Annotated in this window: 44 protein-coding genes and 1 tRNA gene (1 of these 45 running past the window's edge); 8 read left to right on the forward strand and 37 right to left on the reverse strand. The window is 73.7% G+C overall.

Features of this window, described 5'->3' with window-relative positions; translation table 11 throughout:
- A protein-coding gene (locus VM324_16530; GenBank protein HVM00898.1) for a transglycosylase domain-containing protein crosses the window boundary here: on the forward strand, window positions 1-1,546 show its 3' portion. It extends 374 nt beyond the left edge of the window; only the last 1,546 of its 1,920 coding nucleotides appear in the window; the start codon falls outside the window, past its left edge; the stop codon is at window positions 1,544-1,546.
- Window positions 1,547-1,602: 56 nt separating this feature from the next.
- On the opposite strand, the gene VM324_16535 is transcribed toward VM324_16530, so the two are convergent.
- The 5 genes from VM324_16535 to VM324_16555 all read right to left on the reverse strand — a co-directional run bounded on the left by VM324_16535 (window position 1,603) and on the right by VM324_16555 (window position 7,453).
- Window positions 1,603-1,974: a hypothetical protein gene (locus VM324_16535; protein ID HVM00899.1), complete on the reverse strand. Its 372-nt coding sequence runs from the start codon at window positions 1,972-1,974 to the stop codon at window positions 1,603-1,605.
- Between the two features lie 204 nt (window positions 1,975-2,178).
- On the reverse strand, window positions 2,179-3,927 hold the full coding sequence (locus tag VM324_16540) for a PAS domain S-box protein (GenBank protein ID HVM00900.1): 1,749 nt from the start codon (window positions 3,925-3,927) through the stop codon (window positions 2,179-2,181).
- A 504-nt stretch (window positions 3,928-4,431) separates the two neighbouring features.
- The gene (locus VM324_16545; protein HVM00901.1) at window positions 4,432-5,286 is read right to left on the reverse strand and encodes a hypothetical protein; all 855 of its coding nucleotides are present in this window, start codon (window positions 5,284-5,286) and stop codon (window positions 4,432-4,434) included.
- Between the two features lie 876 nt (window positions 5,287-6,162).
- Window positions 6,163-6,717 (reverse strand): ATP-binding cassette domain-containing protein, encoded by a 555-nt coding sequence (locus VM324_16550; GenBank protein ID HVM00902.1) that lies wholly within the window; start codon window positions 6,715-6,717, stop codon window positions 6,163-6,165.
- 370 nt (window positions 6,718-7,087) lie between these two features.
- Window positions 7,088-7,453, reverse strand: a complete 366-nt coding sequence (locus VM324_16555; protein HVM00903.1) for a hypothetical protein — start codon at window positions 7,451-7,453, stop codon at window positions 7,088-7,090.
- A gap of 379 nt (window positions 7,454-7,832) precedes the next feature.
- Between VM324_16555 and VM324_16560 the strand changes: the two genes are divergently transcribed.
- Together VM324_16560 and VM324_16565 are read left to right on the forward strand one after the other, a co-directional pair.
- Complete coding sequence (locus VM324_16560) at window positions 7,833-8,255, forward strand: hypothetical protein (GenBank protein ID HVM00904.1); 423 nt, start codon at window positions 7,833-7,835, stop codon at window positions 8,253-8,255.
- A gap of 144 nt (window positions 8,256-8,399) precedes the next feature.
- On the forward strand, window positions 8,400-11,375 hold the full coding sequence (locus VM324_16565; GenBank protein HVM00905.1) for an AAA family ATPase: 2,976 nt from the start codon (window positions 8,400-8,402) through the stop codon (window positions 11,373-11,375).
- A gap of 576 nt (window positions 11,376-11,951) precedes the next feature.
- On the opposite strand, the gene VM324_16570 is transcribed toward VM324_16565, so the two are convergent.
- The 10 genes from VM324_16570 to VM324_16615 all read right to left on the reverse strand — a co-directional run bounded on the left by VM324_16570 (window position 11,952) and on the right by VM324_16615 (window position 21,010).
- Window positions 11,952-12,326: a permease prefix domain 1-containing protein gene (locus tag VM324_16570; GenBank protein ID HVM00906.1), complete on the reverse strand. Its 375-nt coding sequence runs from the start codon at window positions 12,324-12,326 to the stop codon at window positions 11,952-11,954.
- Complete coding sequence (locus VM324_16575) at window positions 12,323-12,985, reverse strand: SRPBCC family protein (GenBank protein HVM00907.1); 663 nt, start codon at window positions 12,983-12,985, stop codon at window positions 12,323-12,325. The genes VM324_16570 and VM324_16575 overlap by 4 nt, the downstream gene beginning before the upstream one ends.
- Before the next feature lie 112 nt (window positions 12,986-13,097).
- Entirely contained in the window at window positions 13,098-13,757 is a 660-nt protein-coding gene (aat, locus tag VM324_16580; GenBank protein ID HVM00908.1) for a leucyl/phenylalanyl-tRNA--protein transferase, read from the reverse strand.
- Window positions 13,754-14,614, reverse strand: a complete 861-nt coding sequence (locus tag VM324_16585) for a patatin-like phospholipase family protein (GenBank protein HVM00909.1) — start codon at window positions 14,612-14,614, stop codon at window positions 13,754-13,756. The genes aat and VM324_16585 overlap by 4 nt, the downstream gene beginning before the upstream one ends.
- 39 nt (window positions 14,615-14,653) lie before the next feature.
- The gene (fabI, locus tag VM324_16590) at window positions 14,654-15,439 is read right to left on the reverse strand and encodes an enoyl-ACP reductase FabI (GenBank protein HVM00910.1); all 786 of its coding nucleotides are present in this window, start codon (window positions 15,437-15,439) and stop codon (window positions 14,654-14,656) included.
- A complete protein-coding gene (locus VM324_16595; protein HVM00911.1) occupies window positions 15,439-16,896 on the reverse strand; it encodes an acyl-CoA carboxylase subunit beta in 1,458 nt (485 codons plus the stop codon). The genes fabI and VM324_16595 overlap by 1 nt, the downstream gene beginning before the upstream one ends.
- 50 nt (window positions 16,897-16,946) lie before the next feature.
- Window positions 16,947-18,185 (reverse strand): beta-ketoacyl-ACP synthase II, encoded by a 1,239-nt coding sequence (fabF, locus tag VM324_16600; GenBank protein ID HVM00912.1) that lies wholly within the window; start codon window positions 18,183-18,185, stop codon window positions 16,947-16,949.
- Entirely contained in the window at window positions 18,182-18,421 is a 240-nt protein-coding gene (locus VM324_16605; GenBank protein HVM00913.1) for an acyl carrier protein, read from the reverse strand. Before VM324_16605 ends, fabF begins: the two co-directional genes overlap by 4 nt.
- Window positions 18,422-18,455: 34 nt before the next feature.
- Window positions 18,456-19,445 (reverse strand): beta-ketoacyl-ACP synthase III, encoded by a 990-nt coding sequence (locus VM324_16610; GenBank protein ID HVM00914.1) that lies wholly within the window; start codon window positions 19,443-19,445, stop codon window positions 18,456-18,458.
- A gap of 293 nt (window positions 19,446-19,738) precedes the next feature.
- Window positions 19,739-21,010: an ABC transporter substrate-binding protein gene (locus tag VM324_16615; protein ID HVM00915.1), complete on the reverse strand. Its 1,272-nt coding sequence runs from the start codon at window positions 21,008-21,010 to the stop codon at window positions 19,739-19,741.
- Window positions 21,011-21,254: 244 nt separating this feature from the next.
- Between VM324_16615 and VM324_16620 the strand changes: the two genes are divergently transcribed.
- Entirely contained in the window at window positions 21,255-21,506 is a 252-nt protein-coding gene (locus VM324_16620) for a hypothetical protein (protein HVM00916.1), read from the forward strand.
- The gene (locus VM324_16625) at window positions 21,503-21,829 is read left to right on the forward strand and encodes a hypothetical protein (GenBank protein ID HVM00917.1); all 327 of its coding nucleotides are present in this window, start codon (window positions 21,503-21,505) and stop codon (window positions 21,827-21,829) included. Before VM324_16620 ends, VM324_16625 begins: the two co-directional genes overlap by 4 nt.
- A 50-nt stretch (window positions 21,830-21,879) precedes the next feature.
- Here VM324_16625 and VM324_16630 read toward each other — a convergent pair whose 3' ends face one another.
- The 10 genes from VM324_16630 to VM324_16675 all read right to left on the reverse strand — a co-directional run bounded on the left by VM324_16630 (window position 21,880) and on the right by VM324_16675 (window position 30,687).
- On the reverse strand, window positions 21,880-22,674 hold the full coding sequence (locus tag VM324_16630) for an inositol monophosphatase family protein (GenBank protein HVM00918.1): 795 nt from the start codon (window positions 22,672-22,674) through the stop codon (window positions 21,880-21,882).
- Window positions 22,675-22,683: 9 nt separating this feature from the next.
- Window positions 22,684-23,157: a hypothetical protein gene (locus VM324_16635; protein ID HVM00919.1), complete on the reverse strand. Its 474-nt coding sequence runs from the start codon at window positions 23,155-23,157 to the stop codon at window positions 22,684-22,686.
- A gap of 139 nt (window positions 23,158-23,296) precedes the next feature.
- Window positions 23,297-23,369 (reverse strand) — tRNA-Glu (locus VM324_16640).
- 11 nt (window positions 23,370-23,380) lie between these two features.
- The gene (gene lnt, locus VM324_16645; protein ID HVM00920.1) at window positions 23,381-24,931 is read right to left on the reverse strand and encodes an apolipoprotein N-acyltransferase; all 1,551 of its coding nucleotides are present in this window, start codon (window positions 24,929-24,931) and stop codon (window positions 23,381-23,383) included.
- Between the two features lie 17 nt (window positions 24,932-24,948).
- Window positions 24,949-25,413, reverse strand: coding sequence for a DUF4193 family protein (locus tag VM324_16650; protein HVM00921.1), 465 nt, complete (start codon window positions 25,411-25,413; stop codon window positions 24,949-24,951).
- A 519-nt stretch (window positions 25,414-25,932) separates the two neighbouring features.
- Window positions 25,933-27,471 (reverse strand): amidohydrolase family protein, encoded by a 1,539-nt coding sequence (locus VM324_16655; protein ID HVM00922.1) that lies wholly within the window; start codon window positions 27,469-27,471, stop codon window positions 25,933-25,935.
- Window positions 27,468-28,088 carry a ribonuclease H gene (locus tag VM324_16660; protein ID HVM00923.1) on the reverse strand — a complete coding sequence of 207 codons (621 nt, stop codon included), beginning with the start codon at window positions 28,086-28,088 and terminating at the stop codon, window positions 27,468-27,470. The genes VM324_16655 and VM324_16660 overlap by 4 nt, the downstream gene beginning before the upstream one ends.
- 11 nt (window positions 28,089-28,099) lie before the next feature.
- Window positions 28,100-28,417 carry a hypothetical protein gene (locus tag VM324_16665; protein ID HVM00924.1) on the reverse strand — a complete coding sequence of 106 codons (318 nt, stop codon included), beginning with the start codon at window positions 28,415-28,417 and terminating at the stop codon, window positions 28,100-28,102.
- Complete coding sequence (locus VM324_16670; GenBank protein ID HVM00925.1) at window positions 28,398-29,561, reverse strand: acyl-CoA dehydrogenase family protein; 1,164 nt, start codon at window positions 29,559-29,561, stop codon at window positions 28,398-28,400. Before VM324_16670 ends, VM324_16665 begins: the two co-directional genes overlap by 20 nt.
- Window positions 29,562-29,589: 28 nt before the next feature.
- Complete coding sequence (locus VM324_16675) at window positions 29,590-30,687, reverse strand: Xaa-Pro peptidase family protein (GenBank protein HVM00926.1); 1,098 nt, start codon at window positions 30,685-30,687, stop codon at window positions 29,590-29,592.
- A 1,978-nt stretch (window positions 30,688-32,665) separates the two neighbouring features.
- Here VM324_16675 and VM324_16680 point away from each other — a divergent pair.
- Window positions 32,666-34,357: a glycerol-3-phosphate dehydrogenase/oxidase gene (locus VM324_16680; protein ID HVM00927.1), complete on the forward strand. Its 1,692-nt coding sequence runs from the start codon at window positions 32,666-32,668 to the stop codon at window positions 34,355-34,357.
- Between the two features lie 15 nt (window positions 34,358-34,372).
- On the opposite strand, the gene VM324_16685 is transcribed toward VM324_16680, so the two are convergent.
- From VM324_16685 to VM324_16695, 3 genes are all read right to left on the reverse strand, one after another.
- Window positions 34,373-35,326, reverse strand: a complete 954-nt coding sequence (locus VM324_16685) for a diacylglycerol kinase family protein (GenBank protein HVM00928.1) — start codon at window positions 35,324-35,326, stop codon at window positions 34,373-34,375.
- A 61-nt stretch (window positions 35,327-35,387) separates the two neighbouring features.
- Window positions 35,388-36,449, reverse strand: a complete 1,062-nt coding sequence (locus VM324_16690) for a (Fe-S)-binding protein (GenBank protein ID HVM00929.1) — start codon at window positions 36,447-36,449, stop codon at window positions 35,388-35,390.
- The gene (locus VM324_16695) at window positions 36,446-37,930 is read right to left on the reverse strand and encodes an FAD-binding oxidoreductase (GenBank protein HVM00930.1); all 1,485 of its coding nucleotides are present in this window, start codon (window positions 37,928-37,930) and stop codon (window positions 36,446-36,448) included. Before VM324_16695 ends, VM324_16690 begins: the two co-directional genes overlap by 4 nt.
- A gap of 73 nt (window positions 37,931-38,003) precedes the next feature.
- On the opposite strand from VM324_16695, the gene VM324_16700 reads away from it, so the two are divergent.
- Window positions 38,004-39,176 (forward strand): hypothetical protein, encoded by a 1,173-nt coding sequence (locus VM324_16700; protein HVM00931.1) that lies wholly within the window; start codon window positions 38,004-38,006, stop codon window positions 39,174-39,176.
- A 46-nt stretch (window positions 39,177-39,222) separates the two neighbouring features.
- Here the strand turns inward: VM324_16700 and VM324_16705 are convergent, their stop codons facing one another.
- From VM324_16705 to VM324_16745, 9 genes are all read right to left on the reverse strand, one after another.
- Entirely contained in the window at window positions 39,223-41,958 is a 2,736-nt protein-coding gene (locus VM324_16705) for a DEAD/DEAH box helicase (protein ID HVM00932.1), read from the reverse strand.
- Entirely contained in the window at window positions 41,955-42,782 is an 828-nt protein-coding gene (tatC, locus tag VM324_16710; GenBank protein HVM00933.1) for a twin-arginine translocase subunit TatC, read from the reverse strand. Before tatC ends, VM324_16705 begins: the two co-directional genes overlap by 4 nt.
- Before the next feature lie 10 nt (window positions 42,783-42,792).
- Window positions 42,793-43,014 carry a twin-arginine translocase TatA/TatE family subunit gene (locus VM324_16715; GenBank protein HVM00934.1) on the reverse strand — a complete coding sequence of 74 codons (222 nt, stop codon included), beginning with the start codon at window positions 43,012-43,014 and terminating at the stop codon, window positions 42,793-42,795.
- A 44-nt stretch (window positions 43,015-43,058) separates the two neighbouring features.
- Window positions 43,059-43,316 carry a hypothetical protein gene (locus VM324_16720; protein HVM00935.1) on the reverse strand — a complete coding sequence of 86 codons (258 nt, stop codon included), beginning with the start codon at window positions 43,314-43,316 and terminating at the stop codon, window positions 43,059-43,061.
- Window positions 43,317-43,383: 67 nt separating this feature from the next.
- On the reverse strand, window positions 43,384-43,701 hold the full coding sequence (locus VM324_16725; protein ID HVM00936.1) for a hypothetical protein: 318 nt from the start codon (window positions 43,699-43,701) through the stop codon (window positions 43,384-43,386).
- 74 nt (window positions 43,702-43,775) lie between these two features.
- The gene (locus VM324_16730) at window positions 43,776-44,774 is read right to left on the reverse strand and encodes a WYL domain-containing protein (GenBank protein ID HVM00937.1); all 999 of its coding nucleotides are present in this window, start codon (window positions 44,772-44,774) and stop codon (window positions 43,776-43,778) included.
- Window positions 44,771-45,715, reverse strand: a complete 945-nt coding sequence (locus VM324_16735; GenBank protein HVM00938.1) for a WYL domain-containing protein — start codon at window positions 45,713-45,715, stop codon at window positions 44,771-44,773. The genes VM324_16730 and VM324_16735 overlap by 4 nt, the downstream gene beginning before the upstream one ends.
- Before the next feature lie 67 nt (window positions 45,716-45,782).
- Window positions 45,783-46,751 carry a hypothetical protein gene (locus VM324_16740; GenBank protein ID HVM00939.1) on the reverse strand — a complete coding sequence of 323 codons (969 nt, stop codon included), beginning with the start codon at window positions 46,749-46,751 and terminating at the stop codon, window positions 45,783-45,785.
- A complete protein-coding gene (locus VM324_16745; GenBank protein ID HVM00940.1) occupies window positions 46,748-47,608 on the reverse strand; it encodes a hypothetical protein in 861 nt (286 codons plus the stop codon). The genes VM324_16740 and VM324_16745 overlap by 4 nt, the downstream gene beginning before the upstream one ends.
- Window positions 47,609-47,667: 59 nt before the next feature.
- On the opposite strand from VM324_16745, the gene VM324_16750 reads away from it, so the two are divergent.
- Window positions 47,668-50,109, forward strand: a 2,442-nt coding sequence (locus tag VM324_16750) for a transglycosylase domain-containing protein (GenBank protein HVM00941.1), incomplete at its 3' end; no start/stop codon positions are given.

Genomic DNA, 50,109 nt, shown 5'->3' on the forward strand with positions numbered 1-50,109 from the left:
GGGCTACGACGTCCGCGCCATCGGACGTGCCGCCATGAGGAACCTCATGGCGTTCGCGGTGGTCGAGGGGGGGTCGACGCTGACCCAGCAGCTCGCGAAGACGCTCGTGGGCTCCGACGTCAGCCTCCGACGCAAGATCGCCGAGCTGCGGGCGGCCAGAGCGCTCGAGCAGCGCTACGACAAGGAGGAGCTCCTCGAGCGCTATCTCAACGAGGTGTACTTCGGCTCTGGTGCCTACGGCGTGGCCGCAGCCGCCGAGGAGTACTTCAACGTCCCCGTGCACGAGCTCCGCGTCGACCAGGCCGCGTTGCTCGCCGGGCTCATTCGGGCGCCCGCGAGCCTGAACCCTCGGCGCCAACCCGCCGCCGCCGAGGAGCGGCGCAACCAGGTCCTCGCCGACATGGTCGCGGTGGGCTACCTCGAGGATGAGGCCGCCGCAGGGGCGAGGGGCGCGCCGGTGGAGATCTTCCCGGCCCGCGACGGGCGTCACCGTGACCCCTACCTCGTCAAGGCGGTCCGGCGCGAGTTCCTCGACAACCCCGCCTTCGGTGCCGACCGCGAGGAACGCGCCCGTGCGCTGCTCACAGGGGGACTGCGCATCACCACCACCATCGACGTCGACCTGCAGCGGCAGGCCACCGCCCTGATCCGCGAGCGGTTCCCCGAGGCGCAGGGCCCGACGGCCGCCATCGCCGCGGTCGACCCGGTCAGCGGAGCGGTGCGCGCGGCCGCCTACGGGCGCCACTTCCAGGAGGCGAGGTTCAACCCGGCGACGCAGGGCCGTCGCCAGCCGGGCAGCGCGTTCAAGACGTTCGTCCTCGCTGCGGCGCTCGAACGCGGCTACCCGCTTGGCACCTCGTTGGAGGGAACGAGCGGCAGCCGCTTCGGCGTGCCGGCGACCACGGGTGACTGGGCCAGCCGGGGGGTCCGCAACTTCGCAGACGCGAGCTTCGGCACCGTCAGCGCGCGAGAGGCCCTCGTGCGCAGCGTCAACACCGCCTTCGCCGACCTCGTCCTGCGCGTCGGCCCTGAAGCGGTGCTCGACCTGACCGACCGGCTCGGCATCTCGCGCGAGGCCTACGGTGACCAGGTGAACCCGGGGATCGCGCTGGGTGGGCTGCACCGCGGCGTCAGTCCGCTGGAGATGGCGTCGGCATACGCGGTCTTCGCGAACAACGGCATCGTCACCCGTCCGCACGTCATCGCCCAGGTGGTCGACCGTCACGGGCAGGAGATCTACCGGGCCGACCCGCACGCCCGCCAGGCGCTCGAACCGCAGGTCAACGCCGCCGTGCTCGACGTGCTCACCGAGGCGGTCAGCCGGGGCACCGGCGCCCGCGCGAACGTCCCCGGCCTACAGGTCGCCGGCAAGACCGGCACGACGCAGGACAACGAGGACGTGTGGTTCGCCGGCACCACGCCCGTCCTGTCCTCCGCCGTGTGGGTCGGCCACCCCGACCGGCGCGAGCCACTCATGGGCATGAGCTCGAGCGGTACGGCCGCTCCTCTCTGGCGAGACTTCATGCAGCTCGCGCTGGGCAGGTGACCGTCGCAGCACGGCGCGCGCGACGGGGCCCGGCGGCGCAGGCGGCCGGGCGCTCTCTAGGCGCGCTGCTCACCGGTGCGAACCGAGCCCAGCTGCTTCTGGAAGCGGATGGCCGCCTGCGGGCGAGCATGGCGGGACAGGCCCCACTCGACGAGCTGGTCGAACCACCGCTGCCGGCCGGCGAGGTGCCCTGTGAGGGCGTGCAGCCGCTCGGCGTCGGGCAGCTCCGCCTCGGCGACGTCCCGGTCGTGGGGCAGCCCGTCGATGGTCGCCAGGACGTCGAGCAACGTACGGTGGACGTGCTCAGGAGCGCCGAGGGCCGGGTTGATGTGACCGTCGCGCATGCCCTCCGCGATGTCGGCCCTCACGCCGCGTATCCACGCCGCCCACGCGCGCGCGTCGGCGACCACCACCGTTTCGGTCACCATGCGGTCGCCTTGGGCTCTCCGGGGAGGCGCACACCTCTTCAACGAGGCGGGCTGGACGAACGTGACGATACGTCCCGGCCGACGCGCGGCCGATCGCGGGCGGCCACCGCTCCCGCCGGTCTCCCTCGCCAGGGTCGCCTGGGGGACCTGGGGGAGGGGAGGGGCTTCAGGCGACGAGGTAGCCGGCCGGCGTGCAACGACGTCTCACCCGCCCCCGTCATAGCCTCCGGCCGCGTGGCCGAGCACCGCCACGGCCGCGAGGAGCCCGGCGCGGGGGCTCTGCGGTTCGTCGGTGAAGAACTCGACCACGCCGACCACCGCGCGGTCGGCGATGACCGGAAAGGCGAACCCTGCACGCAACCCTTCCTCGATCGCGGCGCCGAGCCGCGGGAAGTTGGCATCCGCGACGACATCGGCGATCCACAGCGGGCGGCGCGCCTCCCACACACGTCCCGGCAGTCCCACTCCGAGGCGGAACCGCTGCCGGCAGGTGATTCTCGTGAAGGTGGGCGCACGTGACGGGCGGTCCTGCCAGACCGACGCGCATTCCAATGCCTCTCCCGACGCCAGGGGGCGCCAGAAGGCCCCGAAGCGGTAGCCGAGCGAGGCACCGAGCACCGGGAGGAGCCGCTCCGCAGCTTCGCTCGCCGACGTCACCGGCGGGTCGCGCAGGACGCCGAGCGCCTCGGCAACCGCGTCGATGTCCGCAGCGTCGGGGGCCGGCTGCGGCTGCTCCGCCGCGGGTCGAACAGCCCCCACGAGCAGTCGGCGTCCATCGTCGAGCCGCACGGAGCTCAGCATCAGCTCGACGGGCCGCTCGGTGCCGTCACGGCAACGTCCGGGAACGCGGACCGGCTGCCCGATCAGACGCTCCTCACCGGTCAGCAGGTACCGGCTGAAGCCGGCGATGTGCGCCTCCCGCAGCCGGTCGGGGATGATGGTCGTGAGACGCCGGCCGGCAAGGGCCCCCGGGTCCCAGCCGAAGAGCCGCTCCGCGGCGGGATTGGCGTGGACGATGCGGTTCGCCGGGTCCGCGACGATGATGCCCTCGGCGAGTTGATCGAGGATGGCGCCGCCTATGACCTCGTGCCCGCCGACCGGCATCTCCTCGTCCACGGTCGCAGACGAGGCCCACGCCGTCGGCTGTCCGCCGCCGAGCTGGGTCACGACCTCGCGAAGCAGCCACAACCGACACTCGACGATCTCCGGCAGCGCCGGCGGGGACAGCAGCCGTCCCTGGCGGGCGAGCTCGTCGGCGCGCTCCAGCGTCGCGAGGAGGGCCGCGATTGCCTCCGCCGAGGTCGTCGGCGGGGTCAGCACGAGGTCGTGCACGGCGGTGTCGACCGCCAGCTCCCGGTCGAGCTGCACATGCAGGGCCGCCATGAGCCCCAGGTGTTCGGAGACTCCCGCGGTAACGCCCTGCGCGAAGGCCTCCAGGGCGAACTCGCGCAGCAGCGCGTCGTTGTGGCGCTGCACCGCGCGGCACAGACGCACCGGTGCACCCAGGAACCACACGGTCGCACCGGTGGGGTCCTGGCTCTCGGTGGCCTGATGAGACGGCGGCTCCTCGCCCGACGCCGGCGAGGCAGGCTCGCCGATCTCGAACCACACGACCTTGCCGTCAGGCTGGCGGTCTGCCCCCCAGCGGGATGCGAGCAGCTCGACGAGGCCGAGTCCACGCCCCGTCATGTCGTCCTGTGCGGATTCGTGCACGACCGGGACCACGGAGCTGCCGTCGTGCACCTCGACGCGCACGAGGCGGTCGTGGACGACGACGCGCAGTTGGATGTCCGACCCGGCGTGGAGGATCGAGTTGGTGACGATCTCGCTAACGAGGAGGCTGACCTCCTCGGCCAGGTCCTCCGGGTGGCGGCGGCGCACCGCATCCGCCGCGAGCAAGCGCCCACGCCGGGCGCTCGCGGGGTGCGCGGGCAGAACCGCGTGCACCTCCATGGAGACCTCCGCTCATCACACACCGCCCGCAACACACGCGCGACGCAGCGTTTCTACCCGTGCCCGAGCTTGGCAACGCGCGGGGGGTCCGCTGGCCCGACGCAACGGTAGAGTCGCCCCGTGGCCGGTCGGGAGGGGGGCGTATGATGCACGAGGGCGAACCGCCGTTCACCCGTGAGGTCGGTACGGTGCGTTGCCGGCCCTCACCGCAACTTCGGGGGAGAGTAGCCGGGGGGAGTCGCACCTTGACCAGCCGCCCGGCGGTCGACCACTGGCCAGCACGGAGATGAGGATCGACCCGGCGCAGCCGAGGCGGTTGGAGAAGAACAGGAACACGCGGGGGTTCCTTCCGGACTATGGTTCTTGGTTCCGAAGGCCGCAGGCGGCAGCTTCCGTCGGCGCAAGGACCCTGAGCCCTCTGTGCAGTTCGCCGGCGATCCCGTGCGGCGCGCCTGGGCGGGGCCTTCGTCAGGCGCGGCGGAGCCAGGCCAATGCCGGGCGGTCTCAGCGACGCGGGTGGTGCAGGTTGTCGAGACCGCCCTGGAGCACCAGGTCGACCTCGGCGAGCTTCCGCGCATACGAGCTCCGGGCGCCGAGGAGACCTCCTGCGGCTGCGGCCCCCAGCACGGGCACTCCCAGCAGCGGCAACGGGTCACCGGTGGCGATGGCGGCGCCAGCCGCGGCGATGGAGCCGCCGCCGCCCAGCACGATGCCGCTGACCGCTGCGCTCATCAGCCCCTGCCGCAGGGCGCGGCACTCCACCTCGAGGCGCACCCGCACGCTCGGCGGCCGTCCCCCCTCCGAGGGGAGCTCGACCAGCGCGAGGCCGACTTGGGTCACGTCCTCGAGCAGGCGGAGGCGGCTCAGTTTCCGACCTGCGCGCTGCAGGGAGGCCACGAGCCCCGGACGCGGACGCCACACCGAGCGGTTGCCGTCCTGCCGGCAGCGCTCGAGCAGCTTGTCCTCGAGCAGCCGGTGCACGGCCCGCTCGACCTGCGCCAGCGAACCCGGCACCGTGCGGTCGATGACGAGGTGGCGAGGCCCGACGAGGGTGCGCTGCTCGGCCCCCGCGCCGTCCAGCAAGCCCGCATGGTACTCGTCCAGCGCCTCCCGCATCAGCGCCGGCTCAAGACCGACCTCCCGGCCGATTTCGAGCAGCACCTGCTCGTCCAGCAGTTCGGACTCGCCAACCCCGCGGGTCTGCTCGAGCTCGGCCGCGCGGCGGATCACGTCAGCGGCGGCGTCGGCGGGGATGGCGGGGCGCGGCGGGCGCGCGGCGGGGCGAGGTGCGGGGGCACCGGGCGCGCGGACGGGCTCCGACGCGCCGTCGGGGGGCATCGCCTTCTGCTGGCTCTCCACGTCCTCAGCGTAGCGAGGCGCTCGCAGCCCAGTGCGGACGGGCACGGTCCGGTGGGTTTGTTTCGATCGGACCCCGCGACGGGATGGTGGCCGCTCCCATTCCGGCGTTCCGCAGTTCGTAGGCATTCTTGACGGTACGGCGTCGCGTTTGTGCTGGTCAGCTACCTGCCAGTCTTGCGTGAGCGTCGGAATCCTGTGACGTGAATGGCTCCGGATGTGCGCGCGGAGGTCAGGACGAGTGACCCGGGGTCGGTCCGGGCAGTGAGGCGACCGGGGGTGAAATCAACCCGATGAGTGGCCGGAGGGCATCGTCCCCGCAGTCACGCCGGCCTGGGGGTCGAGGACTGGCTGTGCCTGGTATGCGGCTTAGTTTTAGTGCTTGCTTCCATAATTACACTCACGTAAGTTGCGAGGTGGGCTACCGTATGGCCTCTCCCCAGGGAGGGGAGGCCATGCCGCGCACGAGCCCATACGACATCGAACTCTCCGCCGACGAGCGCGCCGAGCTCGCTCACCAAGCCCCCAGTAGAGCCCCACACACTTTGGCACCCGACCGAAGGAAGGGGAAATCCCTTGTCCAATGAAGCCGCGGTGATCGCCGCAACGGCACCAACCTTCTAGGAGATCGTGGTCATGCTTCTCATCACAGGTTTGCAGGCCTTGGTGATCGGCGTCATCGTCGGGCTCATTGTCCGCTCCGTAATGCGCGCAGAACTGCGGCGCCACGTCGGCGCTGGCGAGCGGATGTCGCGAAGCTCCTAGCCCGGCTCGCCGCAGCGCGCGGATCAGATCGGGGATCCTGACGCGCAGCCGGCCGCGTGCCAGGTCGGCCGGGCGCAGTGGGTCTGAAGGGGACTCTGGTTTACATAATGGATCTTATCGGCGTTGCCGGCACAGTGGGGGGTCGACGATCCAGTCGGCGTGCGCCATGACCGCCTGGTGATGCTCGATGACGATGACCGACTTGCCGGAGTCGACGAGCCGGTCGAGCAGGCCGAGCAGCTGCTCGACGTCGGCGAGGTGCAGGCCGGTGGTCGGCTCGTCGAGGACATAGACGCCGCCCTTGGCCGCCATGTGGGTGGCGAGCTTGAGCCGCTGCCGCTCGCCGCCGGACAACGTGGTGAGGGGCTGGCCGAGGCTGAGGTAGCCGAGCCCGACGCCGGCGAGCCGCTGGAGGATCTTGTGCTGGCCTTCGCGAACGCCTTGCGGATCGGGTCGAGCAACCCGACCGGCCCCGGGGCCGAGGTCGACGACGTGGTCGGCGATCGCGATCGTCTCCGGCACGTGCTCCACGACCAATACGGTGTTGCCCTTGTCCCGCAGCTGCAGCAGCAGGTCGTTCATCCGCTGGACGTCGTGCGGGTGCAGCCCCACGGTCGGCTCGTCGAAGACGTAGGTGACGGTCAGCGACGATCCGAGGTGGCGGATCATCTTCGTGCGCTGTTGCCTCGCCGCCTGACAGCCTGCCCGCCGGCCGGTCGAGGCTGAGGTAGCCGAGGCCGATTCCCACGAAGGAGTCGAGGGTGTGCACCAGCGCGGCGAGCAGCGGCTGCATAGGACGGCTCGTCGAGACCGCGCACCCACTCGACGAGATCGCTGATTTGCATCGCGCAGACGTCGGCGATGTTGATCCCCCTGATTTTCGACGACCGGGCCGCCTCGTTGAGCCGGGTGCCGCCGCAGTCGGGACAGGTCGTGAACGTGACCGCCCGCTCCACGAAGGCGCGGATGTGCGGCTGCATCGCCTCGACGTCCTTGGACAGGTACGACTTCTGGATCGTCGGGATCAGCCCCGCGTACGTCAGGTTGATCCCCTCGACCTTGATCGTGGTCGGCTCCTTGTGGAGAAGGTCGTGCAGTTCCTTCTTGCTGTACTTGCGGATCGGCTTGTCCGGGTCGAAGAACCCGCAGCCGCGGAAGATGCGGCGATGTTCGGCTTGCCCAGCCGGCTGAAGAGAATGCGCAGCATCGCGTTGGCGTCCGTGGCGGTGCCGACGGTGGAACGGGGGTTGGCGCCCATACGCTCCTGGTCGACGATGATCGCTGTCGTCAGGCCCTCCAGCAGGTCGACGTCGGGCCGCGCCAGCGTCGGCATGAAGCCCTGCACGAAGGCGCTGTAGGTCTCGTTGATCAGCCGCTGAGACTCCGCGGCGATCGTGTCGAACACCAGCGAGCTCTTTCCCGAGCCGGACACGCCGGCGCGGACGCGGTCCTCGACGGTGTCGACGGCAGGGACAGGTGCAGTCCGGGAATGCTGCCCACGCGCTGATGTCGGCAGCTGCCGTGGGAGACCTCCTCGTCCTCGACCGCGTCGGCGAGTGCCTGCAGGCCGTGGCGACGGGCGGGATCGGTGCATGGTCTCCTTCGCTGAGGTGGAGGGCCACTCCCCCACCGCCCCTGCGTGAGTACGTAGGTGGCCCGAGCTCCCGCATTTCCGTACCGGAGCCCGTACCTCCACGGATGTGGGGCAGGTGACCTTCCACCTACCGTGCCCTCAGAGGCCGAACCGGGGCCTCGACGACAACCACTGGAGGAGGCGGAACGTCATGACGAGCAACGAGAACGCACTGAACACCGCGTTGGTGGAGCCACCGGCCGTGGTGGAGACAACCGCGCCGGGGGCACCCTCGGGCCAGCGACGCCCGCGGTGGCAGTGGCTCGTGGGGGTGGGCGTGGTCCTTGCGATCGCTCTTGGCGGGATGTGGGCGGCGACGGCGCCAGCGCCTGTTGCCCCCACGTCACCAGCGCCTGTTGCCGGGCCGAACGAGCTCACCGACCATGCGACGCACGACTCGGGGATCGCCCGCCTCGTCCGTGAGCGCCAGGCGCGGTTCGCGACGCAGCACGACTCGGGGATCGCCCGCTTCCTGCAGGAGCGGCAGGCGCGGCTGGAGGCGCAGCACGACTCAGGGATCGCCCGCCTCCTGCGGGAACGAGAGACGACCGGCGGTGGGCACGCCGCTCGGTGACCGCGTGGGCGCCGACCGCCCCGCCGACGAGGGGCGGTCGGCGCCTTCGATGGAAGGTAGGCGGTGGGCTAGACTGGGGACGGGCATGGCGGCGACGGCCCCGGCACGCGCGGCCTGTCGATGTCGGGGGAAAGCGGCGGTGTGATGACGGGCGCGGCCGAGCAGCGGCTTTTCGTGGGCCGGGAAGCCGAGATGGCGACCTTGCTGAGCGGGCTCCAGTCGGCAAGCTCCGGGCACGGCGGGTTGTACCTGCTCGGCGGGGACCCGGGGATCGGCAAGACTCGCCTCGCGGCTGAGTTCGCCGTGAGGGCCGAGGCGGCCGCCGCCCGGGTGCTGTGGGGGCGGTGCTGGGAGGCGGGCGGGGCCCCGGCATACTGGCCGTGGATTCAATCCCTGCGCACCCTCGTGCACGGCATGGAATCGGAGGCGCTCGCGAGGATCGTCGCTGGCGGCGGGTCCGTCCTCGCCCAGCTGCTTCCTGAGCTGAGGGAACGGCTGACGGACCTACCTGATCTCGAGCCTGCTTCGCCCGAGATCGCTCGCTTCCGCTTGTTCGACACGCTCAGCGGGTTGCTGCAGCGATCAGCCGAGACAGAGCCGCTCATCCTCGTCTTCGAGGACCTCCACGCCGCCGATCCGTCCTCACTGCTGCTCCTGCAGTTCGTGGCGGCGGGCCTGAGCGCCAGCCGGCTCCTCGTGCTCGGGACGTTTCGCGACCTCGAGCTCACCCGGGAGCATCCACTCGCCGCCGCTCTGCCGGAGCTCGGCCGCGCGACCGGTACGGTCCGACTCTCGCTGACCGGGCTGAGCCAGCCCGACGTCGCCCGCTTCATCGAGACGATCACAAGCCAGAGTCCGGCGGGGGACCTCGTGTCGGCGATCCACCAGGAGACCGAGGGCAATCCCCTTTTCGTGGGCGAGGTGGTCCGGCTCCTCGCTGCTCAGGGGCAGCTGTCGGATCAACCCGACGGGCGCCGCTGGCCCATCCCGCAAGGGGTCCGGGAGGTGATCGGTCGGCGGCTGGGCCGCCTACCCGAAGACACCACCCTCATCCTGACGGTCGGTGCCGTCATCGGGCGAGACTTCACGGTCGAGGCACTCGAGCGCGTCACGGGCCGTTCCGCCGAGCAGCTGCTCGATGTCCTGCGTGACGCGGTCACGCCGCGGGTGATCGACTCTGTCCCCGAGGAGCCCGGTGCCTTTCGCTTCTCCCACACGCTGATGCGCGACACGCTGTACGACGAGCTCGGCCCCGGCGAACGCGTCCGGATCCACCGGGAAGTCGGTGAGGCGCTCGAGGTTTTGTACGCCGGCGATCCCGAGTCCCACGTCGCCGAGCTCGCGTACCACTTCTTCGAGGCAGCGCCGTCGGGAGAGGTCGGCAAGGCGGTCGACTACGCGGTCGCCGCCGGCATGCGGGCGGTCGGACTCGTCGCGTACGAGGAAGCCGTACGACTCTTCCGGATGGCCCACACACTGCTACGCGAGTCCCCCGACGAAACCCGGCGTTGCGAGGTGCTCCTGCTCCTGGGCGACGCGGAGGCGCGCGCGGGTGCAGCGGCAGCGTCGCAGGAGACGCTGCTCGAGGCGGCAGAGATCGCCACGCGCCTCGACGCCGCCGAGATGCTCGCGCGCGCCGCACTGACCTACGCCGGGAGACTGCCGTGGTTGCGGGCCTACAGCGACCGTCACATCATCCCGCTGCTGCGGCAGGCACTCGACGCTATCGGCGAGGACGACAGTGTGCTCCGCGTCCTGTTGCTCAGCCGACTCGCAGGCGCCTTGCGCGATCAGCGGTCGATGGCACCGCGTGCCGCGCTTGCCGAGCAGGCGGTGGCGATGGCGCGCCGGATCGGCGACCCCGAGACGCTCATCTACGCACTGCTGGCGCATTGGGCCGCGACGCTGCTCGGCCCGGATGGCGCCGCGGAGCAGCATGCGGTCGCCGACGAGCTGAACCGCCTCGCCGAGCAGGTGCAGGACCGCGAGCGCCTGATGGACGCCCGGTTCACCAGGTTCATCACGCACATGACCCAGGGTCAGGTGTGGGGCGCCCGTGAACAGTGGGAGTCGATGGTGCGGCTCGCCGACGAGCTGCGGCAGCCGCCCCACCTCTGGTACGCGTCGGCGATCGCGCAGGTGCTCGCGCTCCAGGACGGACGGTTCACGGACGCCGAACGCCTCGTCGAGGAGACTTCGGCCGCAGGGCGCCTCGCGCTTCCCTTGCAGGCGCGGGCCTCCCGCCTGTTCGCGCTCTTCATCCTCCGACGGGAGCAGGGCCGTCTGGCGGAGCTCGAGGAGGAGCTCCGCCGGGCACCGGCCGACTATCCGGGCTACCGGTCGCTGCACTGCATGATCCTCGTGGTGCTGTGCGAGACGGGGCGGCTCGGCGAGGCCCGGGCGCTGTTCGACCAGCTCGCCGCCGACGACTTTGCGGTCTTCCCGAAGGACAACGAGTGGCTGTTCGCCCTCACGCTGCTGTCCGAGGCCGCCGCCACGCTCGGCGACCGTGCCCGCGCCGCCGTGCTCTACGACCAGCTCCGCCCGTACGCGGAGCTGGTCGGCCTTGCTGCGTCGGAGGCCAGCGTCGGGCCGATGTCCCGCCCACTCGGCATCCTGGCGGCGCTTCTCGGACGCCACGACGATGCCGCGGCGCACTTCGAGGACGCCATCGAGCGGGCGCAGCGCATGGGCGCGCGGTGCTGGCTCGCCCACGCCCAGTTCTCGTGCGCCGCGCTGCTCGCCGAGAGCGAGCCCGAGCGGGCCGCCGGTCTCCTCACCGCCGCCCTGCGGACCAGCGAGGACGTCGGGATGACGGTGCTGGCCGGGCGCGCCGCGCGGCTCTTGGCGTCCCTCGGCGGCGGGCGCCCGCGGCGGCAGGCCCCCGTCCGGAGCCCAGCCGCTGACGCGGATGCGAGGAACGCCCGGCTCACGCCCCGCGAAGGCGAGGTTGCCGCACTGCTCGCAGAAGGGCTGTCGAACCGACAGATCGCCGAGCGGCTGTACGTGTCGGAACGCACCGCCGAGACCCACGTGCAGAACATCCTCATGAAGCTCGGATTCACCTCACGCGCGCAGGTGGCCGCCTGGGCGGCACGGCACACCGTCCCCGGCTCATGAGGCCGCTGGTCCTGCCCCGCGCCCCCGGGTCGGCAATGCCTTGACCCCCCGGTGCGGACTCCTCCCTGGCGCCGCAGTGAGCAAGCGCAATCAGGTGAAGGCGAACAGCGGCGGCAGGATGACCACAACCGCCGCCGCCCACACCGCGAAGACCGGCAGGTAGGTCGTCTGCCATCGCTCCAGCCGGTTGAGGCCGACGCGTGCGGTGAGGAATCGACTGGACAGCCAGGCGGTGCCGGCGAGGTTGACGAGGAGGGCGAGGTTGAGCCCCAGCGCCGCGGCCCGGTTCGGGGTGAACCCGAGGCTGCCGCGGTGAAGCGGACAAAGTCCATCCGCCGCTCGTGCGACCGCAGGTCACCGCCCGTGTACGGGTAGGCGACCACGAACCAGAGCACGACCGGCAGGTGCGCAGCGACGAGCAGCTCCGTCGATGCTCCGTCACGGTACGGGTACAGGTTGACGGCGGCAGCACGAACGGGACCGCCGCCCGCAGGAACTGGCGCGGCGTCAACCCCCGTCGACGAGCGAAGAACCCCGCGAGAAAGGGCAGCGCGAGCAGGCTCGCGTTGCCCTTTCTCACCAGGACTCCTCGCCAGGAAACGCCGCGGCCAGGCGGGCGACCAGGACGGTGACCGCCGCCCCCACCGCCAAGCCCAGCGCCGCCGACGTGCCGCTCGACGGTCGCGCCTGCTCCGCATCCCCCGCCAGCCCGAGCTGCTTCCACAGCCTGCCGCTGTGCTCGCGCGCGAACTCATGGGACACCGCGTCGCTGCTGCCGATGCGCTTGACGGCCACGAGGAACGCCTCGTCCGCCGCGAGGCCGGACGACTCCAGCGCGGCGATCTCGTCACGCAGATGCGCCTCGAGCTCCTGGACATCGCCACCGTCGAGGACCGAGCCCCGCGCGACGAACCCGCGCCAGTCTGCGATCTGCGACTCCACAGGCTTCACCGGTCACGCCCTCCCGACCGCCGGCAACGAGCCGCCCCACAGCTCCCCGAGCGCGTGCGCGACCGTCGCCCACTGCCGCCTGTGCTCCGGCAAGCTACCTGCCGCCGTCGAACGGTCGCCGTCAGTGCCCCGGCGAGGCCGACAACGAGTCCGCTCAGCGGGAGCCAGTCCCGGGCACGCACGGGCGGTTCGCTTCGCACGCCGAGCAGACGGGTGTCGAGATGGCGGGCCAGTCCCTCGGCGCCCCAGTGCATGGCGACATGGTGGTTCCAGGTGAACGCCGGCCGCCCGAACGGCTCGAGCAGCCGCATCCACCGCTTCGCCGCGTCGACCTCCCAGATGTAGGTGGTCGTCGTCACCCCGCCGGCGTGGCTGAGCCGCCAGCGTCCCTCCCCCACGAGCTGCCCACTCGCGCCGATCACCGCCCGGTCGGGTTCCCGCGCTTCACGCCCGACGGTCTCGAACTCCAGCCGGTACGGCAGCGGCCCGCGCATCACGACGTGCGCACGCCGGCCCACGCCGTCGGGAGCGCCTGCCTCGAGCACGTCGACGCGCTCGAACCCCGGCCACCATTCCGGATAACTCGCCGCGTCGCTCAGCGCCGCCCAGACGCGCTCGGGGGACGCCTCGAGGCGCCAGGTCGTCACGAAGCGGTACATGCATCCCCTGGCATCGCCCTCAGCCGTGGCTGACGCGATGCCGGGTCGAGTCGCGGCCGCTCGCGCATGCCTCTGTTGTACCCGTCGCCGTGGCCGGAGGCGGCGTCATCGCTCATGCGCCTGGCCTCCCTGCGGGCGTGAACGTCGCCGGGCGGCGCACGGCGACGGCGAGGCGGTCGAGGAACGTGGACCGTTCGAGCGCGACGGCGCCCATCCGGGCGAGGTGGGGGGTGGGCAGCTGCGCGTCGAAAAGCCCGAAGCCCCGCTCGCGGAGGTGCTCGACGAGGCGGACAAGGGCGACCTTCGACGCGTCGGTGGCCCGGTGGAACATCGACTCCCCCATGAACGCCGCCCCCAGCGTGACGCCGTACACGCCGCCGACGAGCGCCCCCGAGGCGTCCCACGCCTCGACGCTGTGGGCGTGGCCGAGCTCGTGCAGCCGGGTGTACGCCGCCACCATCGCCGGGGTGATCCACGTCCCCTGGCCGGGGCGCTCGGCGCACGCGGCGACGACAGCGGAAAACGCCGCGTCGACGCTCGTGCGGAAACGACCCTGGCGCAGGGTGCGCCGCAGGCTGCGGGACACGTGCAAACCGTCCAGGGGGATGACCGCACGAGGGTCCGGCGACCACCAGAACAGCGTGCCGTCCCCCGCCGGCCACGGGAAGATGCCGCGGGCGTAGGCCTCGAGCAGGGTCACCGGCTCGAGGTCGCCACCCCACGCGAGCGGCTCGTCGGCCGGCGCCGTGCGGGGGTCGGGGAAGCGGCTCAACGACCTTCGACGAGCGCGCGCACGGCCGCTGCGTTGGCGCGCCCGCACGCGACGCCCCGGCTGACGACGTCGTCGATGACGGAGAAGTTCAGCGCGTTCACGCGCCGCGTGAACTCCGGTCGCAGCACAAGATCGGCGCGGGCGAGACGCTCCTCGGCGAACTTGCGCTGCCCGATCTCGAGGCCCCGCAGCAGCGTGAGGAGCCAGTTGTCCGTGGCGGTCGGCTCGAGGTGCTGCCCGGTGTAGACGCCGAGGACGACGTCGGCGCCGAGCTCCCGGGCGACGTCGACGGGTGCCGGGTCGGCGAACCCCCCGTCGACGAGCAGCTTCCCGTCGAGTGTGACGGGTCTGGCGATCCCGGGGATCGCCGCGCTCGCGAGCGTCGCCGGGACGAGCGCGCCCTCGGTCAGGACCACGCGCTCGCCGGCGTGGAGGTCCGTCGCCACCATCCCGAGCACGATCCGCGTGTCGGCGAACGTCGTGACCGGGCCGAGCAGGTGCGCGAGCGTGGAGCGTCCGTACTCCTCGTAGCCCTGTCGCCCCCACGTCCAGAAGGTGGGGGCGAGGCGCCGGGCGCTGCGCAGCGCCGCCCGCACGAGCTCGAGGCCCTCGTTCTCCCTCGGGTCGGTGAAGGCCGGCAGGTGCGTGCGGTCAACGGCCTCGAGCGCCGGCGCCCAGTCCTCCCGGGCGGCGTAGGTGGCGCCGACGACGGCGCCCATCGACACGCCGACGATCACCGACGGGCGCACCCCCGCGTGCTCCAGGGCGCCGAGGACGCCGGCGTGCGCGAGTCCCCGCACCCCTCCCCCGCCGAGGACAATCCCGAGCCGTCGTCCGCGGCCGCGTCGCGTCGCCATGGCAGCGATGGTGCGGGCGGGCGCCCGCCTTGTCCAACGCTACGCGGTGAGGTCGGCCCCGATCGCGTGCGCCCCCCCGTCGGCGTGGACGATCTCGCCGGTCACCGCGGGCATCCAGTCGGACAGCAGCGCGCACACCACACGTGCGACGGGCTCGGTGTCGGTGATGTCCCACCCGAGCGGCGCCCGCCGTGACCACGCCTCGTCGAAGGCGGCGAAGCCCGCGATGGACTTCGCCGCGACGGTCTTCAGCGGCCCCGCCGCGACGAGGTTCACGCGTGTGCCCTGCGGACCGAGGTCGCGGGCGGTGTACCGGCAGGCCGCCTCGAGCCCCGCCTTGGCCACACCCATCCAGTCGTAGGAGGGCCAGGCGACGCTCGCGTCGAAGTCGAGGCCGACGATCGACCCGCCCCCGGCCTTGGCGAGCAGCGGCGCGAGCGACCGGGCCAGCGCCGGAAACGAGTAGGTCGACACGTGCAGCGCCGTGGCCACGTCGTCCCACGGCGCGTCGAGGAACCCGCCACCGATGGCCGACGGAGGCGCGAACCCGATCGCGTGCACGACCCCGTGGAGCGCTCCCCACCGGCCGTCGAGGTCCTCCGCGACCGACACGAGGTGCTCCGGCACGCTCACGTCGAGCTCGAGCACGTCGGGCTGCACCGGCAGGCGCGTCGCGATGCGCCGCGTGATCGACAGGCCGCGCCCGAACCCGGTGAGGACGACCTCGGCGCCCTGCTCCTGCGCGAGACGCGCGACGGCGAACGCGATCGACGCGTCGGTGAGGACGCCGGTGACGAGCAGGCGCTTGCCGTCGAGCAGGGACACTACTGGGGCAGGTTGTCGTGGCGGAAGCCCGGCAGCATCGCGCCGGACAGGGCGTCGAGGGTGTTCGCCACCACCGCGCGGGTCTCGTCGGGGGCGATGATCTCGTCGATGGACAGCCGCTCGGCGGCGGTCTGCGGCGCGCAGGCTTCGGCCCGGTACTCCGCGACGAGCTCCTCACGCCGTGCGGGGTCCGCCGCGAGCTCACGGCGGTAGATGACGTCGACCGCCCCCTCGGCGCCCATGACCGCGAGCTCCGCGCCCGGCCAGCAGAACGCGGCGTCGGCGCCGAGCGACTTGGAGTTCATGACGATGTAGGCGCCGCCGAAGGCCTTGCGGAGCACGACGGTCACCCGCGGCACGGTCGCCTCGGCGTAGGCGTAAAGGAGCTTCGCGCCCTTGCGGATGATGCCGCCGGCCTCCTGGCCGGTGCCCGGCAGGAAGCCCGGCGTGTCGACGAGCGTGACGAGCGGCAGCCCGAAGGCGTCGCAGAGCCGCACGAACCGTCCCGCCTTCTCGCTCGCGAGGATGTCGAGGCAGCCGGCGAGGACCATCGGCTGGTTCGCGACCACGCCGACGGGGCGGCCCTCGACGCGGGCGAACCCGGTCACGATGTTCGCGGCGAAGCGCGGCTGCAGCTCGGTGAAGGTGTCGGCGTCGACGACGCCGCGGATGACCCCCCGCACGTCGTAGGGCTGACGGTGGCTTGCCGGCACCTCCGGAAGGGGCAGCGGGTCGGCCGGGGCGGCCTGCGGCGGGACCTCCCAGCACGAGCTCGGCAGGTAGCCGAGCACCCGCCGGACGAGGTCGAGCGCCTCGTCGCTGTCCTCGGCGACGAGATGCGCGACCCCCGAGGCGGTCGCGTGGACCTCGGGACCCCCGAGCTGGTCGAGGGAGACGTCCTCGAACGTGACGGCCTTCACGACCCGCGGCCCGGTGAGGAACATGTGCGCCCGCTGGCGCTGCATGATGACGATGTCGGTCAGCGCCGGGGAGTACACCGCCCCGCCGGCGCAGGGGCCGAGTACGACGGAGACCTGGGGCACCCGCCCCGACATCGCGACGTTGCGCTTGAAGATCGCCCCGTAGCCGTCGAGGGCGGCGACACCCTCCTGGATGCGCGCTCCCCCGGAGTCGAGCAGCCCCACGACCGGGCAGCGCGCCCGTATGGCGTGGTCGAGTATGCGGGCGATCTTCGCGGCGTGGACCTCGCCGAGCGAGCCGCCGAGCACGGTCGGGTCCTGCGCGAACACGCCGACGGGGCGGCCCTGGACGCGGGCGGTCCCCGTCACCACCGCGTCGCCGGCGGGTCGCTTGGCGGCCATGCCGAACGCGGTCACGTGGTGGCGCGCCTGGCTGCCGAGCTCACGGAAGCTGTCCGCGTCGGCGAGCATGGCGACGCGCGTCCGCGCGTCGGCGCGTGCGTCGAGACGGACCGTGCTGATGACGTCTTCGCTCATGTCTGCACCGCTCCCGGGATGAACCGCCGCGTCGTCCTGCTGGCCTGGTCTCAAGCCGCGGTAACCACGAGCACCGCGTTCTGCCCTCCGAAGCCGAAGCTGTTGCTCATCACCACGTCCACGGCCCGCTCCCGTGGCGCCTTCGCGACGACGTCGAGGTCGATCTCGGGGTCCTGGCTGTCGAGGTTGGCGGTCGGTGGGATGCGGCCGTGTTCGACGGTGAGCACGCTGAAGGCCGCCTCGATCGCCCCCGCCGCGCCGAGCGGGTGGCCGGTGACCCCCTTCGTCGAGGTGACCGCCACGTGGTCGCCGACGACCCGGCGGATCGTGCGCGCCTCGGCGACGTCGTTCAGCGGGGTCGAGGTGCCGTGGGCGTTCACGTGGGTCACCTCGTCGGGCCCGACGCCTGCGTCGGCGAGTGCGGCGCGCATCGCGAGCGCCGCTCCCCTGCCGTCGGGGTCGGGCGCGGTGATGTGGTGGGCGTCGGCGGATGCGCCGTACCCCGCGAGGTTCGCGCGGACGCGCGCGCCGCGGCCGGCGGCGTGGTCGGTGCGCTCGAGCACGAGCACGCCCGCGCCCTCGGCCGCGACGAACCCGTCACGGTCGACGTCGAAGGGTCGGGACGCGCGCGCCGGGTCGTCGCGCCGGCGCGAAAGGGCCTGCATCTGCGCGAAGCCGGCGATCGACAGCGGGGTGAGGCCGGCCTCGGTGCCCCCCGTCAGCACGATGTCGCACGCGCCCGAGCGCAGCAGGTCGCGCGCCACCCCGATCGCGGTGGCGCCGGACGCGCACGCCGTCGCGGTCACGAGGTTCGGTCCCATGGCGCCGAACTCCATCGCGAGCTGGCCGGCGACCATGTTCGGGACGAGCATGGGGATGAGCATCGGCGACACGCGTCCCGGTCCCCGCTCGATCAGCCGGCGGTGCTGCGCCTCCCATGTCGCGGCCCCGCCCATGCCGCAGCCGAGCACGACGCCCACCCGGGCACCGTCCCAGGTGGACGGGTCGAGCCCGGCGTCCGCGACGGCCTCGCGGGCGGCGACGACCGCGAGCTGGGTGAACCGGTCGAGACGGCGGGCGGCCTTGCGCCCGAGCAGCTCCGTCGCGTCGAAACCGGGCACCCGGCAGGAGAAGTCGACGTCGAGGCCCTCGAGCACGGGGTCGGTCGCGGCGGCCGGGGCACCGGCGAGCACGCCGTCCCAGCTCGCCTGCGTGCCGATGCCGGCGGGCGTGACGAGACCGAGGCCGGTGACGGCGACCGGCTGTCCTGTGCGGGTGGCGGCACTCAAACCGTCGCGCCCTTCGACTCGAGCAGCTTCACCGTGTCCTGGAGGGTCTCCAGGTCCTCGGCCTCCTCGTCGCTGATGCGCACACCGAGCTCCTCCTCGGCGGCGAGGGCGAACTCGACGAGGTCGAGCGAGTCGAGGTCGAGCTCCTCGAAGGTGGCCTCGGGTGTCACCTCGTCCTCGGGCACGCCGAACTTGTCGACGAGCAGCTCCTTCACGCGGTCGTAGACGGCGGACATGGGTTCCTCCTTGGGGGAGAGCGGGTTCGACGGGTTATGCAGCAGACAGGTCCGGCCAGGTGAGGATGGTGGATCCCCAGGTGAGACCGGCCCCGAACGCGGTGAGCAGCACGCGCTGCCCGGGTTCGAGGTCGAGGTCGGCGAGGGCCAGGGGGATCGAGGCGGCGGAGGTGTTGCCGTAGCGGGCGACGTTGACCACCCGGCGCTCCGCGGGCACGCCGAGGCGGTCGGCGACGGCGTCGAGGATGCGCGCGTTGGCCTGGTGGCCGACGAGCCGGTCGACGTCGGTGACGGCCAGACCGGCTCGGTCGAGCACGGCGCGCGAGGAGTCGACCATCCGGCGCACCGCCTGGCGGTACACCTCCCGGCCGTCCATACGGAGGTAGTGGTCCCCCGCGGCGTACGACGCGGCGTCGGCGGGGCGGCGGGAACCGCCGGCAGGTACGACGAGCAGCTCGGCGAGGTCACCGTCGCTGCCGAGGTCGAACGGCCCCACCGATCCGGGCTCGTCGTCGGCGGAGGCCGGGCGCAGCACGACCGCGCCGGCGCCGTCGCCGAAGAGCACGGCGGTCGTGCGGTCGTCGGGGTCGATCATGCGGGTCATCGTCTCCGCGCCGATGAGCAGCACGCGGCTGGCCGCGCCCACGGCGAGCAGCCCGGAGCCGGTGGCCAGCCCGTAGACGAACCCCGCGCAGGCGCCCGCGACGTCGAACGCGGCGACCTGCGGCAGGCCGAGGCGGGCGGCGACCTCGGGAGCGGTCGACGGGCACACCCGGTCGGGCGTCGTCGTGGCCACGATGACCGCGTCGACGTCGCCCCCACCGGCGGACTTCAGCGCCCTCGCCCCGGCCTCCACGGCCAGGTCCGCGGTGGCGGTCCCGGGGTCGGCGACGTGGCGCTGGGCGATCCCGGTGCGGGTGCGCACCCACTCGTCGCTCGTGTCGAGGCGGGCGGCGAGCTCCTCGTTCGTCACCACGCGGGGCGGCACGCAGGTCCCGAGGCCTTCGACGACGGCGCGGGTCATGCCGTATTCCTTCCACCGGTGGATTAGCCTGCGGATGCGAGGGGTGCCGGTGACGGGTGTCCTCACCCTTCCGACTCTATTGACATTGACGTCAATGTCAACTGCATGGGACCGGCGACGGCCTTTCGCCCCGTCCATCCGGTCAGTGCGCGCGTCCGCGGCACGTCTCGCGGTGTGGCGGACCGGACGGCGCCCCGGGGCGGAGGCTCGCCGCCCTGACTGCGGGGTGCCCGATCGCTTCTCGAGCCAAACGGGCCGACCGGCCGGGCCGTCGGTGGCCGTGGCGGGGGGGGCTACAGGCGGGACTCGATCTCGTCGAGGGTCTCGATCTCGGCGCCGACGAACTCCCAGACCTCGTAGAGACCCCGGGAGGGCTCGCCGGCGTCGTTCAGCTCGCCCATGCCGCTCACGCCGGCGTAGGCGATGTCCTCGCCCTCCTCGAGGAGGGCGGCACACTCCTCGAAGCTCGCGCACGACGTCCCGTCACGGGTCACCGCGACCATCTCGTCGACGAACACCGACGGGTCGTCGGTGCCGGCGGCCTGGGCGGCGAGGGCGACGATGATAACGCAGTCGTAGGACTCGGCGGCGAACAGGGTGTCGGGGACGTCGCGGAACGTGCGCAGGCGGTCGATGAACTCCTGCTCGGCGTCCGACGTGGGCGCGGTGCCCTTCAACCCGCTCAGCACCTCCGGGTCGTTCGGGTCGACCTTGGCGGGCAGGTCGGTGGAGCGCAGGCTCTCACCGCCGTACACGGGGAAGTCGCCAGGGCCCCTTCCCTGCTCGATGAGCACCTGGAGGATCTGGGCGGACTCCTCGAAGCCGATGATGACGACGGCGTCGGGATCGGGGGCGAGCGCCTCGCCGACCTCCGGGTCGAAGGTCGTGGCCCCTGGGTCGTAGATGACCTCGGCGACGACTTCGGCGCCCTGCTCGGCCAGCGCCTCCGAGGTCGACTCCGCGAGCCCCTGGCCGTAGTCGTCGGACCGTGCGAGCAACGCCACCCGGGTGTGACCGTCGGCGACGATGGTCTCGGCGAGCACCGGACCCTGGAGCACGTCCGTCGGCGCGGTACGGAAGAAGTAGCCGCCGTCGTCGTAGGCCGTCAGGGTCGGGGTCGTGTTCGACGGCGAGCACTGGACGACCTCCGCGCCGGTGATCGCGTCGATGATCGCGAGGGTCATGGCGGACGCCGCCGCCCCGATGACCGCGTCCACCCCGCTCGCGAGGTGCTGCTGGGCCGCTTCGCTCGCGACGGCGGTGTCGCCCGCCTCGTCGCCGGTCAGCAGCTCGACGTCACGGCCGAGCACCCCTCCGGCGGCGTTGATGTCGGCCACCGCCATCTCCGTGCCGGCGATCATGGGCGGCCCGAGGAACTGCAGGTCACCCGTCTCGGGGAGGACGTAGCCGAGGAGCAGCGTCCCGTCGCCGCCGTCGCCGACGGTGGTGTCGTCCGTCTCCGTGTCGCGGTCCTCGGTCACGGGGTCGTCCTGCGCGCCGCACGCCGCGAGAAGCATGAGCGTCGTGGTCGCCAGGGCCAGTCGGTGCCTCCACCTCGTCGTCATCAAGCCGGCAGCCTACGACACGGGCATGCCTCGCCTACGCGCGTTCGCCCGCGCGCGTGCGCCGGCGTGGCCGCCTCACCCCAGCGCGCCTACCATCGCGGGCATGGCCACGCCAGACCGCCGAGGCGACGCAGAACATGCTGGCCGCCGCGGGGCTGGAGCGCGCAAGCCTGCTCGAGGTGCCAGGGGCACATCCGGCGGTGTCTACGCCGAGTGGCTCGGCGCCGGCCCACAGGCGCCCAGGGTGCTCTGCTACGCCCACCCGGGGGTCGGCACGGGGGTCGGCGGCACGATCCCCTTCGTCGAGCCGTTCGCCCGCGCCTTCGCTGGCGCGCCGGCGCTGTTGCTCGGCGTCGAGGATCCCGACAGCCACACGCACGACGTCGACGAGTCGCTGCACCTCGCCGACGGGCGCGCCGCCTGCCTGGCCGAGGCCTGCCTGTTCGCCGAGCTCGCCTCCGTCGGGCGGCCGACCGGGGCCGGGGGGCCACGGTGAGCCCCCGCAGCGAGTACGACGCCGCGTACTTCACCATGCTGCGCGCCGTCGAGGAGCGCGACACGCTCCTGCGCTACAGGGAGTTCCTGGAGCAGGAGCGGCGCCGGCTCGACGCGTTCGCCGCCGCCACCCGCGACGCCGGCGCAGAGCTGCCCCGGCGCGTCCGCCGGCCGGTCGACCAGACCGAGAAGGCGCTGCTCGAAGCGGTCGGGCGCCGACGCACCGTGCTCCTCGAGGAGCTCAGCCGCGCCGGGGACCGGGTCGAGGCGGCCGAGGCGTTCGTCGCCGAGTGCGAGGCAGAGGTCGCAAGCCTGCGCCGCTGATTTCCCCAGGACCCGGCGGTGGCTCGCACCAGCCGGTGGCCGGGTCGTATCTAGGCGGAGCCGGTCGCGACCGCGAGGAGGTCCTCGACGACCGGGTGCAGCAGCCCGTTCGTGCTGAGCACCGCCCCCGTCGCGTCGGCGAGGGCGCTTCCGCCGTCCCAGGCGGTGAGCCGGCCGCCCGCCTCCGTGACGATGCATTCGAGCGCGGCGACGTCCCACACCTTCAGGTCGCGCTCGAGGGCCACATCGGCCATGCCCCCCGCAACGAGCAGGTGCATCCAGAAGTCGCCGAAGCCGCGGGTGCGCCAGGAGGCGTCGGCCAGGCGGCCGAGCAGGTTCCACAGCGCCGGCGATCGGCGGAACCAGTCGAGGCCACCGTGGAGCACGTGCGCGTCGCGGAGCGCGTCGACCGCAGAGACGCCGACCGGCTGACCGTTGCGACGGGCGCCCCGGCCGGCGGCGGCGTCCCAGCGCTCCCCCATCGCGGGCGCGCTCGCCATGCCGATGAGGACCCGACCGTCGTGGACGAGCGCGATGAGCGTGGCGAACACCGGCACCCCGCGCAGGAAGTTCGCCGTCCCGTCGATGGGGTCGAGCACCCACGTCGGCGTCGCGGGGTCGAGCGCCCCGCCCTCCTCCTCGCCGAGGATCGCGTGGTCGGGATAGGTCGCCGCGATGCGCGCCCGCAGGGCAGCCTCCACGCCGCGGTCGGCCTCCGTCACCGGTGAGCCGTCCGGCTTGGCCACCACCGCGACGGGGCCACCGAAGTGCGCCATGGTGAGCCGGTCGGCCGCGTCGGCGAGCTCCTCGGCGAAGGCGAGCAGGTCGGTGACGTCCGGCGTCACGCCGACGGCCTACTGGTCGGCGACGAGATCGTCGAAGCGCAGGACGAGGTCGTTGGGCTGCACGGTGAGGCTGACCTCGTCGCGGGGCGCCCAGAGCGGGATGCAGGGGCCCTGCCCGGCGTGGCCGCACAGGCACACGACGAGGCCGCCGGCCGGGTTCATGCCGACGAGCTGGCGCGCGTAGCTCAGCAGCTCCGTCATCGACGCGCCACCCCCGGTGCGGCGCCAGTAGGCCATCGCCCAGCGTGACTCCGGCCGGCCGAACACGGCGAGCGCCGAACCCGGCGACAGGCGGGCCACCGCCGCGAGCGACCCCCGGCCCTTCAGGATCTTGTCCTGCTTGGCGGACTTGCCGATGCGCGCGGCCGCGACCGGCTCGGCGAGCTGGCCGGGCAGGTCGGAGAGGTCGTAGTTGCCCGCGGCCTGGGCGGCCTTTTGGCGCTCAACCGCCACCTGGTAGGCCTGTGCGTCCTTCGTCGCCACCGTCTCCTGATCCCTCCTGGCGCCCGTCGGTGCACCGGCGCCCGCGCGAAACCAGCCTGTTCATGCGAACGACAGCCCGGGCAGAAGCCGCGGCCTCCAGCGAAGTGTAGCGGGGCGCTGCGGGGTCGCAGCATGCCGGTGGTCCCGACGGGATTCGAACCCGCGTGAACAGCTTGAAAGGCTGCCATCCTGGGCCGCTAGATGACGGGACCTGCCAGCCAGCCTAATCGGGTGGGTACCGCCTCCGCCATTGCGCGATGCCCCCGGCGACCGCTAGCCCCAGGGCCGCCAGGGCGGCTGCGGCCATGGCCACGGGCCCGACCACGTCGCCGAAGCGGGTGAAGGGCGTGTCGGCGGCGACGAGCGGCAGCTCGGCCCGGACGACCGCCTGCTCGAACAACTCGGTGCGGTGGCTGACCCGGCCCTCCGGGTCGATGACCGCGGAGATGCCGCTCAGGCCGGCGTGGACCACCCACCGCCCCGATTCGACCGCGCGGAGCTGGCTGAAGGCGAGATGCTGGCTGCTCGCCGGCGTGCGCCCGAAGCTCGCGTTGTTCGTCGAGACGACGAGCAGCTCGGCTCCCTCACGCACCTGGCTGCGGGTGAGCTCGGGGAAGTTGTTCTCGAAGCAGATGACCGTGGCGAGTCGCGCACCCCCGACGTTGAACACCCCGGGGTCGCCGCCGGCGGCGAAGTTGCTCGCCCGCTCCAGGGGGGGAACCCACCCGAGGTACTCCCGGAGGGGGACGTACTCGCCGAAGGGCACGAGGGAGCGCTTGGCGTAGACGTCCCCGAGAGCCGGTCCGTCGCGGAGCTCCGCCATGGTGTTGTAGTCGCGCCCGTCGACGGTGCGGAGCATCCCGGCGAGCAGCGGGGTGCCGTCGAGGGCGTCGAGCGCCGGGCGGATGACGCCGGCGAGCTGGGACGCGCCGTCGGTGACGTCGGCGTCCAGCGCGTTCTCCGGCCACACGACCACGTCGGGCATCGCGCCGTCGCGGGCGAGCGCCACCGTCAGCCCCGTCATCCGCTCGGCGACCTCGACGACGCGGCTGCGGGTCAACGACCGCGTGTCGACGATGTCGTTGCCCTGGACGGCCGCGACGTCGAGCGTGCGCCCGGCGTCGGCGGGCGGGTCGCCGCCGAGCACCACCGCCGCCGCGAGTAGCACGAGCACGGCGACGAGAGGAGCGCGCACCGCCGCGAACCCGGCTTCACCGAGGGAGCCGAGGGAGCCGAGGGAAGGCCCGTCACGCGCGAGACCGCGCAGCCGTTCGACGCCCTCCTCCACGGCCACCGCCACGAGCGCGCAGGCGGCGCTCACCCCGAGGACCCCGAAGGTGCGCGCGAGCGGCAGGATAAGGCCGCCGTCGTGCTGGGTGTAGCCGAGCACGCCCCACGGGAACCCGCCCCAGGGCGCGGCGCTGCGGACGGCCTCGAGAGCCACCCACCAGACGACGGCGGCCAGGGGACGCCAGGGGCGGTCCCCCCATACGGCCAGCCCGCCGACGAAGGCCGCCACCGTGACGGCCTGGATGAGCACGAGCAGCGGCAGCGCGATCGGCTCGACGAGGGAGATCCAGTAGACGAGCGGCGTGAAGAACGCCACGCCGGCGAGCAGCCCCCATCCGAGGCCGGTCCGTCCCGGACGCCGGTCGCCGGCCACGTCGCGGGCCAGGGCGAGCAGCGGGACGAGGGCCACCAGGCCCACCGGCCCCCAGCCGAGGGGCGGGTGCCCGGCGAAGAGCAGCGCGCCGCCGCCCAACGCGAGCAGCACCCGGCGACGCCGGGGGGTCAGGCGCAGTCGAAGCAGAACAGCCGCGTCTCGTCGGCCAGCTGCGCCCGACGTTTGACGAGGAAGCACGATCGACACGTGAACTCTCCGGCTCCGACGAGGGCAGGTCGCACGCTCAGCCCGTCACGCGAGTCGTCGGCGAAGCGTCCGAGGTCGTCGTCGTCGAGGACCTTGTCCCGAGCGAGCAGGACGTCGAGCGACTCCTCGCCCGCGTCGTCGTCGTCGAGGTCGTCGTCGTCGAGGTCCTCGTCGTCGTCCTCGTCGGCGTCGAGCTCGTCGTCCTCGTCTTCGTCGTCGAGCTCCTCGGCCTCCTCACCCGCGTCGAGCTCCTCGTCCTCGATCGACGCGGCGTCGTCGTCGAGGTCGTCGACTGCCTCGTCGTCGATGGGCAGCTCGGCCAGGTCGACGTCGTCGTCGAGCTCTTCGTCGAGCTCTACTTCGTCGTCGAACTCAGCGGTGGACACCCGGGGCTTCCTCTCTTGCCACGCGCCGGGTCGGGGCGCGGCTACCGCGTGAGCGGCTTTATAGGTCTTCACGGTGCTGGGCGCAACGCTGCGGGCGCGTCCTACGTTCCCCTTTGGAGAAAAAAGGGAACGGCCCCGGAGCGGATAGCGCTCCGGGGCCGACTGAGAGGGGGCCTGCCGTTGGCACCACGCGCGTGCCGGCAGACGCCGACGCGCGAGTTCTCTACTAGGCCTGCCCTACCTCCGTCCGTCTCGCTGTCGTTCCCCCCGCCCCGGTCAGGTGGGCCGCAGCACGGGAACCTGCCACCTTCGGGGTCGCGCCCCGCCGGTGCGGTACGCAGGCTAGGGGGGCTCCGGCGCAGGCGTCAACCCTGCCCGGCAACCAGCGCCAGCGCGCTGACCAGCGGTTTGTCAGCGAACCTGCAGGTCAGCGACAACCTCGGAAGATTTCCAGCCGCGCGCTTTGCGCACGGCGGCTCCCGCCCACCGGTCGCACGAACGGCCGCGGAGCGCAGCACGTCACGGACCGCCGAGGCGGAGATCGCCGTGCGCGACCCGTCCCGCCACCACCGTGGCGAGGCACCGCAGCTCGCGAGGGTCCTCGACCGCGAGCGGGTCGTCGCTCCATACGGCGAAGTCCGCCCGCGCGCCCGCTCGCAGCGCCCCCACCTCGTCCTGCCCGGCCGCGTAGCGACCCCCGAGGGTATGGGCCGCGAGTGCCTGCTCGCGGCCCAGGCCGTAGCCGCCGCGGTGGTGCTCGGCGGCCCACACGGCGCCCCAGGGGTCGAGGGCGGTCACGGGCGCGTCCGAGCCGAAGGCCATGGGCACCCCGGCGGCGGCGAACCAGGCGAGGGGGTTGATCCGGCCGGCTGCGCCCGGACCGAAGCGCCGCGCGTACAGTCCGTCGTCCCCTCCCCACGCGGCGTCGAACGCCGGCTGCACGCTCGCGACGACGCCGAGGTCGGCAAGCCGGGCGACGAGGTCGGGCGAGACCATCTCGACGTGCTCGACCCGGTGCCGACAGGCGCGCACGGTGGTGCGCCCGACCCGGTGGGCGGCCGCCTCGAGCGCCCGCACCGCCTGGTCGACGGCCCGGTCCCCGATGGCGTGCACACCCGCGCCCACCCCCCGGCGGGAGGCCTGGGTGAAGAACGCCGCGACGGCCTCGTCGTCGTGGAAGAGCACCCCCGCCCCACCCCCGTCGGCGTAGCCGTCGAACACCGCGGCCGTGTGGGAGCCGATCGAGCCGTCGAGGAACAGGTCGCCGCCGGGCCGCAGCCCCTCCCACCGGGCGGGGTCGATCTGCGCCCACCAGGTGTGCACCTCGACCGGCCACTGCCCCACCGCCCACGCGCGGGCGTCGTCGAGGCCCGACAGGCCGGGATGGCCCATCTCGTGCAGCGACCCGACCCCGAGTGCAGCCGCCCGCCCGCACGTCGCGAGGCGGGCCGCGTCGAGCTGGGCCCGTGGCAGGCGCGCGAGCACGCGGCGGCGGGCGGCCTCGCTCGCCTGCTCGCGAAGCAGGCCCGTCGGCTCTCCCCGCTCGTCGCGCTCCACGCCCGGCAGGCCGGCCAGCGGCAGACGCCTGAGGGTCCCCGGGTCGACGACGCAGCTGTGCCCGTCGACCCGGGTCAGGAGCACGGTGCGGTGCGGCACCGCCTCTGCGATGTCCGCGGCCGTCGGTGCGCGCCCCTCCGGCCACGCGTGGTCGTCCCAGGAGAAGCCGACGACGACGTCGGCGCCGGCGTCGCTCTTGTGGCGTCGCAGCCGGTCGAGGCACGCGGCGAGGCTTGTCGCCCCCGCGAGGTCGAGGCCGGTGAGCGACAGGCCCGTCGCCGTGCCGTGGACGTGGGCGTCCACGAAGCTCGGACAGATCCACCCGCCCGTGACGTCGACCGTGCGGTCGTGCGGGGGTGCCGCCCGCGCGCTCGGCCCGACCCAGGCGATCCGATCGGCGACGAGGAGCAGCGCACGGCGCGCCGCTCCGCCGGACGGGTCGAGGGTGCGGATGCCGCGGGCGACGAGCAGGGTGGTCGGGGGCGGGGCGGCCCTGCTCACAGCTCGGCGCGGCGGTAAGCGGTGGAAAGCGAGTCCGCGTACTCGTTCCACCGGGCCCCGGCGTGCGCGGCGATCCACTCCAGTCGCAGCTCGGGCCGTGCCCGTGCCCGCTCGTAGAGCTCCCGGACGAGGTCGAGGTTGGCGATCGGCCCGGTCTTGCGGGTCCACCCGCGCCGCTCCCAAACTGGCGCCCACTTCGTGATCGTGTCGACGCACAGCCGGCTGTCGGTGTAGACGGTCGTGACCACGCCCTCGGGGACGAGGTCGTACCCCGCGATGAGGGCCGTGAGCTCCATGCGGTTGTTCGTCGTGCGGGGATCGTGGCCGTGCGCCTGGTCGACGACCTCGCCGCCGTCGACGTAGACCGCTCCCCAGCCGCCCGGACCGGGGTTGGGGTTCGCGCTGCCGTCGGTGAAGACGCCGTCCTGGGGTCCTCCGGTGAACTTGGCGAGCACCTCCGCGAGCGGCAGGTTCTCCTCGACCGCCCCGCCCCCCGCGCCGCCCGGCGCGCCGCCGTGGCAGGCGCGGCACTGCTTCGGCGTCCAGCCGGGGTAGCGCTCGCGGACGCGGGCCGGCACGGTGAACGCCGCCCCGCAGGTCACGCACGTGGACGCCATGGGCGTCAAGGCTACCGGGCGGCTTGCGCGGCGACGACGAGCAGCGGGCTCGAGAACGTGAAGAGCAGGACGCCGACCGTCCAGAGCACCCGTCGCCGCCCGGGTGGCTCGCCGGCGAGGAGGTCGAGGGCGGCCGCGAGCAGCAGCCAGCCGCTCGCGACCACCGCGCCGCTGACGAGTGCGAGGAACACCGCCGCGAGCCCGGCCGCGCCGTCGCCCCCGGCCCGCACGACGATCGTCACGAGCACCGTGCCGACGGCGAGCCACACCGCCGCACCCGCTGCGAGCGCCCGGCGCACCGTTGTGCGGTCACGGTCGCGGGGTACCACCGCGTTCCCCGCGCAGCAGGTCGCGTGCGATGACCATCCGCTGGATCTCGTTCGTGCCTTCGACGATCTGGAGCACCTTCGCCTCGCGCATGAGCCGCTCGACCGGATACGCCGTCGTGTAGCCGTACCCCCCGAAGACCTGGACCGCGTCGGTCGTGACGGCCATCGCGGTGTCGCTCGCGGCGAGCTTCGCCATCGCGGCGATGCGCCTGTAGGGCTCGCCGGCGTCGCGGCGCGACGCTCCCTCGAGGTACAGGGCCCGGGCCGCTTCGATACCGGTGGCCATGTCGGCGAGCTTGAACCCCACGCCCTGGAACTCGCCGATGGGGCGGCCGAACTGCTCGCGCTCGCGGGCGTAGGCGACCGCGTGGTCGAGCGCGCACTGCGCGAGCCCCACCGCGCATGCGGCGATGCCGAGCCGCCCCCCGTCGAGGGCGCGCATCGCGATCGCGAAGCCCTCACCCTCCGCGCCGAGGAGGTGGCCGGCCGGCACCCGCGCCCCTTCGAAGACGATCTGCCCCGTCGGCGAGGCGCGCAGACCCATCTTGCGCTCCGCCGGAGGGAAGCTCACCCCCGCCGTGTCGGCGGGTACGAGCAGGGCGCTGATGCCGCCGGTCCGGTCCTCGCCCGTGCGGCACATGACGACGTAGAAGTCGGCCACCCCGGCATGCGTCACCCACGCCTTCGTGCCGTCGAGGACGTAGTGGTCGCCGTCGCGGCGGGCGCGGGTGACCAGGGCCGCGGCGTCAGAGCCGCTCGCGGGCTCCGACAGCGCGTACGCCCCGAGCCACTCGCCGGCCGCCATGATCGGCAGGAACCGGCGCCGCACGTCGTCGGTCGCGAAGCGCGCCACGGCCCCGGTCGCGAGCGTGTGGACCGACAGGGCAAGGCCGACGGTGAGGAACGCGCGGCTGAGCTCCTCCACCACGCGGAGGGCGACGCCGGCAGGCTGACCGCCCCCCCCGAGGCCGGGGTCGAACGGCAGCCCCATGACGCCGATCCGGCCGAGCGCCGCGAGGACGTCACCGGGGAAGCGGGCCGCTGCCTCGTCGCCGGCCGCCCGGGGGGCGACCTCGGCGGCGGCGAAGGTGCGCACGAGGTCGAGGAGTGCCCGCTGCTCCTCGTCGAGGCGGGCAAGGCTCACGGACGCGACCCGGCGGGCACCCCGTCGCTCACGCCGACACCCGCACGAGGTCGCGGTCGAGGGTGTTGAGCCGCTCGCAGCCGTCGGGGGTGACGACGACGATGTCCTCGATGCGCATGCCGTAGCGGCCGGGCAGGTAGACCCCCGGTTCGATCGAGAAGGCCATGCCGGGTTCGAGGACGAGGTCGTTGCCGGCGACGATGTAGGGCTCCTCGTGCTCCTCGAGACCTATGCCGTGCCCGGTGCGGTGGACGAACCACCGGCCGTAGCCGGCCTCCTCGAGCGTGTCGCGCGCGGCGGCGTCGACCGCGGCGGCGGTCACGCCGGGGCCGGCGGCGTCGACCGCTGCGCGCTGGGCCTCCTCGAGCGCGCGGTGGGCCTGCGCGTAGCCGTCCGGCGCAGCGCCGACCACGTAGTTGCGGGTGCAGTCCGAGCAGTAGCCGCCGAGCGTCCCGCCGATGTCGACGACCACGGCGTCGCCCTCCTCGAGGATCCGCGCGCCGGTCTCGTGGTGCGGCGACGCCCCGTTGGGCCCGAAGGCCACGATGACGAAGTTCACCGCCTCGTGGCCCTCGGCGACGATCCGCTCGGCGATGTCCCGGCCGACCTCGGCCTCCGTGCGTCCCGTTCGCAGGAGCTCGGGCACTGCCGTGTGGACGCGGTCGATCGCCTGGCCGGCGCGCCGCAGGGCTGCGACCTCCTCGGGGGTCTTGCGCATACGCAGCTCGCGGGTCACCGTCGAGGCGGCGGTCCACGACGCGCCGGGAAAGGTGGCCTGCAGGCCGAGCAGGAAGGCCGACCACAGCCGGTCGCCGACCGCGAGCCGCGGCGACGGGCCGGACCCGTCAAGGGCGGCGGAGACGAGACGGTACGGATCGTCGGTCTCGGCGAAGTCGGCGACGGCGACGTCCCCGGGCAGTCCCGCGTCCTCGGCGCGGGGACGCTCGAGGCGGGGGACGACCAGTGTGTGCCGCCCGTCGGCGCGGGCGACGAGCAGGGTCAGTCGCTCGAGGGGCAGCGCGTGGTAGCCGGTGAGGTAGCGCAGGTCTGCCCCCGGCCCGAGCAGCAGCGCGTTGACGCCCGCAGCCGCCATGGCCGCCTCCGCCCGGCGCAGGACAGCAGTCATACGCCGATCCTAAGATGTCCCGCAATCCGGCGTGCACGGTTGTGCCGTCGGGTGGGGCATTCGGGTTCGTCGTCGACTTCGTTCCCGCGTGGTCACCGTGTGGTGGCTCATCGGGGGTTGGGGTCGGGACCGTTCCGTTTGGGGCGCAGAACCAGCCGTGGCTGGTGGCCGGGTTGCCTCACCCCGACGCTGGGTCGGGGTTGGGGGTGTCGGTTGACGCCCGCGGGCGCTCTTGCACGCGCCCAGGGTCTGTTCGAGTGCCCACCACGTGCGGCTGTCGGCGAGGAGTCGGCGGGTGAGCCGGTAGTCCACCCGTGCGGTGGCCGGGTCATCGGGCTCGCCCATGTCGACGCAGGAGGCCAACACCGCCGAGACGGCATCACGCGCACCTGCCAGTCCGCAGGTGGTGCACCGGTGGGTCCGCTCCGACAGGGTTTGGGGTGACGGTGGCCGCACAGGCAGTGCTGCCGTGGGCGACCACCTCGCCGGCGATGCGTCGGGCGGTGTGGCGCCGTGCGATCGCCGCGGCGCGGGCGTCGCGGGCGGCCCCACCCCGCCCGCGACGGTAGGAACCCGACAGCCGGTCGTGCCGGTAGGTCCGCTCCGGGCGACCGTCACCCCGGGCTTCCTCGGGCCGGCGGGGGCGTGCTGCTTGGGCGGCAGTGCGGCGTCGGCCCGCCGCTTGGCGGCCTGCTCCTGCCGGGCGGATGGATGGTAGGCGTCGGGGTTGGTGTTGCGTCGGGAGCGGTCCAGTGCCTTGTGCCGCCGCCGCTGTTTGGCCCGGCGACGCTGTTCGCGCTCCTGCTCGTCGGCAGTGCGCTGGATGGTGGTGATGCGCAGGTCGGCACCGTCGACATGGGAGGCGATGGTGACGTTGGACACGTTGACATCGCAACCGCCACGACGCCCCGCCGTCGCGGCTGGCGTCTGTTCCCGCCGCTGGCGGGTGGTGTCGCAGACGTACCCCTCGACCAGGCACAGCAGGTGGGCCTGATAGGCCCAGCCGCCCGGCGCGCCCGGGTCGCGGTGGCGGACCAGGTCGATGTTGTGCCACCGCGACGAACCCGCCAGATGGTGTTCGAGGTGGGCCTGGGCCGACCAGGCGGACCGGCAGCACAACAGTGGCATCGCCGATGCCGGTGATCACGACCTGCAACGGACCGTCGTAGGCCCACCAGGGCGTGTCGGGATCGGCGGCGGCGGGTGTGGCGGCCGGCTGTTGGTGCCGCCAGCCATCGGATCGCATCGTCTGGCGGGTGGCGGTGAGGGTGCCGTGCAGCCGGAACGTCTCCCACTTGTTGGACGTGGTGTGGGAGCGGGCCCGACCCGGGATCCGGGTGAAGTCCCACCACGAGGTGATCCGCGGCCTGCCCGGCCGCTTGCCCGACCTGTCGGGGTGCAGGTGCCGGCGGACGGGCTCCCACACGGTGTCGGCCGATGCAGCCCCAGCGCCTTGGAACACCAGCGCCCCAGATGCGGCGCGGCATCCAGATGCTGCTGGGCGGCAGCCTCCAGACCCTTCCTGGACAGACCCAGCCGTTTGCGTACCGACTTGGGGTCCCGCGCCCGCTCGTGCTGGGCGGCCCAGTAGGCGTCGATCCGGCTGCGGGCGTCACACTGCACCGCCCGGCGCACCTGGAACGCCGCCGAGTACAGCTGCTCGACCCGTCGGCGCATCACCGGATCCGAGGTGTCCACCGACAGTCGGATCACCGACTTGGGCATGCCGGGGGCCGACCAGTTGCCCTGCGGATTCCTGGTCGGCCCCCGCGTCGGCCTGGCCACAGTCGATGTCACACCGTCACTGGCATGGGAGAGGTGTGACATCCGGAGATCAAGCGGCTCATCGTCTCACCGGCCTCACCCCGCTGGCCATCACCCAAAGTCGCTAGGCCGCGACAGCGGCGCCCAGCGACGCTGTGTCGAGCACGCCCGGGTGCGACGGGGACGGCGGGTGGGCGGGACCTACACTGCGTGGATGTTCCCGCGCTTCTCCGCCGCCCTGCGGGAGGACAACCTCGACCGTCTCGGCGACTGCCGCTACGACGTACTCGTCGTGGGCGGGGGGATCACCGGCGCGGGCATCGCCCTGGACGCCGCCGCGCGCGGCCTCGACGTCGCCCTCGTCGAGCGCGACGACCTCGGCTCGGGCACGTCGTCGCGCTCATCGAGCCTCGTGCACGGCGGCCTGCGCTACCTCGCCCAGGCGATGTTCGGCCTGACCCGCGAGAGCGCCGTGGAGCGCGACCTGCTCCGCCGCCTCGCGCCGCACCTCGTCCGGCCGCTCCCCTTCGTCGTGCCCGACGCGGGGGGGCGGCGCAACGTCGCCCTCACCGGCCTGGGGATGTGGATCTACGACGGGCTCGCGTCGTTCCGCAACGTCGCCCGCCACCGGCGGCTGTCGCCCACCGAGCTCGTCGACCGCATCCCCGGGCTCGTGGCCGGCGTCGGCAACGCCGGCTACGAGTACCACGACTGCCGGACCGACGACGCCCGGCTCGTCCTCCAGGTCGCGCGCACGGCCCACCGACTCGGTGCGGTCGTCGTGCCCCGCGGGGAGGTCGTCGAGCTGCGGGAGGCGCGCGGACGGGTGACGGGGGCGACCGTGCAGGACCGCGTCGGCGGGCGGGAGGTCGCCGTGCGCGCCCGCGTGACGGTGTCGGCGACGGGCGTGTGGGCCGACGAGGTCCGCGCGCTCGCGGGCGACCCCGGCCCGCCGGTGCTCACCCCGTCGAAGGGGGTGCATCTCGTCTTCCCCGCCCGCGACGTGCGCGTGGCCGCGGCGGCGCTCGTGCCCTCCGCGGCCGACGACGGGCGCATGGTCTTCGTCCTGCCGTGGGACGGCGAGGTCGTCGTCGGCACCACCGACGACGGCTACGAGGGCCCCCTCGACATGCCGACGGTCGAGCAGGCCGACGCCGGCTACCTCTGCGCGGCCGTGAACCGGGCGTTCGGCACCGACCTGCGGCCCTTCGACGCGGTCGGGGCATGGGCGGGGCTGCGGCCCCTGCTCGCGTCCGAGGCGCACCTGCCGATGGACTCCGAGACCTTGTCGCGGCGCCACGCCATCTTCGACGAGCCCGACGGTCTCCTCACGATCACCGGCGGCAAGCTCACGACGTACCGCTCGATGGCGGCGGAGGTCGTCGACCGTGTGGTGGCAACCATCGGCGGCTCCGCCGCACGCGTGCGCAGCCGGACCGACCGCGTCCCGCTCGGGCTGCGCGGCGGGCTTGCCGAGACGGTCGCGCGGACCGCGGGGGTGTGCGCCGAGCTCGGTCTGGACCCGGCGCTGTCCGCACCGCTCGTCGACCGCCACGGCGACGAGGCGGTCGAGGTCGTCGAGCTCGCCGCCGCCGTGCCCGGCGGGTCCGAGCCCCTCGTCGCGGGCCTGCCCTACCTGCGCGCCGAGGCGCGCTGGGCGGTCGAGCAGGAGATGGCGTCGACCGTCGAGGACGTGCTCGCCCGGCGGACGCGGGTGGCCATCCGGGACGCCGCCGCGGGCGGGCCGGCCGTCGCGGAGGTCGCCGACGTCCTCGCCGGCGCGCTCGGCTGGTCGCCGCACCAGGCAGCGGCGAGCGCCGACGCCTACCGTCGCCGGGTCGCTGGCGAGCGGGGGGTCGTGCCTCTGGCCCACCCCGCGTCGGCCGACGCGCTGACGCGCGGGTAGGCGGGCCCGGCGGCTTCAGATCTTCAGCTTGACCGCCCGGTGCAGCAGCGAGAACCGGGCAGGGGTCGTGCCGAGGAGCTCGCCGTCCGCCTCGACGAGCAGGCGCTTCGGCGGGGCGATCGCCACGCTTGGCGCCATGCGCTCGACGATCTCGGGGTGGGGCAGGTGCTCACCCCGGAACATCTTCGAGGTGAGCAGGAACACCTGGCTGCGCTGCCCCGTGAAGACGAGGACGTTGAAGCGGTTGTCGTCAGGCAGGGCGCGGGGGGCGACCTTCATGCCGCCGCCGAAGAACTGCCCGTTCGCGACGACGAGCTCGACGACCCCGAGGGTCTTCTCCTCCTTGCCGATCGTGACGGGCGTCTCCTGGCGCTCGAGCGCGGCGATCGCGCCCCAGGCAGCGAACAGGTAGCGCGCCCGGCCGAGGAAGCGCGGCATCCGCGCTGCCCGCCGCACCACCTCGGCGCCGTAGCCCACCTCGGCGATGTTCACGAAGACCCGCGACTGCGGGTTGCCGTCGGAGCCGACGAAGTGCACGACCCCGATGTCGACCGGCATGACGTTGGCCGTCGCGAAGCGCCGGGCGAGGACCTCCGGCTTGCGGTCGAGGCCGAACGTGCGGGCGAAGTCCGAACCCGACCCGGCGGCGGCCACGGCGAGGACCGCCTCGCGGTCGACCGGTCGCGGCTCGAGCGCGGCGCCCGGCGACGGGCGGGTCCACTCCACCATGCCGTTCACGACCTCGTGGACGGTGCCGTCGCCGCCGACCGCGCAGAGGTAGCGCACGCCCTCGGCGAGGGCCTCACGGGCCGCGCGCGTCGCATGACCCGTCGCCGTCGTCTCGACGACGTCGAAGTCCACCCCCTGCTCGGACAGGCCCCGGCTCAGCGTCTCGAGCGCCCCGGCCACCGTGCCACGGCCCGCACGGGGGTTGGCGATGAGGCGCAGCCGACCGAACGGGGTGGTCACCGCCGGCGCCGCCGCGCGGGGCCCGCCGGTCGCCGGCCGGACGTGGGTGCTCCAGCCTGGGTCATAGACGCCCCGCGGGGAGGAGGCCGGCCAGCCAGCCGGACAGGTCATGGGCGTCGAGGCCGGCGCGTCGCAGCCGGTCGGCCGCCGTCGGGCATGCGGTGACGACCGTCGCCGCACCGTCGAGCGCGCAGCGCAGGTCGGCGGCGCGGGCGGCGAGGATGGCCCCCGCGGCCGGGGGGTCGACCTCCGCGTAGCCCATGCCACCGCCGGTGCACCGCGCGTGCTCGCGGGTGTGGGCGGGCTCGACCACCTCGGCGCCCGTGGCGACGAGCAGCGCGCGGGGTTCCTGGTAGGCGGCCATGCCGCGACCGAGCCAGCACGGGTCGTGCCAGGCGACCCGGCGCCCCGTCGCGGTCGGCCGTAGGCAGGGGCCGAGCCGGTCGAGCAGATCGGCGAGGAAGACGGGCAGGGCGACGACACGGTCGTCGGCGTGGTCGGTGCGCAGCAACCGCGCGCAGTGCGGGTCAGCGACGACGACCCTGTCCGCGCCGGCGAGGTGACCGGCGAGCTGCGCGGCCTCCCCCAGACCCCGTTCGGCGAGGCCGACGTCGATGCTGCGGGCGCCGCAGCAGGTGGGCTCGCGCACGACGTCGTAGGGCTCGTCCACGGCGGCGAGGAGGGCCGCGACGGCGGCGCCGTCCGCTGAGCGGCACCCGGGGTACACGACGGTCCCCGCGCCCCGCGTCGCGCCGGCGACGAGCTCCTCGGCGGGCGTGCGGGCACGGCCGGCAGCCGCGTCGACGCCGGGGGGCGCCAGTCCGGCGGCGACGACCTCGGCGCGCGCGGCGCGCACGTGGGTCGGCAGGTCGAGCCCCGGCAGGCACACGCCCCCACACGCGCGGCACCCGGTGCAGCCGTACACCGCCGCGGCGGTCGCCCCGTTCACCGCACCTGCCTGCGCCGCCGCGGCGATGGCGCGGTTGATCCCCCAGGGGGTCACCGACTCCTTGCCCGTGGCGGTGGCGACCGGACAGGCGAAGCGGCACAGCTTCGCGTTGTAGGAGCAGTGCTCCGCGGCGGCGCGCACGTCGGCGATCGTGGGCAGGTGCGGAGGGGTCACGCGGGCACCTCCGGCGCGAGCCCGAGCTTGCCGGGGTTCGCGATGCCCGCCGGGTCGAGCGCCGCCTTGACCTGGCGGAGCATCGCCATCCCGCCGGCGCCGAGCTCCGCCGCGAGCCACGGCGCGCGCAGGACACCGACGCCGTGGTGGTGGCTGATGGTCGCGCCGGCGGCCACGGTGGCGTCGAGGGCGCCGGCCCAGGCGGCGTCGTAGCGTTCACACACGCGAACCTCGGCCTCTCCCAGCCCTCCGCCGTCGTGCCCGGCCGCCGCGGCGGCGGCTCCTCCCGCGGCGCCGAACGTGAAGTAGAGCGCCGCCCCGTCGGGGTAGGCGTGGCTCGCGTGGCAGAGAACGAGGTCCATGTGCGCGCCGAGCGCGGAGCGGACCGCCTCGTAGGTGGGCTGCAGGCGTCCCCACGGGGCGGCGACCTCGCAGGTGTCCACGGCGACCGCGTCGCCGAAGACGCCCCCAGGCTTGATGATGTCCGCGAGGCGGTAGCTCACGTCGTAGCGGTGCGCGTGCCACCGGCGCGCCGGCCCCTCGCCGAGGTCCGTGCCGCCGTGCGCGGCGACCGTCTCGCGCACCGCCCGGTCCTCGAGCGCTACGAGCTCCGACCAGCCCTCGCAGACCGCGACGAGCAGGCAGCCCTCGGCGGTCTCGTCGGCGTGGTTCGCCCGCGTCTCGGTGTCGTCGTACAGGCGCAGCACCGCCGGGCGCAGCCCCCGGCGGAGCAGCGCGCGGAGCACCGCGAGGCCCGCCGGAAACGAAGGGAGCGCGTAGCCGGCGAACGCCATCACCTCGGGCTTGGGGTGGACGCGCAGGGTCAGCTCGGTGAGCAGACCGAGCGTGCCCTCGGCGCCGAGCAGCAGGCCGGTGAGGTCGGGGCCGGCCGCAGACGCGGGCTGGGCCCGGCGGCGCACGACGCTGCCGTCGGGCAGGACCGCCTCCACACCGGCCACCATCGCGGGGAAGGTGCCGTACTTCGTCGACAGCTGCCCGGCGGAGCGCGCCGCGGCGAACCCGCCGACGCTCGACAGGGTGATCGAGCTCGGGAAGTGCCCGAGGGTCCACCCCCGCGGCCCGAGCCACTCCTCGAGGTTCTGGCCGATGACCCCGGGCTGGACGACGACGTGACCCGACAGCTCGTCGAGCCCGACGATGCGGTTCATGCGCTTCGTGTCGACCGCCACGCACCCGGGCACCGGCGCGGCGCCGCCGACCACGCCGCCCCCGCCACCGAACGGGACGAGCGCCACGTGGCGCCGCGACGCCCAGCGGTAGAGCGCCGCGGCCTCCTCCGTGTGCACCGGCCACACGACGGCGGCCGGCCGCGGCAGGTCCTCCCCCGCGCGCTCGCGCATCATGAGCCGCGGCCAGCAGTCACGGGCATGCGCGGCGAGCTCGCCCGGCTCGGTGCTCACCTGCCCCGGACCGACCAGCCCGGCGAGCTCGGCGAGGAGCCCAGCCTCGAGGGTCCACATGCCGTGATGCTACCGGCCGCCTCCACCACCCCCCGACGGGGCGCTCGTGGTCTCTAGATGTGGGATACATCTATTGCAGGGGGCCACCGGCCGGGTGAACATGCCCGCAGCGGGAATCGTCATCTACTGGGGGGAGCCCACCATGCACACACCGCTTGCCATCCTGCCTGCACACGCGCGCCGACGGGGGCTCGTGCTCCTGCTCGTCGCGAGCGTGCTGCCGGCCCTCGTCCTCCAGGCGCCACCGGCCGGGGCGGTCGCCCCGGGCGCGAACGGGCGGCTCGCCTGCGAGGGCGGACGACCCGACGCCGACGGTGTCATGCGCCCGCAGGTCTACACCATCAACCCCGACGGCACCGACGAGCGGATCCTCACCGACCTGCCGACGCGCGACGGCGACCCGTCGTGGTCGCCCGACGGCACGAAGATCGCCTTCGAGAGCTTCCGCGACGACGGCTCGGAGGTCTACGTCATGAACGCCGACGGCACCGGCGTCACGCGCCTCACCTTCAACGGTCCTCCCGAGGACCGCGGCACGAACTGGTCGCCGGACGGAAGCCAGATCGTGTTCCACAGCGCGCGGTTCCCGGCCGCTGTGCCCGGGCCCGGGCACAGCGCCCTCGAGATCTTCATCATGAACGCCGACGGCAGCAACCAGACGCGGCTCACTCACAACAACTTCCAGGACGCGCTCGCCGACATCTCGCCGCAGGGGCGGATCGCGTTCAACTCCAACCGTGACCTGGACCACGAGATCTACGACATGAACATCGACGGCAGCGACCAGCGGCGGTTGACGTTCTCCCCGGGCGAGGACGCGCACCCGTCCTACTCCCCCGACGGCAGCAAGATCGCCTTCCACAGCCGGCGGACGGGGCCCCTGAACATCTTCGTGATGGACGCCGACGGCTCCAACGTCCAGCAGATCACCTACAACACCACGGCCTCCGGGAACCACACGTACTTCCCGGTGTGGTCGCCCGACGGGACGAAGATCGCCTACACGGGACTCGTCGGCGGCGTGAACAACGTCTACGTCATGGACGCCGACGGCTCGAACGTCGTCCAGGTCACGAACTCGCCGGGCTTCGACGGGCGCTGCGACTGGGGTGTGGCGTCGCCGGAGACGAAGGACGAGTGCAAGAACGACGGCTGGCGTCGGTTCAACTCGCCGAACAACCAGCGCTTCCGCAACCAGGGCCAGTGCGTGAGCTGGTTCAACGAGAGCCAGCGCAACCGCCTGTAGACCGGCACTCCGCCGGGACGTAGCCGCGCGGCCCTCGGCCGCGCGGCTACAGGCCGGTGTAGGCGACGACCCCCCGGACCAGCGAGCGCGCCGCGCGGTGCGCGTCGGTGGCGAAGGAGCCGTCGGCGACGTCGCGCAGCTGGCGCAGCACGTCGTTCACCTGCTTCACGTTCCGCACGAAGTCGCCCGCGGTGAGCTCGTAGTCGCCGAGCGCCTCGTCGAGCGCGGCGCCCTGCGCCCAGCGCCACACGATGTCGGCGAACCCCGGGTCGGGCGGGCGCGTCGGGGGCAGCGACGCCGCCTCCTCGCGGGCGGTGACGTCCTCCCACACGGCCACGATCCTGTCGTAGGCCGCGCGCACCGCCGGGATCGGCAGGTTCGGCGGCGGAGGTTCCCTCAGCCGGCTCTCGTAGACGAAGACGCTCGCCACCGCCGCGAGCTCCGACGGGTCGAGCGCGTCGAGCAGACCCTCGCGCAGCGCCTCGGCGAGCACGAGGTCGGTCTCGGCGTAGAGCCCGGCGAGGAGCAGCCCGTCGGGGGTGGGCCGGGGGTCCTGCCGGTCGCCGGTGAGGTAGTCCAGTGCGGTGAGCACCCCGATGATGCGGTCGAGCTGGCGCACGAGCGACCCGGTGCGCCGGCGGACGCGCCGCTCTATGCGCTCGGTCTCCTCGACGAGGTCGTCGTGGCGGCGTGCCCACACCTCGATGTCGGGCAGGCGCGGGTCGGCGTGCACCGGGTGCGCGCGCAGAGCCGCGCGCAGCTCGGCGACACGCGCCGCGACGGCGGGGTCCGCCCGGCGTCCACCGTCCCCCCGGGCCGGCGGCGGCGCCTCGACGGCCCGCAGCGCCTGGGCGACCTCCTTGCGGTAGGCGCTCTGCCGCGGCCCTCCCACGTGCGGCAGTGGGATCCAGCCGGCCTGGCGGGGCGGCCCGTCGAACTCGCGGGGCCCGAGGCGCAGGAGCTTGCGGTCGTCGGTCACGACCCCGACGAGCGGGGTTCCCGAGCGGCTGACGGTGCGGGAGACGACCGCGGCCACACGGCGGTCCGAGCCGCCGCCGGGCAGGACGATGACGTCGCCCTCGCGCAGCGACGCGAGGCCCGCCTCGACGTCCTCGCCGGCTCTGCGGCGTCGCTCCTTCGCTCCTGAGGACTCCAGCCGGGACAGCTCACGGCGCAGTGCCCAGTACTCGGCGAAGCTGCCCGCCTCGGAGTGCAGGTTCTCCGCGTAGCCGGCGAGCGCCTCGCGGTTGCGGGCGAGTCGCGCCTCGTCGCCGGCGACGGTCGCGTCCGCCTGGAACTGGGCGAACGAGCGGGCCAGCAGCCCCTCTGCCTCCACGCGGTCGTGGCGGCGCAGGAGGTTGACGGCCATGTTGTAGGAGGGTGCGAAGCTCGACTGCAGGGGCTCGACGCGCCGGCCGACGAGGGACGCGACCGTCGGGAAGTCGACGTCGCGCTGGTAGAGCACGACGGCGTGACCGACCGGGTCGAGGCCGCGGCGGCCGGCCCGGCCGGTCAGCTGGGTGAACTGGCCGGGCGTCAGCAGCTCGTGGCGCTGGCCGTTCCACTTCTCGAGACGCTCGATGACGACCGTGCGCGCCGGCATGTTGATCCCGAGTGCGAGCGTCTCCGTGGCGAAGCAGATCTTCACGAGGTTGCGGACGAACAGCTCCTCGACGGTCTCCTTGAACACCGGAACCATGCCGGCGTGGTGGGCGGCGATGCCGAGGTCGAGGGCGGCCGCCCACTCGGCGAACCCGAGCGCGCGGAGGTCCTCCGGTGGCAGGTCGGCCGTGCGCGCGGCGACGACGGCGCGGATCTCGTCGGCCTCGGCGCGGTTCGTGAGCCGCACGCCGTCGCGCACGAGCTGCTCGACGGCGTCGCTGCAGCCGGCGCGCGAGAAGATGAAGACGATCGCGGGCAGCCACTTGCGCCGGCGCAGCTCGAGCGCGAGCTCGCTGCGGCGCGGGGGGCGCAGCCGCATCCCGCTGTGCTGGCGGTAGCCGCGCCGCGACGGGCGCCCCGTGGCGCCGGCACGCCGCTCGAGCATGAGCACCTCGGGGTTGGCCACGCCGCCCTGCGCCTGCCTGGCGGCGGCCACGCGCTCGGGCGAGGGCGCCTTCCCGCCCTTCTTGCCGGCCCGGAAGACGGGGTACACGCCGTCGTTGACGGCGTAGTGGTGCTCGAGCGGGACCGGCCGGTACTCGGAGATGACGACGTCGCACGAGTCGCGCACGCTGCTCAGCCAGGCGCCGAACTCCTCTGCGTTGGAGACGGTCGCCGACAGGCAGGCCAGCTGCACGCTCATCGGCAGCTGGATGATGACCTCCTCCCACACCGCTCCCCGCTCGCGGTCGGCGAGGTAGTGGACCTCGTCGAGGACGACGGCGTGCAGGCCGGTGAGCGTCGACGACCCCTCGTAGAGCATGTTGCGGAGCACCTCGGTCGTCATGACGACGACGGGGGCTTCGCCGTTCACGACGTTGTCGCCGGTGAGCAGGCCGACCTTCTCCGCACCGTGGCGGCGGGTCAGGTCGTGGAACTTCTGGTTCGACAGCGCCTTGATCGGTGTGGTGTAGAAGCACTTGCCGCCGCGCTCGAGCGCCCGCCACACCGCGTACTCGCCCACGACCGTCTTGCCGGCGCCGGTGGGCGCGGCGACGAGGCACGAGCGCTCCTCGGCGAGCGCGGTGATGCCGGCGATCTGGAAGTGGTCGAGCGCGAAGCCGTAGGCGGCGGCGAAGACCGCGTACGGCGCGGCAGGGACCGGTGCGGGGTCCGTCACGCGGAGCTGAGCGCCTCCTGGCGCCGGCGGCGGCGCTCGACGTAGCGGGCGACGAGGATGGACAGCTCGTAGAACGCCACGAGCGGGGCGGCCATCAGCGCCATGGTCAGCGGGTCCTGGGTCGGCGTGATGATCGCCGCGGCCACGAAGGTGCCGAACAGCGCGTGGCGGCGCCAGCGCCGGAGGGACGCAGCGGTCACCACGCCCATGAGCGACAGCATGACGAGCACGAGGGGAAACTCGAACGCAAGCCCGAAGCTGATCATGACCTGGAGCATGAACCCGAGATAGGCGTTCGCGTCGAGCAGCGCGACGACGTCCTCGCCGGCGAGCGACAGCAGGAACTCGAGGCCGCGGGGGATCACGATGTAGCTGAACACCGCACCGCCGACGAACAGCAGCTGGCTGATCACGACGAAGGGCAGGGCGTACTTGCGCTCGACGGGCTCGAGCCCCGGCGTGACGAAGCGCCAGATCTGGTAGCACACGTAGGGGGCGGCGAGCACGACGGCCACGACCGCCGCGGCCTTCAGGCTGAGGAAGAACATCGCGAGCGGCTCGGTCACGATGAGCTGGCAACGCTCGGCGTCAAAGATCTGCGAGCCGGCCCGCAGCGCCGGGTCGAGCTCGCAGTAGGGCCTGATGAGGACCGAGAAGACCTGGTGGCGGAAGAGGAACCCGACGAGGAAGCCGAGCACGACGGCCACGGCGGACTTGAACAGGCGTGAGCGCAGCTCGTTGAGGTGCTCGAACAGCGTCATCTCGCCGGGGGCCGGCGGCGCGCTGTCACCCCCCGCGTCGCGTGGCGTCGCGGTCGCGGTCATGGCGAAGGGCTTACTGCTCCGGGTTGCGCGAGGTGTGCTCGGTCACCTGCTCGGCTGCACCGGCCTCGCCGGGGGCGTCCTCCTTGCCCTCACCGAGGCCCCTCTTGAAGTTCTTGATGCTCTTGCCGACGGAGCTGCCGAGCTCGGGGAGCTTCTTGGCGCCGAAGAGCAGCACGAAGACGAGCAGGATGATGATCCACTCTGGCCCGCCTGGTGGAGTGATCGCGAACATCGGTGTCCCCAGCTTCCTGCCGGCGCCGGCGCCAGCCTCCCCCGTCAGTGTACGCGAGGGTGCGCGGCTCGCCCGGGCCTTCGGCGGCGGGCGTTCCAGGTCTCGGCGATCGCCTCGAGCTCGGTCGCCGCGACCGCCGCCTCCTCCGCGAGCTCGTCGACGAGGGGGCGCAGACGGTTCCCGGTGGTCCTCATCGCTGCGGCGAGGGCACCGATGGCCGCCTTCACCTGCAGGGCCGAGAGCACGACGGCTGCCACGGACAGGACCGCGAGGCTGAGCGCTACAACGACGAACACCGGCATGGCGTCAGCCTGGCGATGGGATCGGACGGCGCAACACGGCGGCGAGTCTAGCCGCCGACCGCCGGTCTCAGTGCTCGACGAGCTCCAGGAGCCGGTCGAACCAGCCGTCGGTGGCGAGCAGGGCGTGGAAGTCGAGGAGGTCGTCGCAGGTGATCGCAGGCCCGCCCGCGCGGCTGGGGTTCAGCGAGAGGCACGGCACCCCGGCGGTGACGAGCAGGCGGACGACGCGCTCGTCGGCGCGCTTGCGGACATGCAGCCGGCATCCGGGGCACCCGAACGCGTAGAAGGACTCCGGGCCCGCGTCGGCGTCGGCCCGGAGCTCGATGTCGTCCGGCGCCAGCTCGACCTCTCCGCAGGCGGGGCAGTGCGTCTTGATGGTCGTCATCGTCGGTCCCTCCATCCAACACCCGTCGGGCTCATGACGTATGTCGGTTCGCGGACCATGTGCCTTGAGCAACTTCACGGACCGTCGCCGGCCCGGTAGCGGGCCAGGGTGCGCCGGGCGAGCGCGGCGACGGCCTCGGTGAGCTCGGGCGGCTCGACGACGCGGACCGCGTCCCCGAGCCCCAGGACGAGACGGGCGATCCACTCGCGCTCGCCGGTACGCAGGGTGACGCGGCGGACGTCACCGCGGTCGGTGGCGTCCTCGACCACGGCCCACTCGGCCACCCACCAGGCGCGCACGTCGAGGTCGAGCACGACCTGTTCGTGGTGCTCGGCGGGTTGGTAGGCCGGCGGCGGCAGCGCCGGTCGCTCCCCGGCGTCGGTCACCTCGTCGGTGACCTCGAGGTCGCGGATGCGGTCGAGGCGGAAGTCGCGGGGTCCCTGCACGAGACGGCAGTAGCCCTGCAGGTACCACGAGCCGAGGGATCCGGACAGACCCCAGGGCTCCACCTCGCGGCGGGTGACCTCCGCCTTGGAGGCGGAACGGTAGGTGATGCGCACGACCCGCCCCTCGACGACGGCCTCGCGCAGGGCCGGCAGGTGCTCGTCGCCCTGCGCCCGGAGGTCGACGGCGATGCGCGGCGAGACCGGCTCGTCGTCGCGCTCGCGCCGCACGGGGGCCTCCGCCACCGAGGCGCCGAGCAGGTCGGTGAGCTTGCGCTCGGCCGTGGCCAGCGCCGGGGACTCGGGGAACGCGGCCACACCGGACAGGGCTCGGGCGGCGAGCAGCAGGGTGAGGGCCTCGCGGAGGCTGAGCCGCAACGGCCGGCTGAAGAAGTCGGCCATCCGCACGGTCACCCGGTCGCCGACGATCCACGCCTCGACGAGGTCGCCGCCCCCGTAGCCGGGCAGCCCACAGTAGCCGAGGATGTCGAGATCGCTGCTGAGCTCGTCCCTCGACAGACCGAATCGGGCGGTGACCTCCTCGACGCTCGCCCCGGGGTGGTCGAGCAGCCAGGGAACCATGGTGAGGATGCGCTCGAGGCGCTGGAGCGTGCTCGCCGGGCGGCTCACCGGCCCCCTCCCGCCGCCCGCTGGAGGCGCTCGACGACCTCGGCCCGCAGTTCGGCGGGGCCGCGCACCTCGAGATCAGGCCCGAGCTCGAGCACCCAGCGCAGGAAGTCCCCGCGGTCCCCGACGGCGACGGTGTACGCGGTCCAGCCGCCGGCGTCGGGACGCCCGCCCCCTCGCGCCCGGCGCGCGACGAGCCAGGCGACCTCAGGCGCGGCGACGACCTCCGCCGTCTCCGGTCCTCCGGGCGCTGGAGCGGGAACGACGTCATCGACGTCCACCGCGGGCGGCGGTGGGAAGGCGCCCGGCTCGCCTGCCATGGTGACCTTGCCGGCGATGCGGTCGAGCCGGAAGGCCCTGCTCTCCCCGCGGTCGTGGTCGTGGCCGACGAGGTACCAGCGGCCGCGACGGTGCACGAGCGCGTGGGGGTCGACCGTGCGCGCCGACGGCTCGCGTCCGGGGGGACGGTAGCGGAAGCGCACGGGCGCGCGGGTGAGCTGGGCCGCGAGGAGCACCTCCCGGTGCGGGGGCGCCTCGAACGCGACGCCCACGACCGGTCGCGGACTGTGGGGCGCCGCTTCGCCGGCGTCGACCTCGAGCTTGAGCAGTCCGACGCCGGCCTCGTCGACGAGGCCGGTAGCCTGTAGCGCGAGCGCGAGTGCGGCCAGCTCGTCGCGGTCGAGGCGCACCTCCGGCAGGTCGTAGTGGCGTGGGTCGATGCGATAGCCCTGCAGGTCGCTCCAGCGGTCGACGCGCCGGGTCTCGAGCGGCACCCCGAGCGCCCGCAGGTCCGCCTTGTCCCGCTCGAACATGCGGCGGAAGGCCTCGTGGTCGGGCTGGCCGTAGCCCGCGACGCGCCTGCGGACCTCCTCGGCGGTCATGGGCCGGCGGGTCTCCCGCAGGGCGATGACGAGGTTGAGCAGGCGCTCCAGCCGTTCGGTCATGTTCCCCGGCAGCCTACCGGGCCGACCCGTCGGCGCCTGTGTGACGGCGCGGCGCGACGGGTCGGTGTCAGCCGAGGCGCAGGCGGCGCAGGAGCTGCGCGGCGCGGCCGGTCGCACCGACGCGGGTCGCCCACCCGGCAAGGCCGCCGGGGCGCCCCATCACCGCCGCCACGACGAGCAGTACCGCCGGCAGCGTCACGGCGGCGTGGCCCATGGCCAGGGCGATCCGCGCGGCGAGGAGGAAGACGGCCGCGCCGACGAGGGCTCCCGCGATCGACCATGCGCCGCCGAGGAGCGGTATCGCGAGGTAGGCGATCGCGGTGGTCGGGGCGAAGTCGAGCGGGCTCGGCAGGCCCTCGTGGAGGATCATGCCGACCCAGCCGGCGATGCCCGCCAGCGCGCCCGACAGGGCGACGCCCTCGACCCAGGGGCGGGGTGAGCCCGGCACGTCGCCAGCGCCAGCGCCGGCCCCGACGGTGAGCAGACGGCGCCCGAAGCGGGCGCGCTGGAGCGCGCCCACCACCGCGCAGGCCAGGGCGGCCACGGCGAGGCCCGTGAAGTAGAGGGTGCGGTGGCGGCCGAGGTCCATGCCGAGCAGCGCGGGGGGCGCGAGCGGACGGAAGACGTAGCGGGGCACGACCAGGCCGGTGGCCACGGTGAGGAGGAGGGAGGTGGCCGGCAGCCACCGACGCGGGTCGGCGGCGGCCGGCGCGAGCGCGAGCATGCCGGCGATGCCACCGAGGACCGCAGCGCCGGCGAGGGCCACGCCGGCGCCGTGCCCGCGCACGAGCAGCGCGCCGGTGGCTGCCGCCCCGGCGGCCACCGCGGCGGGTTGGAAGAGCGTGACGACCCGCAACCACCCGACCGTGACGGTCAGCGAGAGCCCGATGAGGACGAGGGCCACCGCCTGCGAGCCGGTGCCGTGCGCGGCCGGGGTCGGGAGGAGGAAGGGCCAGAGCACCGCCGCGGCGAGAAGGACTCCCGCAGTGGGCAGATGGCGGCGGAATCCGCTCGCGGGTGCGGGGGGGACGCTCACCGCTCGCCGCCCGCCGCCGGCGCCGCGGTCTGCGACACGACCAGCACGCTGAGGACGGCGATGCCGATCGCGGGCAGCAGGATGGTCGCGCCCGTGGGGTCGATGAGACGCACGAGCGCCTCCGCCACGCCGAGTCCGAGTCCGGCGGCGGCGGCCTCCGTCGTGCTGCCGCGGCCCGCCAGCGCCGCCGCCGCCGCGCGGACCGCGAGACCCACGGGGTCCGCGCCCGCCAGGACCACCGCGCGCGCCGCCTCGTCCGCCGTCACGAGCACACCTCCGGCGAGCACGGTGCTGGCCGCCAGCGCGGCTCCGGACGCGGCCCACCGTCGGCCGGGGTTCAGCCCCCCCGGAAGCAGCCGCTGCCCTCGTGAGGAGACGAGCAGGAACGCCGCTCCCGCCCCGAGCACGAAGGCGCCGAGCCCGCCGGCGACGCCACCGGTCCCCCCCACCGGTGAGGCGCCCATCGGCAGTGCGCCGGCTGCAAGGGGCGGCATCCCGAGCGGGGCGGCCTGGAGGGGGACCAGCAGCCCGACGCAGGCCACCGCGGCGCCCAGCACGGCGACGTCCCCGATGGCGGAGGGCCGCTGCGGCACGTCCCTGGCACGCTCGTCGAGCAGGAGTGCGAGCCGGCCGAGGACGGCCCCCGCGGCACCCACGACGACGAACGCAAGGACGGGGGGGAGTGCCGACAGGCGGGCCCCGAGCGCCACGGCGACCCCCCCGACGGCACCGACACCGAGGTGCGGCAGCATGCCGCCGCGCGCGGAGCGGCTCCAACCTGCGGCAACAGCGAGGACTCCGCCCAGGGCCAGTCCCTGGACGACGCCAGCGGACAGCGCACCCTCCACCGGGCGCATGGTAGGGGGTCCGAGGAATGCCGCCGGGCGGGTGCAGCGCGCGCTAACGTTAGTGGGTCATGAGCCTCGGTTCCCTCCAGCGGCTGCGTCCGCCTGTCCGGCGGCCGGAGGCCGCCGAGGACGACGGCCCGCCGGCCCTCGAGTTCGCCCTGCGCGTCGGGGCGCTCGCCCTCGCGGGCCTCGTCGGCTTCGGCGTCGTCGTCCTCCTCCTCGCCGTGCTCGGCGGCACGGCGGTTCGCAGCGCCACCGGGGCGGTCGCGATCGACCTCGCGGTGCCCGACGACGCCGCTCTGCCGGCGCTCGACCAGCGCTCCATCGTGTACGCCGCGGACGGCAGCGTGCTCGCGGTCCTCCACGACGAGGTCGACCGCCGGGTCGTGCCGTTGGCGCAGATCCCCCAACACGTCCGCCAGGCCGTCTTGACCGCCGAGGACCGCAAGTTCTACACCCACGACGGCTACGACGTGGAGGGCATCGGCCGGGCGTTCGTGGCCAACGCCCGCGCGCGGGGCATCACCCAGGGCGGGTCGACGATCACCCAGCAGCTCGCGAAGGCGAACTTCGTCGGCGGTGACCAGACGGTCCGGCGCAAGCTCGACGAGCTGCTCCACGCCATCGCGCTGGAGCGCCGGTTCACCAAGGAGGAGCTGCTCGAGCGCTACCTCAACCAGGTGTACTTCGGTTCGGGGGCCTACGGGATCGCCGCGGCGGCCGAGGAGTTCTTCCGCACGACGCCCGAGCAGCTCACCGTGGAGCAGGCCGCGCTGCTCGCGGGGACCATCCGGGCCCCGAGCGCCCTCGACCCCCGCACCAACCCCGACGCCGCGCTCGTCCGCCGCAACCAGATCATCGCCGGCATGGCCGCCGCGGGCCACCTGCCGGCGGACGAGGTGGCCCCGCGCCAGGCCGTCCCGCTCGTCGTGGCCGACCACGTGCCCAAGGACAGCACCGAGCCGTACTTCGTCGAGGCGGTGAAGGACGAGTTCTTCCGCAACCCGGCCTTCGGCGAGGAGCGCCAGGATCGCATCGAGCGACTCTTCAACGGCGGGCTGGCGATCCACACGACGCTCGACCCACGTCTACAGGACATCGCCGCGGAGGTGGTCGCCCGCCAGTTCCCCGACCCGAACGGTCCGACCGGGGCGATCGCGGCGGTGGATCCCCGCAACGGGAGAATCCTCGCGCTCCACGGCGGCTCGGACTTCCACCAGAGCCAGTTCGACATCGCCCGGCTGGGCCGCCGCCATCCCGGGAGCGCGTTCAAGCCGTTCGTCTACGCCTCCGCCCTCGAGCAGGGCTTCCCCCTCACCACGCGGCTGCAGGGTGCGAGCCCCGCGTACTTCGCCAACGTGCCCGGCTGGAGCCGCGAGGACGGCGGGGTGCGCAACTACGGCAACTCGAGCTACGGGCGCCTCGACATGCGCGAGGCGCTCGTGCGCAGCGTGAACACGGCGGCGGCGCAGCTCATGCTCATGGTGGGGCCGGACAAGGTGCTCGACCTCGCGGGGCGGATGGGGATCAACGTGGACGCGATGACCGAGGGGCTCGTGAACCCCTCGATCGCGCTCGGCAGCCCGCAGCGGGGGGTCACGCCGCTCGAGATGGCAGCCGCGTACGGCACGTTCGCGAACGACGGCAACTACGCCGCCCCGCACGTGATCGACCGTGTCGACGACGCGAGCGGCAAGGAGGTGTACCGGGTTGAGGTCCGCCCGCAGCGCGCGGTCGACGCCGCCGTGGCCGAGGCCCTCGTCGGCATGATGAAGGACGTCGTCCGGCGCGGCACCGCCACGCGGGCACGGCTGACCGGCTGGGAGGCCATGGGCAAGACCGGCACGACGCAGAACAGCTACGACGCGTGGTTCGTCGGCGGCGTGCCGGTCCTGTCGACGGCGGTGTGGATGGGCCACGTCGGCGAGAACATCCCGATGCGGGGGATGACCGGTGGCTCGGTGCCCGCCTCGATGTGGCAGTCGTTCATGTCCCGAGCCCTCGAAGGGGTGGAACCGGTTCCGTTCGTCCACAGCGGTGGGAGCCTGAGCCAGATCGCGTCCGCGGCCGAGGTGCCGGTCCCCGACGTGCGCCGCATGGACGAGGCGCAGGCGATGGCGGTGCTCGCCGAGGCCAAGCTCGCCGGACAGGTCCAGCAGGTTTCCGCGCGGACACCGCAGGGACTCGTCGTGTGGCAGAGCCCCCGCCAGGGCGCGGCCGCCGCCCCGGGGACGACCGTCACGATCGGCGTGTCGAGCGGCCGGGGGTCCGAGCCGGACAGGCGGCGCCCCCGGGAGTCATCCGGCCAGCAGCCGTCGCCGCCGTCGTCGCCGCCGCCTCCCCCGGCACCCGCTGCTCCGCCACCCGCCGCGCCGCCCGCCGAGGCGCCGCGGCGGGTGGCGGAGCAGCGGGTGCCGGGGGAGGCGGCGGCGACGACGGCGGCGACGGCTGCTGGCCGGATGACTCCCGGGGCCGCCGCCCCGGGGACGACCGTCACGATCGGCGTGTCG

This window comes from Egibacteraceae bacterium (genome assembly GCA_035540635.1).
GTDB lineage: Bacteria > Actinomycetota > Nitriliruptoria > Euzebyales > Egibacteraceae > DATLGH01.

What these genes read in the sequence shown, in the direction of transcription:
- VM324_16615 (HVM00915.1), bottom strand. Translation starts at nt 21,010, where the DNA reads ATGACGACGAGGTGGAGGCACCGACTGGCCCTGGCGACCACGACGCTC.
- VM324_16715 (HVM00934.1), bottom strand. Translation starts at nt 43,014, where the DNA reads ATGTTCGCGATCACTCCACCAGGCGGGCCAGAGTGGATCATCATCCTG.
- VM324_16610 (HVM00914.1), bottom strand. Translation starts at nt 19,445, where the DNA reads ATGACCCGCGCCGTCGTCGAAGGCCTCGGGACCTGCGTGCCGCCCCGC.
- VM324_16745 (HVM00940.1), bottom strand. Translation starts at nt 47,608, where the DNA reads ATGCGCCCGGTGGAGGGTGCGCTGTCCGCTGGCGTCGTCCAGGGACTG.
- VM324_16735 (HVM00938.1), bottom strand. Translation starts at nt 45,715, where the DNA reads ATGACCGAACGGCTGGAGCGCCTGCTCAACCTCGTCATCGCCCTGCGG.
- VM324_16605 (HVM00913.1), bottom strand. Translation starts at nt 18,421, where the DNA reads ATGTCCGCCGTCTACGACCGCGTGAAGGAGCTGCTCGTCGACAAGTTC.
- VM324_16660 (HVM00923.1), bottom strand. Translation starts at nt 28,088, where the DNA reads ATGGCGTCCACGTGCGTGACCTGCGGGGCGGCGTTCACCGTGCCGGCC.
- VM324_16565 (HVM00905.1), top strand. Translation starts at nt 8,400, where the DNA reads ATGACGGGCGCGGCCGAGCAGCGGCTTTTCGTGGGCCGGGAAGCCGAG.
- VM324_16725 (HVM00936.1), bottom strand. Translation starts at nt 43,701, where the DNA reads ATGACGACCATCAAGACGCACTGCCCCGCCTGCGGAGAGGTCGAGCTG.
- VM324_16695 (HVM00930.1), bottom strand. Translation starts at nt 37,930, where the DNA reads ATGTGGACCCTCGAGGCTGGGCTCCTCGCCGAGCTCGCCGGGCTGGTC.
- VM324_16680 (HVM00927.1), top strand. Translation starts at nt 32,666, where the DNA reads ATGTTCCCGCGCTTCTCCGCCGCCCTGCGGGAGGACAACCTCGACCGT.
- VM324_16540 (HVM00900.1), bottom strand. Translation starts at nt 3,927, where the DNA reads ATGGAGGTGCACGCGGTTCTGCCCGCGCACCCCGCGAGCGCCCGGCGT.
- VM324_16550 (HVM00902.1), bottom strand. Translation starts at nt 6,717, where the DNA reads ATGATCCGCCACCTCGGATCGTCGCTGACCGTCACCTACGTCTTCGAC.
- tatC (HVM00933.1), bottom strand. Translation starts at nt 42,782, where the DNA reads ATGACCGCGACCGCGACGCCACGCGACGCGGGGGGTGACAGCGCGCCG.
- VM324_16535 (HVM00899.1), bottom strand. Translation starts at nt 1,974, where the DNA reads ATGGTGACCGAAACGGTGGTGGTCGCCGACGCGCGCGCGTGGGCGGCG.
- VM324_16675 (HVM00926.1), bottom strand. Translation starts at nt 30,687, where the DNA reads ATGACTGCTGTCCTGCGCCGGGCGGAGGCGGCCATGGCGGCTGCGGGC.
- VM324_16575 (HVM00907.1), bottom strand. Translation starts at nt 12,985, where the DNA reads ATGTACCGCTTCGTGACGACCTGGCGCCTCGAGGCGTCCCCCGAGCGC.
- VM324_16595 (HVM00911.1), bottom strand. Translation starts at nt 16,896, where the DNA reads ATGAGCGAAGACGTCATCAGCACGGTCCGTCTCGACGCACGCGCCGAC.
- VM324_16585 (HVM00909.1), bottom strand. Translation starts at nt 14,614, where the DNA reads ATGGCGACGCGACGCGGCCGCGGACGACGGCTCGGGATTGTCCTCGGC.
- VM324_16560 (HVM00904.1), top strand. Translation starts at nt 7,833, where the DNA reads ATGACGAGCAACGAGAACGCACTGAACACCGCGTTGGTGGAGCCACCG.
- VM324_16720 (HVM00935.1), bottom strand. Translation starts at nt 43,316, where the DNA reads ATGCCGGTGTTCGTCGTTGTAGCGCTCAGCCTCGCGGTCCTGTCCGTG.